At 64.1% G+C, this 57671-nt stretch carries 52 protein-coding genes (1 of these 52 running past the window's edge); 24 read left to right on the top strand and 28 right to left on the bottom strand.

Features of this window, described 5'->3' with window-relative positions; genetic code table 11:
• On the bottom strand, positions 1–497 hold the 5' portion of the coding sequence (locus AC5FRW_RS18020) for a nicotinamide-nucleotide adenylyltransferase (RefSeq protein WP_493569850.1). The gene continues 70 nt to the left of window position 1, outside the view; 497 of the gene's 567 nt are visible here — the first part of the coding sequence; it begins with the start codon at positions 495–497; its stop codon lies off the left edge, out of view.
• A 158-nt stretch (positions 498–655) separates the two neighbouring features.
• On the opposite strand from AC5FRW_RS18020, the gene lonB reads away from it, so the two are divergent.
• Positions 656–2713: an ATP-dependent protease LonB gene (lonB, locus tag AC5FRW_RS18015; RefSeq protein WP_493569849.1), complete on the top strand. Its 2058-nt coding sequence runs from the start codon at positions 656–658 to the stop codon at positions 2711–2713.
• 4 nt (positions 2714–2717) lie between these two features.
• Positions 2718–3527: a CPBP family intramembrane glutamic endopeptidase gene (locus AC5FRW_RS18010; RefSeq protein WP_493569848.1), complete on the top strand. Its 810-nt coding sequence runs from the start codon at positions 2718–2720 to the stop codon at positions 3525–3527.
• Here the strand turns inward: AC5FRW_RS18010 and AC5FRW_RS18005 are convergent.
• Positions 3524–4171 carry a hypothetical protein gene (locus tag AC5FRW_RS18005; RefSeq protein WP_493569847.1) on the bottom strand — a complete coding sequence of 216 codons (648 nt, stop codon included), beginning with the start codon at positions 4169–4171 and terminating at the stop codon, positions 3524–3526. The genes AC5FRW_RS18010 and AC5FRW_RS18005 overlap by 4 nt on opposite strands.
• Positions 4172–4269: 98 nt before the next feature.
• On the opposite strand from AC5FRW_RS18005, the gene AC5FRW_RS18000 reads away from it, so the two are divergent.
• The 5 genes from AC5FRW_RS18000 (at position 4270) to AC5FRW_RS17980 (ending at position 10170) form a co-directional block, all read left to right on the top strand.
• Positions 4270–4638: a hypothetical protein gene (locus AC5FRW_RS18000; RefSeq protein WP_493569846.1), complete on the top strand. Its 369-nt coding sequence runs from the start codon at positions 4270–4272 to the stop codon at positions 4636–4638.
• A 46-nt stretch (positions 4639–4684) separates the two neighbouring features.
• Complete coding sequence (locus AC5FRW_RS17995; RefSeq protein WP_493569845.1) at positions 4685–5521, top strand: pantoate kinase; 837 nt, start codon at positions 4685–4687, stop codon at positions 5519–5521.
• A gap of 42 nt (positions 5522–5563) precedes the next feature.
• Positions 5564–6307: a 4-phosphopantoate--beta-alanine ligase gene (locus tag AC5FRW_RS17990; protein WP_493569844.1), complete on the top strand. Its 744-nt coding sequence runs from the start codon at positions 5564–5566 to the stop codon at positions 6305–6307.
• A 104-nt stretch (positions 6308–6411) separates the two neighbouring features.
• Entirely contained in the window at positions 6412–9000 is a 2589-nt protein-coding gene (locus tag AC5FRW_RS17985; protein WP_493569843.1) for an AAA family ATPase, read from the top strand.
• Between the two features lie 246 nt (positions 9001–9246).
• Positions 9247–10170, top strand: a complete 924-nt coding sequence (locus tag AC5FRW_RS17980; protein WP_493569842.1) for a sulfide-dependent adenosine diphosphate thiazole synthase — start codon at positions 9247–9249, stop codon at positions 10168–10170.
• Positions 10171–10332: 162 nt separating this feature from the next.
• Here AC5FRW_RS17980 and AC5FRW_RS17975 read toward each other — a convergent pair whose 3' ends face one another.
• The gene (locus AC5FRW_RS17975; RefSeq protein WP_493569841.1) at positions 10333–10635 is read right to left on the bottom strand and encodes a DUF7344 domain-containing protein; all 303 of its coding nucleotides are present in this window, start codon (positions 10633–10635) and stop codon (positions 10333–10335) included.
• A gap of 144 nt (positions 10636–10779) precedes the next feature.
• Between AC5FRW_RS17975 and AC5FRW_RS17970 the strand changes: the two genes are divergently transcribed.
• Complete coding sequence (locus AC5FRW_RS17970; protein ID WP_493569840.1) at positions 10780–11583, top strand: helix-turn-helix transcriptional regulator; 804 nt, start codon at positions 10780–10782, stop codon at positions 11581–11583.
• Positions 11584–11586: 3 nt separating this feature from the next.
• Here AC5FRW_RS17970 and AC5FRW_RS17965 read toward each other — a convergent pair whose 3' ends face one another.
• Positions 11587–12054, bottom strand: a complete 468-nt coding sequence (locus tag AC5FRW_RS17965; protein ID WP_493569839.1) for a bifunctional nuclease family protein — start codon at positions 12052–12054, stop codon at positions 11587–11589.
• 374 nt (positions 12055–12428) lie between these two features.
• Between AC5FRW_RS17965 and AC5FRW_RS17960 the strand changes: the two genes are divergently transcribed.
• A complete protein-coding gene (locus AC5FRW_RS17960) occupies positions 12429–12944 on the top strand; it encodes a hypothetical protein (RefSeq protein ID WP_493569838.1) in 516 nt (171 codons plus the stop codon).
• Between the two features lie 51 nt (positions 12945–12995).
• Positions 12996–13253, top strand: a complete 258-nt coding sequence (locus AC5FRW_RS17955; RefSeq protein WP_493569837.1) for a DUF8142 family protein — start codon at positions 12996–12998, stop codon at positions 13251–13253.
• Positions 13254–13264: 11 nt separating this feature from the next.
• On the opposite strand, the gene AC5FRW_RS17950 is transcribed toward AC5FRW_RS17955, so the two are convergent.
• The 9 genes from AC5FRW_RS17950 to csg form a co-directional block, all read right to left on the bottom strand.
• A complete protein-coding gene (locus AC5FRW_RS17950) occupies positions 13265–13528 on the bottom strand; it encodes a DUF3194 domain-containing protein (protein WP_493569836.1) in 264 nt (87 codons plus the stop codon).
• A complete protein-coding gene (locus AC5FRW_RS17945) occupies positions 13529–13912 on the bottom strand; it encodes a prefoldin subunit beta (protein WP_493569835.1) in 384 nt (127 codons plus the stop codon).
• A gap of 73 nt (positions 13913–13985) precedes the next feature.
• Complete coding sequence (locus AC5FRW_RS17940; RefSeq protein ID WP_493569834.1) at positions 13986–14750, bottom strand: aldo/keto reductase; 765 nt, start codon at positions 14748–14750, stop codon at positions 13986–13988.
• A gap of 183 nt (positions 14751–14933) precedes the next feature.
• Positions 14934–15278, bottom strand: coding sequence for a DUF7344 domain-containing protein (locus AC5FRW_RS17935; protein WP_493569833.1), 345 nt, complete (start codon positions 15276–15278; stop codon positions 14934–14936).
• Between the two features lie 169 nt (positions 15279–15447).
• On the bottom strand, positions 15448–17820 hold the full coding sequence (locus tag AC5FRW_RS17930; RefSeq protein WP_493569832.1) for a bacterio-opsin activator domain-containing protein: 2373 nt from the start codon (positions 17818–17820) through the stop codon (positions 15448–15450).
• Positions 17821–17947: 127 nt separating this feature from the next.
• Entirely contained in the window at positions 17948–18211 is a 264-nt protein-coding gene (locus AC5FRW_RS17925) for a KEOPS complex subunit Pcc1 (RefSeq protein WP_493569831.1), read from the bottom strand.
• A 1-nt stretch (position 18212) separates the two neighbouring features.
• Positions 18213–18347, bottom strand: coding sequence for a DNA-directed RNA polymerase subunit P (locus AC5FRW_RS17920; protein WP_493569830.1), 135 nt, complete (start codon positions 18345–18347; stop codon positions 18213–18215).
• Positions 18347–18628, bottom strand: coding sequence for a 50S ribosomal protein L37ae (locus AC5FRW_RS17915; protein WP_493569829.1), 282 nt, complete (start codon positions 18626–18628; stop codon positions 18347–18349). Before AC5FRW_RS17915 ends, AC5FRW_RS17920 begins: the two co-directional genes overlap by 1 nt.
• A gap of 118 nt (positions 18629–18746) precedes the next feature.
• The gene (csg, locus tag AC5FRW_RS17910; protein WP_493569828.1) at positions 18747–21284 is read right to left on the bottom strand and encodes an HVO_2072 family ArtA-dependent S-layer glycoprotein; all 2538 of its coding nucleotides are present in this window, start codon (positions 21282–21284) and stop codon (positions 18747–18749) included.
• Positions 21285–22208: 924 nt separating this feature from the next.
• Between csg and AC5FRW_RS17905 the strand changes: the two genes are divergently transcribed.
• Positions 22209–22970 carry a TMEM165/GDT1 family protein gene (locus AC5FRW_RS17905; protein ID WP_493569827.1) on the top strand — a complete coding sequence of 254 codons (762 nt, stop codon included), beginning with the start codon at positions 22209–22211 and terminating at the stop codon, positions 22968–22970.
• 76 nt (positions 22971–23046) lie between these two features.
• On the opposite strand, the gene AC5FRW_RS17900 is transcribed toward AC5FRW_RS17905, so the two are convergent.
• Together AC5FRW_RS17900 and truD are read right to left on the bottom strand one after the other, a co-directional pair.
• Positions 23047–23769 carry a DUF2103 domain-containing protein gene (locus tag AC5FRW_RS17900; RefSeq protein ID WP_493569826.1) on the bottom strand — a complete coding sequence of 241 codons (723 nt, stop codon included), beginning with the start codon at positions 23767–23769 and terminating at the stop codon, positions 23047–23049.
• A gap of 88 nt (positions 23770–23857) precedes the next feature.
• On the bottom strand, positions 23858–25240 hold the full coding sequence (gene truD / locus AC5FRW_RS17895) for a tRNA pseudouridine(13) synthase TruD (RefSeq protein ID WP_493569825.1): 1383 nt from the start codon (positions 25238–25240) through the stop codon (positions 23858–23860).
• Between the two features lie 120 nt (positions 25241–25360).
• Between truD and AC5FRW_RS17890 the strand changes: the two genes are divergently transcribed.
• Positions 25361–25756: a universal stress protein gene (locus AC5FRW_RS17890; protein ID WP_493569824.1), complete on the top strand. Its 396-nt coding sequence runs from the start codon at positions 25361–25363 to the stop codon at positions 25754–25756.
• 50 nt (positions 25757–25806) lie between these two features.
• Entirely contained in the window at positions 25807–26334 is a 528-nt protein-coding gene (locus tag AC5FRW_RS17885; protein WP_493569823.1) for a DUF8102 family protein, read from the top strand.
• Between the two features lie 23 nt (positions 26335–26357).
• On the opposite strand, the gene psmB is transcribed toward AC5FRW_RS17885, so the two are convergent.
• The 3 genes from psmB to pth2 all read right to left on the bottom strand — a co-directional run bounded on the left by psmB (position 26358) and on the right by pth2 (position 28237).
• Positions 26358–27071: an archaeal proteasome endopeptidase complex subunit beta gene (gene psmB, locus AC5FRW_RS17880; RefSeq protein WP_493569822.1), complete on the bottom strand. Its 714-nt coding sequence runs from the start codon at positions 27069–27071 to the stop codon at positions 26358–26360.
• A complete protein-coding gene (psmA, locus tag AC5FRW_RS17875; RefSeq protein ID WP_493569821.1) occupies positions 27064–27807 on the bottom strand; it encodes an archaeal proteasome endopeptidase complex subunit alpha in 744 nt (247 codons plus the stop codon). Before psmA ends, psmB begins: the two co-directional genes overlap by 8 nt.
• Before the next feature lie 91 nt (positions 27808–27898).
• Complete coding sequence (gene pth2 / locus AC5FRW_RS17870; protein WP_493569820.1) at positions 27899–28237, bottom strand: peptidyl-tRNA hydrolase Pth2; 339 nt, start codon at positions 28235–28237, stop codon at positions 27899–27901.
• A gap of 555 nt (positions 28238–28792) precedes the next feature.
• Here pth2 and dcd point away from each other — a divergent pair.
• The 5 genes from dcd to AC5FRW_RS17845 all read left to right on the top strand — a co-directional run bounded on the left by dcd (position 28793) and on the right by AC5FRW_RS17845 (position 32072).
• Positions 28793–29383 carry a dCTP deaminase gene (gene dcd, locus AC5FRW_RS17865; RefSeq protein WP_493569819.1) on the top strand — a complete coding sequence of 197 codons (591 nt, stop codon included), beginning with the start codon at positions 28793–28795 and terminating at the stop codon, positions 29381–29383.
• Between the two features lie 96 nt (positions 29384–29479).
• On the top strand, positions 29480–30376 hold the full coding sequence (locus AC5FRW_RS17860; protein ID WP_493569818.1) for a thiamine-phosphate synthase family protein: 897 nt from the start codon (positions 29480–29482) through the stop codon (positions 30374–30376).
• Positions 30377–31009, top strand: a complete 633-nt coding sequence (locus tag AC5FRW_RS17855) for a class I SAM-dependent methyltransferase (RefSeq protein WP_493569817.1) — start codon at positions 30377–30379, stop codon at positions 31007–31009. It begins immediately after the preceding gene.
• A 128-nt stretch (positions 31010–31137) separates the two neighbouring features.
• Complete coding sequence (locus tag AC5FRW_RS17850) at positions 31138–31347, top strand: dodecin family protein (protein ID WP_493569816.1); 210 nt, start codon at positions 31138–31140, stop codon at positions 31345–31347.
• Between the two features lie 71 nt (positions 31348–31418).
• A complete protein-coding gene (locus AC5FRW_RS17845; RefSeq protein ID WP_493569815.1) occupies positions 31419–32072 on the top strand; it encodes an HAD family hydrolase in 654 nt (217 codons plus the stop codon).
• 16 nt (positions 32073–32088) lie between these two features.
• On the opposite strand, the gene AC5FRW_RS17840 is transcribed toward AC5FRW_RS17845, so the two are convergent.
• On the bottom strand, positions 32089–33105 hold the full coding sequence (locus AC5FRW_RS17840; protein ID WP_493569814.1) for a Gfo/Idh/MocA family protein: 1017 nt from the start codon (positions 33103–33105) through the stop codon (positions 32089–32091).
• 293 nt (positions 33106–33398) lie between these two features.
• Here AC5FRW_RS17840 and AC5FRW_RS17835 point away from each other — a divergent pair, with 293 nt between their 5' ends.
• On the top strand, positions 33399–34277 hold the full coding sequence (locus AC5FRW_RS17835; RefSeq protein ID WP_493569813.1) for a CheF family chemotaxis protein: 879 nt from the start codon (positions 33399–33401) through the stop codon (positions 34275–34277).
• A gap of 184 nt (positions 34278–34461) precedes the next feature.
• Here the strand turns inward: AC5FRW_RS17835 and AC5FRW_RS17830 are convergent, their stop codons facing one another.
• Complete coding sequence (locus tag AC5FRW_RS17830) at positions 34462–36414, bottom strand: right-handed parallel beta-helix repeat-containing protein (protein WP_493569812.1); 1953 nt, start codon at positions 36412–36414, stop codon at positions 34462–34464.
• Between the two features lie 274 nt (positions 36415–36688).
• Positions 36689–38236 carry a (R)-citramalate synthase gene (locus tag AC5FRW_RS17825; protein ID WP_493569811.1) on the bottom strand — a complete coding sequence of 516 codons (1548 nt, stop codon included), beginning with the start codon at positions 38234–38236 and terminating at the stop codon, positions 36689–36691.
• 727 nt (positions 38237–38963) lie between these two features.
• Between AC5FRW_RS17825 and rdfA the strand changes: the two genes are divergently transcribed.
• Positions 38964–39566, top strand: a complete 603-nt coding sequence (gene rdfA / locus AC5FRW_RS17820; protein ID WP_493569810.1) for a rod-determining factor RdfA — start codon at positions 38964–38966, stop codon at positions 39564–39566.
• 526 nt (positions 39567–40092) lie between these two features.
• Here rdfA and AC5FRW_RS17815 read toward each other — a convergent pair.
• Positions 40093–43488, bottom strand: coding sequence for a CBM96 family carbohydrate-binding protein (locus tag AC5FRW_RS17815; RefSeq protein WP_493569809.1), 3396 nt, complete (start codon positions 43486–43488; stop codon positions 40093–40095).
• Positions 43489–43722: 234 nt separating this feature from the next.
• Between AC5FRW_RS17815 and lacZ the strand changes: the two genes are divergently transcribed.
• Positions 43723–46872, top strand: coding sequence for a beta-galactosidase, LacZ type (gene lacZ / locus AC5FRW_RS17810; RefSeq protein ID WP_493569808.1), 3150 nt, complete (start codon positions 43723–43725; stop codon positions 46870–46872).
• A gap of 239 nt (positions 46873–47111) precedes the next feature.
• On the opposite strand, the gene AC5FRW_RS17805 is transcribed toward lacZ, so the two are convergent.
• The 4 genes from AC5FRW_RS17805 to AC5FRW_RS17790 are packed head-to-tail and all read right to left on the bottom strand — an operon-like array spanning position 47112 to position 51431.
• On the bottom strand, positions 47112–48233 hold the full coding sequence (locus AC5FRW_RS17805; RefSeq protein WP_493569807.1) for an ABC transporter ATP-binding protein: 1122 nt from the start codon (positions 48231–48233) through the stop codon (positions 47112–47114).
• 7 nt (positions 48234–48240) lie between these two features.
• Positions 48241–49089 (bottom strand): carbohydrate ABC transporter permease, encoded by an 849-nt coding sequence (locus AC5FRW_RS17800; RefSeq protein WP_493569806.1) that lies wholly within the window; start codon positions 49087–49089, stop codon positions 48241–48243.
• 1 nt (position 49090) lies between these two features.
• Complete coding sequence (locus tag AC5FRW_RS17795) at positions 49091–50068, bottom strand: carbohydrate ABC transporter permease (RefSeq protein WP_493569805.1); 978 nt, start codon at positions 50066–50068, stop codon at positions 49091–49093.
• Position 50069: 1 nt separating this feature from the next.
• Positions 50070–51431, bottom strand: a complete 1362-nt coding sequence (locus tag AC5FRW_RS17790; protein WP_493569804.1) for a sugar ABC transporter substrate-binding protein — start codon at positions 51429–51431, stop codon at positions 50070–50072.
• 237 nt (positions 51432–51668) lie between these two features.
• On the opposite strand from AC5FRW_RS17790, the gene AC5FRW_RS17785 reads away from it, so the two are divergent.
• Positions 51669–52871 (top strand): glycoside hydrolase family 88 protein, encoded by a 1203-nt coding sequence (locus AC5FRW_RS17785; RefSeq protein WP_493569803.1) that lies wholly within the window; start codon positions 51669–51671, stop codon positions 52869–52871.
• 34 nt (positions 52872–52905) lie between these two features.
• Here the strand turns inward: AC5FRW_RS17785 and AC5FRW_RS17780 are convergent, their stop codons facing one another.
• Positions 52906–53781 (bottom strand): CehA/McbA family metallohydrolase, encoded by an 876-nt coding sequence (locus AC5FRW_RS17780; RefSeq protein WP_493569802.1) that lies wholly within the window; start codon positions 53779–53781, stop codon positions 52906–52908.
• 112 nt (positions 53782–53893) lie between these two features.
• Between AC5FRW_RS17780 and AC5FRW_RS17775 the strand changes: the two genes are divergently transcribed.
• On the top strand, positions 53894–55228 hold the full coding sequence (locus AC5FRW_RS17775; protein ID WP_493569801.1) for a glycerate kinase type-2 family protein: 1335 nt from the start codon (positions 53894–53896) through the stop codon (positions 55226–55228).
• Between the two features lie 129 nt (positions 55229–55357).
• On the opposite strand, the gene AC5FRW_RS17770 is transcribed toward AC5FRW_RS17775, so the two are convergent.
• Positions 55358–56209, bottom strand: coding sequence for a fumarylacetoacetate hydrolase family protein (locus AC5FRW_RS17770; RefSeq protein WP_493569800.1), 852 nt, complete (start codon positions 56207–56209; stop codon positions 55358–55360).
• Between the two features lie 102 nt (positions 56210–56311).
• Here AC5FRW_RS17770 and AC5FRW_RS17765 point away from each other — a divergent pair, with 102 nt between their 5' ends.
• Positions 56312–57649 (top strand): nickel pincer cofactor-dependent isomerase, group 22, encoded by a 1338-nt coding sequence (locus AC5FRW_RS17765; RefSeq protein ID WP_493569799.1) that lies wholly within the window; start codon positions 56312–56314, stop codon positions 57647–57649.
• The last annotated feature ends 22 nt before the right edge of the window (positions 57650–57671 follow it).

Genomic DNA, 57671 nt, shown 5'->3' with positions numbered 1-57671 from the left:
GTACGGATACGCTGGATCCCGTTGATCTCCTCGATGGTCTCGACGACGGCGTCGGGGACGCGCGGCCGCCACGCGTCGTCTTCGATCATCGCCTGTCGGATGTCGCTACCCTCCAGCCGTTCGCGGTCGAACATCCGCGACTGGCGGACCTCGATGCCGGCCTCCTCGAACAGCCGGATCACCAGCGGGTTGTTGGAGTAGGCCACGTCGAAACTCGGACTCATGCTCTCGACGTGGCTGACCCACACCGAGTTTCGATTGAGGTCCTCGATGGGAACGACGTAGGTCACCAGATCGTTCTCGCGCTCGTACTCGCGAACGGCACGTGTGATCATCATGATGCGCTCGCCGGCGGTGAACGGATCGTGTGCGCTGTGGGAATCACCTGCGCTCCCGATTCCGAGCACGAGTTCGTCGACCTCGGTCGCGATCTCCTCGACGACCGTATGGTGTCCGTTGTGATAGGGCTGGAATCGACCGATGTAGAAACCGCGCATACGACACCCTCGTCGTCAAAAATGATAAAGCCGACGAGTGGTCATGAGGGGGATCGAATCGGCCGCCGTATTGCGGTTCGAGCGGTTCGGCAAGGCCGGACGCGGGGAGAAAGTATATCAGTGGACAGTCCCTCCAAACTGGTGTTAGCAACGTTTGTATGAGCGACAACACCGAGATTGACGACACTCCCGACGACGAACGGGAGGTGACCGAGACGCCGCCCGAACACGACGACGGTGGCGAGGTTGACGAGACCGACGGCGACGGTCTGGACAACCTCGGCAGCGAAGTCGAAGTCGAAGGCGGTGCCACCCTCGACGACGAGGAAGAGGGGCTGCTGGGCGGACTCGACATCGAGTCGACCAGCGACATCGAGGTCCCCGACCGTCTCGTCGATCAGGTCATCGGGCAGGATCACGCCCGTGACGTCATCAAAAAGGCAGCCAAGCAGCGCCGGCACGTGATGATGATCGGCTCGCCCGGGACGGGCAAGTCGATGTTGGCAAAAGCGATGAGCCAACTGCTCCCGAAAGAAGAACTCCAGGACGTTCTGGTCTACCACAACCCCGACGACGGGAACGAACCGAAGGTACGGACCGTTCCCGCCGGGAAGGGTGAACAGATCGTCGATGCCCACAAGGAGGAAGCCCACAAGCGCAATCAGATGCGGACCTTCCTCATGTGGATCATCATCGCGATCATCATCGGCTACGCGCTGATCATCCAGGGGTCGGTCCTGCTGGGGATCCTGGCGGCCGGGGTCATCTATCTGGCCTTCCGCTATGGCTCGCGTGGCAACGACGCGATGATCCCGAACCTGCTGGTCAACCGCGCCAGCCAGACCACCGCACCCTTCGAGGACGCGACCGGTGCCCACGCCGGTGCCCTGCTGGGCGACGTTCGCCACGACCCCTTCCAGTCCGGTGGAATGGAGACGCCCAGCCACGACCGCGTCGAAGCCGGCGCGATCCACAAGGCAAACAAGGGCGTCCTGTTCGTCGACGAGATCAACACGCTGGACATCCGTTCCCAGCAGAAGCTGATGACGGCGATCCAGGAGGGCGAGTTCTCGATCACCGGCCAGTCCGAGCGCTCCTCGGGCGCGATGGTCCAGACCGAACCCGTCCCCTGTGACTTCATCATGATCGCCGCGGGGAACTTAGACGCGATGGAGAACATGCATCCCGCACTCCGTTCCCGGATCAAGGGCTACGGGTACGAGGTGTACATGGACGACACCATCGAGGACACCCCCGAGATGCGACGGAAGCTTACCCGCTTCATCGCACAGGAAGTCGAGAAGGACGGCCGCCTGCCCCACTTCGACCGCGACGCCGTCGAAGAGGTCATCCTCGAAGCCCGACGGCGCGCGGGCCGAAAGGAACATCTCACGCTGAAGCTGCGTGAACTCGGCGGTCTCGTCCGCGTCGCTGGCGACATCGCCCGCGCGGAGGACGCCGACGTGACCACGCGCGAAGACGTGCTCGAAGCCAAGGGCCGCAGTCGCTCCATCGAGCAACAGCTGGCCGACGACTACATCGAACGCCGCAAGGACTACGAGCTAACGGTCAACGAAGGCGACGTAGTCGGCCGTGTCAACGGTCTGGCCGTGATGGGCGAGGACAGCGGGATCGTTCTCCCGGTCATGGCAGAAGTCGCACCCACCCAGAGCGGCGGCAAGGTGATCGCCACTGGCCAGCTCAAAGAGATGGCCGAGGAAGCCGTCGATAACGTCTCCGCGATCATCAAGAAGTTCTCCGACGAGGATCTCTCGGAGAAGGACGTGCACATCCAGTTCGTCCAGGCCGGCGAAGGCGGCGTCGACGGTGACTCCGCTTCGATCACGGTCGCGACCGCGGTGATCTCCGCGCTGGAGAACGTCCCGATCGAGCAGAACCTCGCGATGACCGGCTCGCTGTCGGTCCGCGGTGACGTGTTGCCCGTCGGCGGTGTCACCCACAAGATCGAGGCCGCCGCAAAGGCCGGTCTCGACACGGTCATCATCCCCGAGGCGAACATGCAGGACGTCATGATCGAAGACGAGTACGAGGAGATGATCGAGATCGTCCCGGTCTCGCACATCTCCGAGGTGCTCGAAGTGGCGCTGGCCGGCGAGCCAGAGAAGGACTCGCTGGTCGACCGCCTGAAGTCGATCACCGGCAAAGCGCTCGAACGCGAAGTGGGCCAGTCCGGCGGCTCACCCAGCCCGCAGTAGAGCCGTGGCCCAGTGGGCCGCCTTCACCGGCCTGCTGGTCGCCGTGTTGCTTCTCTTACTCGCTCTCGCACGGGATTCACAGACCGCGCTCAGTGACGACGACCCGATCAGATCCGCCGAGCCGACAGCCCACGACTCGCGGCCGGCCGATCCCGTCATCCCGCGCTTCGAACGCCCGGACCCGGACACAGAACCGTCCTCGGCGGTGTGGATCGCCAACGTCGTCCTCACGCAGGGCGCGTTCGGCGCGGTCGTGATCGTGGGGGCGCTCGCGCTCTCGATCCCGCTGTGGGCCGTCGGCGTGCCCGACACTGCACTGGCCCGTGGCTTGCCCGGTCTCGCCGTCGGCGTCGGCTTCGGCGTCGTCCTCTGGGTCGCAAACGAAGGGGCCGGCGCACTCGCCGACGCGACCGGTGCGGGGTACGACGAGACGGTCCGGGAGTTGCTCGCACCGGAATCACTCGTCGGCTGGGCGCTCTTGCTCGGCGTGGCCTTGCCAACAGTCGCCGTCGTCGAGGAAGTGATCTTCCGCGGGGCCGCCATCGGCGTCGTCGCCGCCGGCTTTTCGGTGTCGCCGTGGCTGCTGGCCGTCGTCTCCGCACTCGTCTTCGGGGCGGCCCACGGTGCACAGGGGCCGGTCGGCATGGCCGTCACCGGCGGACTCGGACTGGTGCTTGCGGCGGGCTTCGTCCTCACCGACAGTCTGCTGGTCGTGATCGTCGCGCACTATCTGGTCAACGCACTGGAACTGGTCGTCCACGAGGGGCTTGGCTACGACCGACTGACCATCGAAACGGTGGCGGGTGCCGGTTAGAGCGACAGTCCGGCGTTTCGCTCGACCACGCGGTATCCTTGGGCTTCGAGCGCCGCTTCGCGGTAGCGGTTGGCGACGAGCCACTGGGGCAGCCGTCGAAGCCCGAAGCGCCGGTCGGAGTCGACGCTGATCTCGACGGTCGTTCCCCCATCGCCATCCTCGTCGATGGTCACCTCGTAGGTCCCCCACGGCTGACTGCCAGCGGTGACGACCAGTTCGAGGTCGTTCGTGTCGTCGCCGGGCCGCGATTCGACCGTCAGCTCCGTCGAGCGCAGACCGAACAGGTACGAGATCGTGTAGGCCCACGCGTCGTCGGTCTGCTCGATATCGTCGGCGATTCCCCACTGGAAGGAAAGCGGCGGCGGGCAGGCGCTCTCGAAGTCGGCGCGAACGTCCGCGGGATCGGCGTCGGTCGACAGCGTCGTGGTTCCGTCGGAGCGCACGATTGGAAGCCGGATGGCGGCGACGACAGCGAGTGCAACAGCGAGACCCCACAACAGCGGGAGCGAGAGGATTGCGACGCCGGCGATCGAGGCGACGACGAGCGCGACGGCGGCGCTGATCGGTCGTTCGATGCGTCGATACCGGTCGGCGACCGCGGCCGCGTCTGTCGGGACCGCGATATCGTCACTACGGGAGGGCATCGACGGAAGTGAGAGCGGTCCGACCGTAGGCGTTACGCTCGATCAGGCGCGGCGACCGCGCTCGTCAGCGTTATCCCACGGCGAGACGATGAACGGATATGACCGATATCTTCGCGATTCGGACACCGACACAGCGTCGCCTCGTGGTCGGTGCGTTGCTCACCTACGTGGCCCTGTTCGCCGCCGACCTCACGACGGACTGGGCGCTTGCAGGACCGATCTCCGACCTGCTCGTCTCGGTGCTCGTCCTCGCCGCCTGTGTCGTCGGCATCCAGCGGATCAACCGTGACGGCGCGAGTACGCTTACGAAACTCACCGTGGCCGCGCTGGGACTGGCCGGTGTCTCCATCGGCTACGAGGGGCTGGCGAAACTCGACGTGGTGGCACAGATTCCGGCGCTGGAAGCGGCCGGGTCGCTGGCGCTGCTGGTCGCACTGGGCCTGTACTTCTACGAGAACTACGCCTGAATCGCGACAGGTAACGCTTACACCGGCCGAGCCACTGCACAGAGCCATGACCGACGAGGCGACGGCGTTCGTGCCGGGACACGTGACTGGCTTCTTTACGAGCGACCCGGCCGACGACCCGACGAAGGCAGGCTCACGCGGCGGTGGCATCGCGCTGGCCGACGGCGTGACCGTCACCGTCAGCGCGAGGCAGGATCGCTCCGTGACGCTGAACGGCGTCGACATCGAGATCGAAGCGGTCGACCGCGTCCTCGACGCGCTCCGGGCGGACGTAGCGGTGCAGGCAGCGACGCCGCTGCCGCTTGGCTCTGGCTTTGGCGTCTCCGGCGCGATGGCGCTGGGGACGGCGCTCGGGACCAACGCCGTCCGCGGACGAGGACTCTCCGAGAACGAACTGGTGACGATCGCACACGGCGCGGAAGTGCAGGCGGGCACCGGGCTGGGCGACGTGGTCGCACAGGCACGCGGGGGCGTCCCCCTGCGACTCGAACCGGGCGGGCCACAGGACAACTACATCGACGCCATCCCCGCGCGGGGACGGGTCGAGTACCACGTCATCGACGAACTGTCGACCGAGGACGTGCTGGGGGGCGACACCGACGCGCTGACCAGGGCCGGCGAAAAAGCACTCTCGCGCGTCGTCAAGCAGCCGACGACCGGGGCGTTCATGCGTGCAGCCCGTCAGTTCGCCCGCGAAGCCGAGTTGCTGACCGACGACGTGCAGGCGGTGATCGAGGACGTGGCCGCCGCCGACGGGGAGGCCGCGATGGCGATGCTCGGCGAGACGGTCTTCACGCTCGGGACGGGACTGACCGACGCAGGCTACGACGCGACCGTCACCGAGATCCACCCCGGCGGCGCGACGCTCGTCGGTGACGCGTAGTCGAGCGGACCGCTTTTTGCCCCCCGACGGCGAGTGCCCGGTATGAGCGAGATCGAGATTCCCGAGTCCCATCCACGCTACGAGTCACTACTGACCCGCCACCGCATCGAGGACGGGGTCGAGAAGGGGATCACGTCGAGACAGGGATTGATCGCACAGGGTCGAGGAGAGGCTTTCGACTACTTGCTGGGGGAGCAAACCATCGACTCGGCCGCCAGTGCCGAGCGGGCCGCCGCTGCCCACTTGCTACAGGCCGACCACGCCGTCCTCTCGATCAACGGCAACGTCGCCGCGCTGGTCCCGGGCGAGATGGTCGCACTGGCCGACGCGACCGGCGCCGATCTGGAAGTGAACCTCTTCAATCGGACCGATGAACGGATGGAACGCATCGTCGACCACCTGCAGGCCCACGGTGCCGAGGACGTGCTCGGTCTCACTGCCGACGGCCGGATTCCCGGGCTGGACCACGAGCGCGCGAAGGTCGACGCCGACGGCATCGGCGACGCGGACGTGGTGCTCGTCCCGCTGGAAGATGGCGACCGCGCCGAGGCGCTGGCCGAGATGGGCAAGACCGAACTCGTCGTCGATCTCAATCCGATGTCGCGGTCGGCCCAGACGGCGACGGTGCCCATCGTGGACAACATCATCCGGGCCGTCCCCGCCATCACCGCTCACGCCGAGGAGTTGGCCGGCGACGAGCGCGCCCAGCGGGCGGCGATCGAGGACTTCGACCGAGAGCACGCGCTCGCGGCCGCCGAACGAGCGATCCGAGAGGGCGGCGACTGACGGTCCGTCGGCGCGCGAGTCCGGGGCACGGACGACCGGACGACCGGAACACGTTTTGTCGATCGGTCGTCAGGGTTCGATATGCATCCGGTGAGGAGACGACCATGATACCGGAGTCCCTCCAGATCGACCAGTCGCTGCTCGACGGCCGAGCGGTCGCCCACGGTTTGCGGACGAACGACCAGACGTGGTGCGACGGACACGACCAGCTACAGGGTCTCCTCCGGGTTCTCTACCCGGCGTATCGAATCGAGTACAGCTACACAGTGTCGGGGACGTTTCCCTGGTCCGGCCCGGATCACGAACACGAAGTCGCGCTACTCGATGGCCTGTTCGAGGACAACGACGCGGGTCTGGCGATGGAGCGCCACGCGGCCCGGACGACGGAGACCGTCGACCCGCAGGCCCGCTACGGAGACAACGAGATTCCGACGGTCCTGCTGGGCCACCACGGCGACGAGGCACGCGCCGCATCGGTCCTCCCGACACGGCTCGAACACGAGCGCGAACGGGCGACCCGACAGATCGAGCGGTGGCGCGAGCAGGCCGAGGAAGCCGAACGCGCGGGCGATCACACGGAAGCCAGACGGCTTCGTCATCGCGTCCAGACCACCCACGACGACGACCCGCTGGCGGATCTCAGGGACACCTACGGACTGCCGGATGCCGTCGACGCCGACTCGTTCGACGCCGTCGAGCGGATCGACCGCGTTTTCGTCCCGTTCTGGATCGCCGAGTTCGACGCCGACAGCCAGTCCGACCTCTGTTATGTCGCCGTTCGCCCGACGGACGGCGACTGGGACACAGACAGGATCACGTCGGTCGGGTGGCTCGAACAGTTCGTCGCCAGCCACCAGTCACTACTGGAGACCGAAGGGCAGTGGCTCGGCGGCTCGGACACCGAGACCACGTTCGAGAACGGCGACGAGAACGACAGTGTCAGGAGCGAACGCCAGCAGGCGGCCGGAGACGAGATCGTCGACCCACCCGAGGCGAAACTGCTGTCGGCCGAGCAGCTGATCGATCCCAGCCCCGACCGCAGCCTCGCGGATGTGGGCGGAATGGGGCGGCTCAAGCAGACCCTCGAAGCGAAAGTGCTGGAGCCACTTCGGAACCCCGAACGGTACCGCGAGTACGGCCTGAGCACCGTCGACGGCGTCCTCCTGCACGGCCCGCCGGGCTGTGGCAAGACCTACGTGACCGGGGCGCTCGCGGGCGAACTGGGTCAGTCGTTCCTGCGGGTCTCGCCGGCCGATCTGTCGAGCAAGTACATGGGCGAACCTGCACAGAAGGTACAGGAACTGTTCGCCATCGCCCGCGCGAATCAGCCGTGTCTGCTCTTTCTGGACGAACTCGACGCGGTCACGGTCGCCCGCGGCAACGACGACGCCAATCAGAGCGAGCAGGGGATGGTCAATCAACTGCTGACGGAACTGGAAGCCGTGAGCGACGAGGACATCGTCGTCGTGGGTGCGACGAACCACCTCGACGACATCGACAGCGCGATCCGCCGGTCCGGGCGCTTCGACGAGCGGATCGAAGTCCCGCCGCCCGATGCCGACGCCCGCCGCGAAATCTTGCAGGTCCACCTCGCCGGCCGCCCGACCGATCCCGATCTCGACCTGTCGACGGCGGTCGCCAACACAGCTGGCTACGCCGCCAGCGACCTCGAACTCGTCGTCGACGAGGCCGCCCGTGCGGCGCTCGACGCCGACTGCCCAGTCGGGACCGAGCAACTCGACGCAGCCGTCTCGGCGACCGAGACGAGCATCGACGAGTGGATCGGCCGCTACGACTTCGTCGCCGCCGAGACCGACGGAACGGGAACGGTCGTCCAGCCAGCCGATGTCGAGCACTTGCAAGCCGATGCCATCGTCACGAACGACGTTGGCCGGACTTTCGACGACGTGGGCGGGATGGCCGACCTCAAGACGACGCTCGAAGAGAAGGTGCTGGAACCGCTTCGCGACCCCGAGCGGTTCGAGACCTACGGACTGGACCCGACCAGCGGCGTCCTGCTCTATGGGCCGCCGGGCTGTGGCAAGACCTACATCACCGAGGCGCTCGCGGGCGAACTCGATCACTTCTTCATCGAAGTCTCGCCGGCGGCGCTGGTCAGCAAGTGGATGGGCGAACCCGCCCAGCGTGTCGCCGATCTGTTCGAGATCGCCCGCGCCAATCAGCCCTGCATCGTCTTCGTCGACGAGATCGACGCCGTTGCGGGTGGTCGTGGCACGGGAACGAATCAGAGCAGCCAGCAGCTAGTCAATCAGCTGCTGACGGAACTGGAGACGGTCGACGATGAGAACGTCGTCGTGGTCGGCGCGACGAACCTGATCGAGGACGTGGACGGTGCGATCCGCCGGTCCGGTCGCTTCGACGAGCGCGTCGAGGTCCCCCCGCCCGACGCTGACGCGCGCCGGGAGATACTGCGGGTCCACCTCGCGGAGCGGCCGGTCGCCGACGCGGTCGACTGGGAGCGACTGGCCGACGCGGCGGCGGGCTACGCCGCCAGCGACCTCGAACTCGTCGCCGACGAGGCCGCCCACCGGGCGCTGCGTGCCGGCGAGCCAGTGGCGACACACCACCTGCAGACTGCCATCGAGCGCACGGAATCGAGCCTGCGGGCGTGGGACGACGGCGAGCGCTATCGCGAGAGCGAGCGAACGTCCGATCTGCGGTATCTGGGCTGATAGCGCCGGCTGTTTCGAGCTATTCGCGACCCCCGAGGTCGAGAGATTCTCCACAGACGGACAGCCGACAGTACGAGCGGGGCGGTATCGGCGTCTCTCTGGAATCCCCGGTCCGAGGAGCGTACCGACACGACGGTAGGTCCCCGCTTCCCTACTGTTTTCACGAAACTCGACTGCCAGCGACAGCACCCGCGGACCACCACGGAACGCAACGCTCATTAGTAATTAGTGATACCACTAGGTTGTATGAGCGATTTCGAGCAGTTCAGCGACGTTGGTGAGGCGGAAGTGACACGTGCGATCGGTCAGGAGTGGACCCAGGAGTTCCTGGACTTCTCCGACTGTGAAGTGATCATCGTCGGTGGTGGCCCGTCGGGGCTGATGGCAGCCAAGGAGCTATCCGAGCGAGGTGTGCAGGTCATGGTCGTCGAGAAGAACAACTATCTCGGTGGTGGCTTCTGGCTCGGTGGCTTCCTGATGAACAAAGTAACCGTCCGGGACCCGGCCCAGAACATCCTCGACGAACTCGATGTCGATTACAAACAGTCCGAAGACTCCGAGGGCCTGTACGTCTCCAACGGTCCCGAAGCCTGTTCGGGCCTGATCAAGGCCGCCTGTGACGCCGGCGCGAAGATGCAGAACATGACGGAGTTCACCGACATCGTCATCCGCGAGGACCACCGTGTCGGTGGCATCGTGATGAACTGGACGCCCGTCCACGCACTGCCTCGCGAGATCACCTGCGTCGACCCCATCGCCGTCGAGGCGGACCTCGTGATCGACGCCACCGGACACGACGGGATGGCCGTCAAGAAACTCGACGAGCGTGGCGTCCTCGACGCACCGGGTCTGGAAGACGATGCGAGCGGGATGGACCAGACCGGCGACGACTCCTACGGCGCACCGGGCCACGACTCTCCCGGTCACGACTCGATGTGGGTCGGCGAGTCCGAGGACGCTGTCGTCAAACACACCGGTCTCGCCCACGACGGTCTCGTCGTCACCGGGATGGCGACCGCGACGACGTACGGCCTCCCGCGCATGGGACCGACCTTCGGCGCAATGTTGGTGTCGGGCAAGCGCGCCGCACAGGTCGCGCTCGACGAACTCGAAGTCGACGCCGACCCGGTCGACGTGACCGCCTCGTCCGCGGCCCCCGCTGACGACTAGAAGCACCGTCGTCGAAGTACATCGATCCGAATGGCGATCGGTGGGGGGTGTGACCAAAAAAGCGCGATCCTCAACCCTGCAAACGAGGGCAACAGCGGCGAGCAGCGAGGTGCTACCGACGGGTAGGCCCCCGGTATTGCGAGCACCGCGCGGTCCTACTCGTCAGGCCCGATCCTCGGCGAAGTCCCGGAGCGCCTGCAGTGGCTCTCGAACCGCGTCGAACTTCGTACCGGGTGTGACAGCCTGTGCATCTCGGTCCCAGTCGACGAAGTCGTGCTGGGAGAGATACGGGAGATGGACGTGGTGGAGTTCGATACGCAGTGTTCGTGGATCCGACGAATCGAAGTGACCCGAATCGGGCGCAACCGAGATCGTCTCCTGGTCCGAGCACTCAAGCAGGTCGAACATGATCTGTCGCCGCACTGGGCTTGCGAGTGCTTCGAGAAGTGGTGAGAGTCGAACCATACACTAAGATTGGTATCGTATCTTCGTAACAGACCCGAACAATGTTAGCGCAAGGGGTGACCGGTTCACCACAGTGTGAACGCTTATATTTATTAGTTCCTGCAGTATATATTCCACAGTACTAATGTTTTCAGAGGTGGACAAATGAGTGATACGAGTGACACGACAGCACTCGAAACGATCCACTTCCTGTCGGGGTCCCAGTACCGCTACGAGATTCTCCAGGCCTTCGCCCAGCAGGGATCGTTCACCAGACAGGAGGTCCGCGACGTGGTCGATGCGTCACGGTCGACGGTCCGCCGGACGCTCGAAGCGTTCGCCGCACGGGGATTGATCGATTCGGTTGCGGGTGGCTACCGACTGACGGCGACGGGCCAAGCACTCGCCAACGGGGTCGAAGACGTCGTCGAACTGGCACGGATCACCGAGAAATACGATCCACTGCTGGGGCGATTGGGGCAAACCGTCCACGGGCTTGACCCGACGTGGCTCGACGGTGCGACGATGACGGTGGCGACGGAGACGAACCCCTTCGGGCCGGCACAGCGACAGACCGAGACGGTCGAGACCGCGACGACGTTCCGGGGATTCCTGCCCGCGATCGAGATCGAGGGCGCCAGACTCGTTCACGAACGGATCACGGCGGGGCAATTGCGCGCCGAGATCGTCGTTCCGTCGGCGATGCGTGAGACGGTGGTGGAACCGCCGTTCGCATCGCTGTTTCGAGAACAGTTGGCGACGGATGAATTCGAGTGTTACGTCGCCGACGACCTTCCCTTCTACCTCGGACTGGCAGACGACGACGCGACCGAGATTGGCGTCGCAGACCCGGACGGCATCCCGCGTGTGCTGGTGCAGTCGACCGATCAGGACCTGCGTGCATGGGGAGAACGAGTCTTCGAACAGTATCAGCAGTCGGCCAACAGTCTCGACGAGAGCGAGTGCTGACGGTTACAGATCAAAGTCCGGGTCCTCGTCTTCTTCTGGTGCTTCCTCGAAGGCTTCGGGTGGCTGGCCGGCTTCGTCGACGACTTCGTCGGAGACGATGAGCGGGCAATCGACGCGCAACGAGAGCGCGATGGCGTCCGACGGGCGCGCGTCGAAGACCATCTCTTTGCGGCGGTCGTCGAGATACTGCTCGGTGTCGATCTTCGCGTAGAAGGTGCCGTCGGCCAGGTCGTCGATCCGAACACGGTCGATCGCCGCTCCGAACTCGGCGACCATCTCGACGAGGAGATCGTGTGTCAGGGGTCGCTCGAAGGGCTCGCCTTCCAGCGCCAGTTGCATCGACTGGGCCTGGTCCGAACTGACGAAGATCGGCACCACTTCGCCGCGTGCGCGCAGGAGGACGACCGGTGCGCCCGGCCCCTCCTCGCCGACGCCGATGCCGACGCCTTCGACGGTAGCCTCGTGTTCCATGCACAGTCGTTAGAGGTGGAGGTATGAAAAGCTGTGTAGTGGCACGAAAGGAGGCCAAAGAAGAGTGGGGGCAGCAACGCCGTCCGTGTCTCTCCACGGTTTCGAGAGCGCACGTCTTCCAGCGGGCGCGCCTGACACGGACGATGGAGATCTGTCCCGGATCGCCCGCACGACAGCGTGGGGCCGACCGGGGAAACGGCGACGACGTACCGTGTGATCGTTCCGTGACACCCGACGCCCACAACGGTCGATTAATCCGACTTAAATCGGGCAGCAAAACCGGCTAAATCGGCTTAATTCGGGCGTATCCGGGTTTCTCGCGATACCCCTTCAAGTGGGATCGGCGGTGTAGGTGTGAGTGGAGAAACAGACAGATGCAACACAAGACCATCGCCGGACTCGTGCTCGCCGCCCTCATCATGACGGGATCGGCGGCCGCACTTCCCGGCAACGCACCCGCACAGGCAGACGAACACGCCGCCGACGACGCCGAGGCTGCGGACGCGACCGCCCCGCAGGACGAGCGCGACACTGTGAACGAATCGACCGGCCGGCCCGACGACGTGCCCGCGGCCGACGATAGCCAACGTGGTCCGCCCGCCGAGATGCCCGAGCAGGTCCCGGCCTTCGTCAGCGAGATCCATTCACTGATCGACCAGAAGGTCGCCGGTGACCTCGCTGGCTCGCTTGGCGAGCAGATCAGCGACCTGACCCCCGACGACGATGCCAGCGACGAACGCGACGCGGCCGGTGAGGACGCGGACAGCGATGGACCCGACGAGGAAGCGACCGGCGAGACGGACACCGACACCACGACTGAAACGGACGACAAAGAAGCGACCGACCAGACGGAAACGGACGACGGCGACGACACTGCGACCGAAGCCTGAGAGGTCCACACGTAACGCGGCGCTTTTTACGACGCAGTCCCTCTCTTCGGTATGGGCGAGTCCACCGACCGAATCGACACCAGCGACCTGCGCGAGCAGATGGAACTCGACCGCTGGCAGGCGCTGAAAGCGGTGACGCCGTTCCTGTTGCTCGGACTCGCCGACCTCGTCTTGCTGCTCGAGTGGGGACTCAATCCGCTGTGGGGGTTCATGATCCTCCCGCCGATCCTCTTTATCAGCGTACTCGCCTGGATCGCGTTCCGTACTGGCTTTACCCAGGACCGCGGGCAGGCGGGCGTCGACGAGTAGGTCCCGAGGACCTACGCCGAAAAGAGGTCGTCGACGGCCGCCTGTGCGGCCAGTGCCGCGTCGTCTGCGACCTGCCGTTCGTCGTGACGACCGTCGGGGGCCTTGAGGTAGACGTCCACGTCCAGCACGCCGTCCTCGAAGGAGACGGTCACGTCGATATCCTCGACAGTACCGGCGTCGTACCGTGAAAAGACGACGTCTTCGGCAGCCGTCGCGGCAGTCTCGACGACCGTCTCGTCCGACGGCTCGTCACTGTGCGACTCGTCGGTGGGCATCTACGCGCCGCCAGCGCCGGGACCGCCTGCGCCGCCGGGGCCGCCACCGAGCATCTGCTGGAGCTCGCCCTGCAGGTCCTCGAACTGCTCGCGGACGCGCTCTTCCTGCTTTTCGAGAGTCTCGGTGCGGATTTCGAGTTCGTCGACCTTCTCTTCGAGGTCCTCGACGGCCTCGTCGTAGTCGGTCTTGACGAGCAGTTCGCCGACCTCGCGGTACATCGTCGAGTCCTCGTCGATGTCGTCGAGTTCGTTCAGTGCGGTCTCCGATTCCTGAAGCTGGGTCTCGGCCTGCTGCTTCTGGGCCGCGACCTGCTGTGCTGTCTCCTGAAGGTCCTGAAGCTCTTCGAGTTTCTCCTGTGCTTCCGGCGGCAGATTACCCTGCATATCCATCACCTCGGGGGCCGCACTGAAAAACCATTGCTTTCACCCTGAGACGGTCAGACCGCATTCGGCGTCGCTATTCGGGGTACAGCTCGACGGTCTCGTCGATCGATTCGATCCGAGCCACGTCCTCCGCGTCGAGGCTGAGGTCGGTCGCTTCGAGGTTCGCTCTGAGGTGTGTCTCCGAGGACGCTTTGGGAATCGTCACCACGTTGTCGTAGCTGGTGAGCCACGCGATAGCGACCGCTGCCGGCGAGGCGTCGTACTTGTAGGCGATGTCGTCGATGATCGGGTCGTCGAAGACCTTGCCACCGGCGAGTGGCGAGTACGCCACGAGCGGGTAGTCGTGGTCCTGTGCGTCGGTCAGCAGGGCGTCCTGCTGGAAGTAGGGATGAAACTCGATCTGATGGGCGGCGATCGGTGCGTCGAGGTGCTCTCGGGCCGTTTCGAGTTGGTTGGGTTCGAAGTTCGACAGCCCGACCGAATCGGCGAGACCGTCCTCGACTACCGCCTCGACGGCTGGCAAGGTCGTTTCGGGATCGTAGTCGCCCCGTGGGCGATGGACGTACAGCAGATCGACGCTGTCGAGACCGAGTCGGTCGAGGCTCGCTTCGGTGCCCGAACGTACGGCGTCGGTCCCGAGTCGGTCGATCCAGAGTTTCGTCGCGACGGTCAGGTCAGAGCGTGCCACGTCACTGGCCGCGATGGCGTCGCCGACGACGGATTCGTTGTCGTAGACCTGTGCCGTATCGAGGTGGCGATACCCGATGTCGATTGCACGTTCGATGGTGCTGGCGTCGTCGATACCCATCGTTCCGAGACCGACGGCTGGAAGCTCCATACGACCAATAGTAGGTACCACATGTTGTGTCTGCCGGCTCTGGGCACGGGTCGTCCGCTCCCCGTCCGCAACTTCGGGCGTTTCCCTGTTTCATACGGAAAGTTGTCGTTGCGTACCGGTGAGCGCCGCCACGGGATAGACGTTCACCGGGACATCGCTACAACCGTCCGTATCAGGCCCGCGCTACTCTGAGACTTCGTCGGCGTATTCCGCCCACTTCTCTACTGTGGGCTGGCCCCAGTAGCGGACGCAATCGCTTCGTTCGTCGTAATCGAGTACCCCCGCTCTGTCGAGTTCCGGTAAGTGGTCCTCGACGAGAGCGTCCCTGACGGCAGACACCTCCGTGTCGGTGCTTTCGACACGGCCCATGCCACGCTGAGCGACCACCGTCGCGAGCGTCTCGACGTCCGCAGTCGTTTCGTCGCACCCTGCGAAGTGGAGACAGACCGCGCGGCGGCGCCAATCTGCGAGCAGTCCGAACACGTCGTCGACCATCGGCGTGGTGAGACCGCGGTCCCGCGGTGTCATGCCACGCCACTCGTCACTGCCAGGCTCAGTCGTGGGTTGATTGCTCATGATGCTGGCGTTCGAGTAAACCACAGCCGACGCCAATAACTAGCCACCTAGACGGCTAGGCTATCGTGGGACCAACACGATACGATCGATTAGATCATCGATGGCTGAAAAATACCAGCGATCACGGATCGAAGAGGTCGCCGAGTAGGTTTCGTTCGGCACGGCGAAGATGCTGGTGGAGCGTCGAGGACGCGATATCGATCGACTGGGCTAGTTCCTCCGCGGTACTTTCGCGTGGCCAGTCGTAGTAGCCGGCCAGATAGGCGGCCCGGAGGACCTCGTGCTGGCGGTCGGTCAGTGAGTCGACCGGCGAGACCCCGTCGTGGTCGTCTGCTGGCTGTGCGTGTTCGGTCTTGGCGACGAGTTCCGTCGCTGGATTGTAGCGCTCGACGACGTTCTGGATCGCTCGAATATCGGCGTCTGCCGAACTTTCGACGATCACACGGACTCCGCCTGGTGACGTCGTCGCCGTCTGGAGGCGTGCGCCGGCTTCAGAGAGGGCGACGGACAGCGACGAACCGGTGTGGATCTCGACGATCTGGTCGCCGTCAGTGCGCGTGACGGCCGCCGAGCGGTCCCCGTCGGACGCGTTGATCGCGTCGACGATGGCGTCGGGATCTGCCCCGTCGACCCGGAGGTACTGGACGACGCCGTCGCCCGTCTCGACGGTACCGGCAGTTTCGAGCGTGCAGTCACAGCGGTCCGCCAGCCAGACGAGACACGCGTCCTCACTCCGGGATCGGAAGGTCAGGGTGACCGTCGCGTCTCGCTGCAACAGGCGCTTGTTCTGGATCGCCGTCAGCGCAAGCCCGATCGTCTCGCCCAGTACGCCGAAGCTCTCGGTCACTCTGTCGCTGAAAGCGTCGGGTTCGGTGGCGTACACGGCGAGGATACCGTGTGTCGCCTCGCCGTGTTGCAGTGGGACGGCGACCATCGATTCGAGACCGGCGTCGAGCGCGTGCTCGCGCCACGGGCCGAAGCGATCGTCGCTGCGGATCTCGGAGACGACCTGTACGTCACCGCTCCGACAGGCGCGGCCGCCGGGACCCCGCCCCCTCGGACAGTCGTCGGTTCGGACCTCGATCGCGTCGAGGTAGTCCGTCGCATCGCCCGCACTGGTCAGCGGGACGATGCTGTCGCTGGACCGCTGTCGTTCGCCGATCCAGGCGAGTTCGTACCGACCCGCTTCGACCAGTCGATCACAGACGATCCGCTGGAGTTCCTCGCGGCTGGCGGCGTCGCCGATCGAAGCGATGATCTCCTGGACGAGTTCGTTGGTGCGGTTGAGCGTCGCCAGTTCGTCGCGCTGGCGCTCGATCTGCTCGGCGCGCCGATTGCGCTCGGTCACGTCGCGGACGACCCCCATCAGGCCACCGTAGGTCCCGTCCTCGGTGGGCAACAGCGTGTAGTGGATCGACATCTCGCGGTCTTCACCCGATCGTGTGCGAAACGTCAGGTCCACTTCGGTGCTCTCTACGTCGGGATTGTCGAGTAGATGCTGGACGGTCTGTTGTCCGACCTCCAGTTCACCCGGTGCGAGGGTGACGGCTGCGTGTTGGCCGATGAGTTCCGTGCGCTCGTAGCCGAGGTTGGCGGCGAACGATTCGTTGCAGAAGTCGATGACGCCGTTGTGATCCAGCGTGTACAGACCGTCCTGAGCCTGTTCGACGAGTCGTTCGAGCAACGCACTGTGGGCTTCGTGACGAACACGGTCGGTCACGTCGTCGAACCGTTCGAGCGTGAGTCCCACCTCGATCGCCGAGAGATCCTGACTGTCGCGAACGTAAAACCGCGACCGTCCCGTCGTCGCGACGACGAGCGACTGCTCGTCCGAAACGTCGACGCTGCCGTCGAGTTCGAACAATCGCGATTCCTCGGGGACCGTCGAGAAGAGTGCCTCCAGACGCGCGTAGAAGTCGGTCGTCTCTGGAATCGTCGTGTCGGTCGTATCCACGGGAAACGCCGTCTCGAAGGAGTGACTCGACCAGACGACCCGCCCGGTGTCGTCGACGACGAACAACGCGGTCGCATCCCGTAGTTCCTCTTCGACGGTCGAGAGTGCCTCGGACAGCGCGTGTTCGGTCGCACCGGTGTGACTGCGCAGGAGCGTGCGCAGTTTCTCGGCGAGAAACACGATGGCGCTGTCGCCGTCCCCTCGTTCGACGACCGTCTCGACGCGATCGAGTATCCGTGGTGGGACGGTCGACTGATCGGTCTCCGTGTACAGGACGATCGGGCAGGAGAGGGCGTCACACAGTGCGTCGAACACGGACGAGTCGACGACGCCATCCAGCACGAGACACGACCAGTGGTCGGTCGTGACGACGGTCGATACTCGCGCCTCAGTCGTGGCGGTCAGTGTCACGTCACCGCCGAGGCACCGCTCCAGTTCGTCGGCGACCGTCCCATCGGGACCGCCGTCGGTCTCGACGTACAGGACCCGAGCGCCGGATCTGACCGTTCGTGTCGGGGTCTCGTCCCCGTCGCGGCCCATCGTCACTGACACCTCGGGAGGAAAAAGAAGGTCACGGTGTGATTCTGTCAGTGAAACCATTCACCACCACTGGCATAATATCTTTCGGACGGACAGTCGCATCGCAAAAACCGGACCGGTGGAGGTGCTATCGGATCTGTGAAGGCGTCTCGTCGCCCCGACTGACTTGTTCTGCCACTGATAGCAGTGTCGCCCAGGTGTTACAGCCTGCCCGCAGCGCAACGAGGTCGGCGGCTTCGATCTCGACGACGACGGTCGCACCCTCGCGCCGGAGGGTCGCGGTGGTTCGGTCACCGCCGATCTCGCCGATCTCGGGACGGACGCTCCGCTCGACGTGGCGTGCTCGCTCTGGGGTCTCGTACTCGAAGGTAAGAACTGCGTCGTGATCCACGCTACTGGACGTCGATTTCTTTGACGTCGCGCGACCGCTCCTTCAGGAGGACGCGGTGACCGCAGTACGGACAGCGGACGCCGCCGTACTCGTCGAGCGTCACGTCGCGCTTACAGCGGGAACACTTGTAGCTCATTACTCGTCCTCGTCGTCGGAGAGTGCGGCGCGGATCGAGCGGGTGACGGTCTTACCACCGGGGGTCTGTGGGCGGTACGTTCCGCCGGTGTACTTGTAGCCACAGTAACTGCACTCCCAGATGCCGGTGCCCTGACGGTCGACGCGGTCCTTGCCACACTCGGGGCAGGCGTGGTCGTCTCGCATGTCTTCCTCGATCTCGGCGACGCGGCGGCGTGCGACGCGGCCGTAGCGAGCACCGAAGCGGCCGGCACTGCCGGTTCGTCCCTTGTCCTTAGCCATAGTGTCCTACTGTCGGCCTAGGACTTTCATAAACCTGTTGAGTTCGGACTGCCGCGAAAGATGAGAAAAACGAAACGTCACGCGGGGGTGACGTGGTGCACCGCGTCGTACGGGTGTGTTAGCCGGTCTCGTTTGCTGGCGTGGGCGTCGCAGTCTCGTTCGTCGGTGCGGGCGTCGCGGTTTCGTTTGCCGGCGTGGGCGTCGCGGTTTCGTTTGCCGGCGCGGGCGTCGCGGTCTCGTTTGCCGGCGCGGGCGTCGCAGTCTCGTTTGCCGGCGTCTCGGGGGCCGGCGCGACGATTTCGACCTGAACGGTGTCGGTGTTGTCACCGTCGTCGGCTTCGAGCGTGTACGTGCCCGGTTCGAGACCATCGGTGTCGAGGGTCACGGTCCAGACACCATCGAGACCCCACTCGTCGGTGGAGTTGATGTCGAAGTTATCGACGGACGGTCCTTCGATCGCTTCGACGGAGATGGTGTTGTCGTCGGGCTTGCGGTTGGTCAGGCCCTGAACGACCATCGTCTCACCGACTTCGATCTGCTCGACGCCGTCCGCCTGCGAGCCGGACGGATAGATGCTCTCGATCGTGGTCGAGCCGTCCGTGTAGCGGAAGGACTGCTCGATCAGGAGGTCGTCGCTCGCGACCTCGTCGACGGTCTCGTCGGTGATCCGTTCGAAGACCTGCTCCTGGGTCAGGCCGGTGCCGATGCCCTGGATGTAGTTCTCCAGCGCGCCGAGGTCGGCGCTGGTCTGACCGGGCAGGATGCCGTCACCGGTGCTGCCGTCGCGACCGAGACCGATGACGAGACTACGGATCGTCCCTTCGTTGAGTTCGCGCCCGTCAGCAGTAACGAGCGGAATGTCGTCTTCCTCGAACGTGTCGTCGTCGTCGACGCTCACCTGATCGGTGACAGTCCGACCGCGCGAGTCGACCATGACGACGAGCACGTCCTGCAGACCGGGGGCGACACCGGCGACGTCGACGGTGCCGTCCTCGACTGCGACCTGCGCGTTGATCGTGCGGAAGGTCCGGGCATCGTCGAGACCGGGCTGCTGCACGATGATCGAGGTCTGGGAACTCGTCGCGCTACTGAACTGCGAGGTCGTCAGCGACCGGCGGATGTCGCCGTCCTGATCGCGAGCGTCCTCGGCTTCGACGACGCCGACGCGGTAACGACCGGGGATCGAGAGGATGTCACTGGCCTGTGAGAGCAGGACGTCCTCTTCCTCCCACTCGCCGGTGGCGTCGACGCTGATGAGGTCGCTGTCGTCGAAGTTACCGTCCTCGTTGACGTCGATCAGTTCCCAGTCGCCCTGATCGCGGGCGTAGACGACCACGTCGTCGATGCCCGGCGCGGCGGATCCGCGCACGTCGACATCGGCACCGGCGACGTAGGTCCCGTCGGGACTGTCGAAGGTGAGGTCACCCTGCTGGATGGTCAGGGATGGATCGTCCTCGGAGTCTCCGAGGTCGGCCGCCACGTCTTCGAGCGTCCGGTCTGCCTCGTAGAGGTTCACGTCGATCGTGGCGTCGTCGAGGACTGTCGAGTCGATCTGGCCGACGCCGAGACCGGTGTCCTCGTCGATCTGGACCTGTGCCCAGGCGAAGTCGGCCTGGTCGTCGTCGTTGGTGTCGAACGTCCCGCGGTCGACGACGTCCTGGATGTCACGGAACGCGTCGACGTCGACGCGGTTGTTCCGGAAGTCGTCCTGTTCGATGACGACGTAGTGTTCCGCGCCCGCGGTCGAGCCACGGATCGTGTACCCGACGCGCTCGCCGCGCGTCGCGCTGTCCTGATCGAGGTCGAGGCTCACGTCCGTCTCGGTCGTCACCGAGAACGTGGACGAGCGGGTCGCAGCGCCGAAGTCGAGGTTGTCCCAGCCCTCGACGGTGACCGTGTAGTCACCCTCTTCGAGGTCACTGAGATCGACCGCCCAGTACGCCGCGTCGACGCGCGATGCGTTCGCGAGCTGTTCGTCATCGAACTGGCCGACCCCCTGCAGGTAGACGACACCGGTACCGGTCCCGCGCTGACCGGGGTTGCCGACGACTTCGGGGTTGTCGGCGTAGGGACCGGAGAGTTCGCCGACCTGACTCTCGGACAGCGCCTCGGCGTCGGTGAGGACGTCACCAGTAACGTCGTTTCCGTTCTGGTCACGGATGACGAGTTCGAGGTCTTCGGCTTGCTCGAAGTTCCACTCGGCGCTGACCAGCAGTACCTCGTCTTCCTGGACCGACGAGCCAGCGACGTCGACGCCGCGCTGATTGATCAGTTCGAGGTCCGTGACCCGCGGGGTCTGGACCGTCACACCGGCAGCGTCAGCGTTTCCGTTGAACGCGTACTGACCGGAAACCTGATCCTGCGGGATCGGTAGTTCGAGTGGCTGGCCCTCCGCGTCACCGGAGACGCCGACCAGCTGTGATGCACTGACCGAATTGCCGTCCGAGTCGACCAGTTCGAGGTCGTCTTCACCCTGGAAGACGACCGGTTTGGACTCGTCGACGGTAATCTCGCTCGGGCCGCCGACACCGGGATCGAACTGCGTGTTCCCACCGCCTCGCTGGACAGTGGCAGCGTACCCGATGCCGACCACCATCGTCGAGAGTACCATGATGGCGACGAGTGTGATCGCTTGAATTCTGTTTCGTGATGTCATGCGTTGTTGATGTGGTTCCGTATTTTATATACTATTTCTGACTTTTTCGCCAATCACTGAGCGGCGATTACTGATTTGTTTTGGTTGGGACCTCCATTGTATGGGGGTTTCGACGACTTGTGATCCCATTGTTATGAGTGGCTATTTTTCACAAATATCGACATATATCCAGTAGCGGCGACCAACGATCACGCATCGAGCAGCCGACGGTCACGTGTCGACCGGCGGTGTTTCCGTATGCCGTCGTTTCACGGGAGTAGGCGAATCCGAACGGGCGTCGACGGCTGGGAACAGAACGCGAGGGGGCGGCCGGTCGACGTGAGCCAGCGCGAGAAAGGACAGCGGAACGACTCCAGTGATTGCTCCGGCATCCCATCAGTGGACATTTCTCGCCGACAACGTGATGTTACTCGCAGCGATGGGTCGGCGCTCTGGATACCCACGCGATCTTTAGAGGAGAGACGAGACCCTTCGATCAGTTGGTCGCTACCCCGAACGTCCACACAGTGCGATTGAGGGCAGACCTGGACAGACTGGCAAGTATCCGGTCACGTCCGGCCTCGATCTGGCTGCCAGACTGTCACGCCGCCGTCCGAGAATCAGCGCCACCTGCTCACTGCTACCGTGCGCTCCCGGCCACGAGCGACCTGCCTGCCCATATATTGGGGGTGATGGCCTCGACACGGGACTCAGTCCGTTCGATTGGCCCGACGGCGAACCACGTCCACGGGGCGTCGCTGGTAATCGGCCCGAACTGCGTCGTAACGTCGTCAGTCCAGCGAGTAACCCATCGCTCTCCTGTCGTGTTCCGTCTCACACAGTCCTTCGACTCGCCACGCTTATTTGTTAGAGACCTCTAATCCGACGTACTTGCAGCATGTTCTACCACGCTTGCGCACCGAGCGGTGACTGTGAGGTGGTTTCGTGACCGGGTTCGTCGAGATCGTCGTGATCGCGCTCGTTGCCCAGTTGACAGTGCTCCCCGGCGAGAAGGTGCAGTTCATCATCGCGGGACTCTCGACGCGATACAATCCGCTCGTCGTCGTCGCGGCCGCGGGCAGCGCCTTCGCCGGCTGGACGGCTCTGGAAATCGCCTTCGGTGCAGCGATCCAGGCAGCGCTGCCCGGCGTCTACCTCGACGCGCTCACGGCAGCCATGTTCCTCCTGTTTGCCGTGCTACTCGTCCACTCGGCACCGGCCCGCGACGGTGGTGGGGACTCGGTCACGACCGACGGGGGTTCACGAATCGGCGATTCGCATTCCTCGTCAGAACATCGTTCGGACGGTGGGACCAGCGCCGTCGAACTCCCGGAAGCCATCGGCGTCGGGAGATTCGAGTTCGCCGTGCCAGAGCGATTCGGAAGCTTCCTTCCCATCTTCCTCATGATGGCCGCCGGCGAGTTCGGCGACAAGACCCAGCTCGTGACGATCACGCTGGCAGCGAACTACGGCGCGACGGCGGCCATCTGGCTGGGCGAGATGCTCGCGATCATCCCGGTGAGCCTGCTGAACGCCTACTTCTTCTACACGTTCTCGCACCGCTTCAACGCGCGGATCGCTCACCTCGTCGGCGCGGCGCTGTTCGCGTTCTTCGGACTCGACACCGTACTGGCGATGTTCACGGACATCTCGATCTGGGAGACCGTCGTCGAGACGATCACCACGGCGGTCCTGTCGCTTCTATAGGTGCCATCGAAAGTCGACACACACCCGCTCGCACGACGGCGGTGCGATCAGTGTGTCAATCGATTCGATCGTTCCGCTAGTCCTGTAAATCTGCGTCGGCCAGCGCATCGTTGAGGTCCGCGCGGACGCGCTCGCCCAGTTCCCGGTCGCCCGCGGTCGTCACGATCCGATTCTCCTGAACGCTGGAGCCATCGCGGATGAGCAGTCGGACGTTGCCGTGTTTGTCGGCCCGTGTCGCTTTCGCGCGCACGCCGGTCCGAGAGCCGGAGCCGCCAGCGTCGATGGGACCGGGAATCACTTTCTTGACGTGGGGATGGCCCGCGACGGTGTGGATCGCCCGCTGGCCCGCGCGCCCGCCAACGAGCGTCGAGTGCGAGCCGCCGAGTTTCTCCGCGGGTGCGGCGTCGACGACTTCCAGTGCCGGCTCGCCACGACGCTCGCGGACGTGCTCGACCGGTGCCTCCTCGTCGACGCGATAGAACGGATAGTGAAGCTGTCCTCGGACCGCTCCGATCACCTCGCGGTCACCGGTGACGTACACTTCTTCGGGGCGCTTGCGTCGCACCTCGTCTGCGATCAGGCCGGCGAAGTTGCGCAGTTCGATCACACCAGTCTCGCCGCCCTCCTCGGGCGTCGTCGTGATCGTGCGGGCACTGACGACCTCGTCGTCGGCGAGTGCGGTGACCGTCGCGCGCTCGCGACCGAGTTCGAGCACGACGGCGTCGGCGTTGGCCGACCGACAGAGCAGGCAGTAGTCGCCCGGCCGGTCGAGTTCACAGCCACACTGCCGACAGGTCATAGCAGTTACTGGGGCGTGATCGCTCAAAAGGTGGGCGGTTCATACTCCGTATCGAAGAGTCCCTGTCACGGTCTCTCACCGGACACCACTACAGCGCTTCGGGGTCGCGCTTCAGGTACTCTCGCAGGAGGACGGTCGCGTAGCTCCCCTTCGGCAGCGAGAATCCGAACCGGACGGCATCCTTCTCGACGGTTTCGGTTTCGATTGCCGTCCTGACGGCGACGGCTCGCCGCGTCCCGGTGGAGTCGAACTCACCGGGTAGCGAGAAGTCGGCGGGTTCCAGTCCGGCGTCGTCGAGCACCGCACGCTCGATCTCACCGGGTTCGCCCGCTGCCAGTTCGGTCTCGGTGCCGATCAGTGGTGCAGTGACGAACGCCCGCCCGCGCTCGCAGTGGCGCTCGACGGTCTCGACGCGTGCCTCGGTGACAGGCTGGGTCCGATCGGTGTCGGGCAGCGCCAGTCCCTCGGGGGCGTCGCTGTCGGCGAAACAGACCACGTCACCGGCGACCGGGCGGTCGAACGGAAGGCCGCGTTCGAGCCGTTCCGAGAGGATGCGGTTGAACAGATACGACTGGGCGGCGTTGACGAAGAGTGTCTGGAGATTCGTCGGGAGCGTCTCCAGTGCCGTCCGAAAGGCCGCAGGCGATTCCTCGTCGGCGTCGGCGAGGCTGTGACACAGCGCCCGCTCGTAGCCCAGTGCCGTCGGGAACCGGTCGAGTGCGCCGCTCCAGTCGTGAGTCTCCTCGACGTATGCACGTGCCTCCTGTGTCGCCTCGGGTTCGCGTTCGTTGGGGTTCCCGAGATAGGCCATCATCGCGCCCTCCCAGTCGTCGCGAACGATCGCAAGCCCGACCTCGTGGGTGATCGGCCGCCTGCTCCCGAAGCGCTGCTGGCCGAAGTAGTTGGGCACGGCGACGGTCTGGCTGCCGGCGGCCGTGTCGCCCCCGTCGCCGGTGCCACGGGCACCGCTCGCGACGCCCGCGAACGCCCGCAGGTCCTCGGTGATCGCGTCGACGCTGCCGGGATCCTCGACGTCACGGACGGTGATCTCGAACGCGTTGCCGGCCAGATCGCCGAACAGGACCGGCCGGCCGGCGCGGCCGACGACCTCGACTTCCGCACCGTCGATCTCGGGGAGGTCCCCCGGCGTCACGTCGTCGACCGAAAAGAGCTGGGTCGTCACCGCGCGCTTGTCCTTCGTGCCCGCCCACGACACCCGTTCACGCGAGATACCGAGCCGGTCGGACAGCGCCGACGCGAAGTCGTTGGTGTCCCAGTTCGAGAGGGTCGCGCGCACGACGAGATGATTGTACGCGCCCTCGTCGGCGTCGACAGGCTGGGTCGCGAACGCTTCGAGTTCCCGCACCCGAAAGTCCGCGGGCGACGCCCGGAGACGGCCCCCGATCCCGTCGCCGTCGCTGACGTAGTACTCGATGCCGACGACCCGCTCGATGTCCTGTGCTGGGCGCATGCTGTGGGGATGCTCGCCCCGGCGCGCACATAGGGGTAGCGGTGCGCGGTCGTCGTCGCGCGGGCGAGGACCACAGCAGAGACCCAAAACGCCATACCGCTCGTCGATGTAGCCAGAGGCATGCCAGCAGCACACGATCTACTCGTGGCCTATAGCGACACGGACGCTGGACGACGAGCCGTCGAGTTCGCGGCCGAGCGAGCGGCCAAGACCGGCGAATCCGTCGACGTGGTCCATATCGGGACGAGTCTCACCGAGGCTCAGCTCAGCGACGATCTTGGGTCGCTCTTTGCCCAGCGGGATGTCCCGGTCAGCTTCTCGCTGATCGAGACCGGCGGCTCCGACGAAAAGAACGTCTCGATCAGCGCACGACTGGGACAGGTGATCGAAGACAACGACTACACGCTCGTCGTGATGGGCAACGAAGAGCGGGGCCTGTTCCACCAGCTAAGCGAGGGCAGCGTCACCAAGGCGATGATCGAAGCGGGGCAGGTCCCCGTGACGCTCGTCCCCTGACCGTTCGAGACGGCCATAGCTTTTAGTCCGTATCGAACGAGATACGTGGTATGGACGACCGAGACGAGCGGCCACGCGGGATACTCTCGCCGGCCGACCGACGCTTTCTCCGTGGCGACGCCGACCTGCAGAGCGAACAGTCCGTGTACGACGCGCGCTATCGGATCCGCCAACGCGTGCACAATGCCTTGCTCGACTTCTCGTTGCTGTTCGAGACGCTGGACGACCGGGACCGCGAACAGGTGTTCGACGACGACGAGGACCTGACGGCGGCCATCGTCGACGCCGTGGCCTTCCTGTATCTCGGGACTGCGGAAGCAGAGCCATCCCGAGAAGTCCTCTTCACCGAGGGACTACAGCGGGCCGAACGCCGACGGACCGGCGGGCAGCCGACCGCCCACGTCGAGGTGGGTGCGGCCGACCGGGACCGTCTCGAAGACATCGTCGAGACCATCGAGTCGGGACGGCTCCACGAACTCTCGGAGTCGGAACTGCGCGCGTTCGCTCACCTCTGTGGGGGCAACTGTGGGCGCACGCCGCGGGAAGCACTCTCGGCAGTGTTCGACGAAGACGACTAAAAACGTCGATCGAAAAGAGCCGCCTATCGCGCGCCTTCGAAGTCGTCGTAGCCGGTGATGTCGACGCCCTCGTCGGTGACGGTGGCGACGTAGACACCGTTGCCCGAGCCAGTGTCGCGCTGGGTCGCGGCGTAGACCGCTTCGATGGCGAGGTCTTCGGCCTCTTCCATCGAGAGGTCGTCGCTGTAACTGTCTTCGAGTTTCCCGTGGGCGACCTGCATGCCGCTGCCGGTGACGGTGTAGTCGTCTTCCATGACACCGCCGGCCGGGTCGATGCTGTAGACGTGACTCCCTTCGTCGTCGATGCCACCGAGGATCGGGTTGATCGCGAAGAACGGGCCACCGCGGGCGAAGTTACCCGCAAGCGTCGCCAGCGCGGAGATGCTCATCGGCTCGCCACGGCGGACTTCATAGAGGTCGGCCTCGGAGCGCAGCGTTCGGATGAACGACTGCGCGCCGCCGACACTGCCCACGAGCGTGAGCGCGGCCGTCGGGTGGATCTGCTCGACCTTCTGGACGGACTTGTTCGAGACGAAGCGACCGCCGAGCGAGGCACGCATGTCCGTCGCGATGACGACGCCGTCGTCGGTGGTGATACCGATCGTCGTCGTGCCGGTCTTTGCGACCGACTCGTCGTCCTCTGCAGTGGCCTGCATGTCGTCGAACGATGCGAGTTCGGGTTCGTAGGGGTTCGCGTCGAGGTTCTTCATACCGGGAAGGTCGGGGAAATTACTCATCGGACTCACCTCCGAGTTCCAGCTCCGTAACTCGTTCGGCAATCTCGTCCTCCGAGAGCGAACTGAACTGCTCGCTCTCGACGTCGACCGTCGCGACATCGACGCCAGTCGCGTCGAGACCGTCGTTGCTCACCGAGCCAAGCGCTTCGAGTGCGAGTGCGATCCCGGCTTCGAGGTCCATACCGTCCTCGTACTCGTCTTCGAGGAACGACTGGATCTCCTCGCGGTCGCCGCCGATGGCGACGGCCTGCCACTCGTAGGGCGTCCCCGAGGGGTCGGTCTCGAAGAGGCGAGGTTCGCCGTCCTCGATACCGCCGACCAGCAGCGCCACACCGAACGGGCGTGCGCCGCCGGTCTGGGTGTACTGCTGGATGTAGTCGGTGACCTCCTTCGTCAGGGACTCGACACCGATGGCCTCGCCGTAGCGCAGGTGATTGATCTGTGCCTGTCGGCGTGCCAGATCGATCAGCTGTCGTGCGTCGGCGACGTGGCCGGCGCTTGCGATCCCGACGTGGTCGTCTGCCTTGTGGATCTTCTCGATGCTGTCGCGTTCGAGCAGCGGGGAGCGAGCGTGGCGGTCGGCGGCCAGCACGATGCCGTCCGCGGTGCGAACACCGACGCTTGCGGTCCCGCGCTTGACTGCTTCACGTGCGTACTCGACCTGATAGAGGCGGCCGTCCGGGGAGAAGATAGTGATCCCGCGGTCGTACGCCTGCTGCTGATTTTGTCCTTGCATTGTTTCGTTGTTCACCTTGGGTAAGGGACTGTCAGTGATAACCCTTGTGTCGTTTACGGCTATTGCCGACAGTGGTTTCGCCCGATACGGGCTAATACAGGGAGAGGTCACCCGTCACCGCGTCGACCCGGTCGTCCGCTGCCGGCCCGACTGCCAGCGCCGTGACGGTGCCCGGATCGAGCTGTGTGTGACCAGCGTCCCTGACGATCGCATTCGGCAGGCCCTTCCGCTCGGCGTCGTCGGCCAGGCGGAACAGCGCATCCTCGCCTGCGACCTTGAGGACGACCTTCTTCTGACCCGATCCCTTCCACTGGGAGCGGGCCTGTCGGTCGGCATCCTCGGCGGCCATGAGCGCGGCGTGGGCGACCTGTGCCGCCAGCTTGCCTTTGCCCATGCCGATGTCAGTCCGGGCGACGATGGCCTGCTTCATAATGGGGCGGTAGACCCGGGCAGGTATATGCTTGGTCCCCGCTACGCTTTTCGCCGCGAACTCCACCTGAAACTAGTGTCGGTTGGTACTGCAATCGACACACTCACAAACAGCAAGCTGACCTCGAAAGCCCTCGGCTCGCTGGCGGTCGCTGAGCGACATATCCGTGCTCGCTGCTCACGGGTCGCTGACGTTCCCGTTCGCTTTCGAGGCCCGCCTTCGGCGCGCCTCGCACCGCTCGCCCGGATAGTGGCCGCTCAGACGACTCCACTCCGTCGCCAGCGCGCCTCGCCCTTTCATCCGCCAGGATCGTTGCTTGCCCGTCTGTCTGGACCCTGGTGGATGAATGGGCGAGCCGTGGTCGCGCTGGAAGGGCGTCGCTGTGTGACCCCTCTCGGAGGGAGCGAAGCGAGTGGAGAGATGTCGCACAGCGACCGCGAGCACGGCGAGGGCTTTCGAGGCCTGAGTCACAGTTGCAGATCAGCGTTCGATAGCAGGAGCAACACCGTATCCTAGAGCGCAATCGTTTAACGGCGGCCCCACGCTCATACGGCTATGATCCTCTCTGACACCGATATCCTGCGGCGACTCGGCGAGGGCGACCTCGTGATCGAGCCACTCGACGACATCGACCTGCAGGTCCAGCCCGCCAGCGTCGACCTGCGGCTGGGTCGGGAGTTTCTGGAGTTCCAGCACGCCAACATCCCCTGTATCCACCCCAACAGCGAACAGGAGACAGAGGAGTACACCGACCGGGTCACCGTCGAGGAGGACGACGAGTACATTCTCCACCCCGGCGACTTCGTGCTGGGGACGACCCACGAGCGCGTCGAGATTCCCGCCGACCTCATCGCCCACGTCGAAGGACGCTCCTCACTCGGTCGTCTCGCCATCGTCGTCCACGCGACTGCCGGCCTGTGCGATCCGGGTTACGAGGGCCAGATCACGCTCGAACTGTCGAATCTGGGCACGGCACCGGTCGCGCTCACGCCCGGTATGCGGATCTCACAGCTGACGTTTACCGAACTGAAAACCGAGGCCGAGCGACCCTATGGCGAGGAACGCGGCTCGAAGTATCAAGGTCAGGAAGGGCCACAGGCGTCGAAGATCGAGAGCGACCACGAGTTCGGAGGCGATCAGAAGTGACCACGAAGTGTGTCACGCCTATCTCGGCGAGAACTCGTTTCGAGTTCGGAGGGGACCAGAAATGACGACGGCTGTATCGAACGGAGGACGAGCGTCGTGAGGTTCATCGAGGAGATCGTCGTCGACGAGTTCCTCCCGACCTTCCGGTCGCTGCTGGCCGAAGCGTTGCGCGAGCGTGACTATACCCAGTCGGAGGTTGCCGATCTGCTGGGGATCAGCCAGAGCGCCGTCTCGAAGTACGCCCACGGCGAGGTCGAGCGCAACGAGCGCCTGCTGGCCGACGAGGGGATGCAGACACTCATCGACGAACTGGCCGACGGACTGGCGGGCGGCGAGATGACGCCGGTCCAGGCGCTGATCGAAGCCGAGGTGTTCGTCCGCGAACTCGAACAGGGCGGCCTGCTCGCACAGCTACACGAGGAGGCGGTCCCGAAGCTCGCGGAATACGGCGGCGACTTCGCCGTCCACGACCCCGACAGCAACCTCCGGGAGGCCGAGCAGACCCTCTCGTCGGTGCGCCGGGGTCTCAGAGTACTGGAGAACACCAGCGGCTTCGCGTCGCTGATTCCCGCGGTCGGGTCGAACCTCGTCGAAGCGCTCTCGGATGCCAACGGGATCGAAGACGTGGCTGGCGTGCCGGGGCGAATCCTCGACGTGAAGGGGCGGGCGACGATCCCTGCAGAACCGGAGTTCGGCGTCAGCGAGCACGTCGCGACCGTCCTGCTGGCGGCCCGAGCCGCCGGCACGGACGCCAGCGCGATGCTCAACGTTCGGTACGACGAAGACGTGATCGACGATCTGGAAGCGGCGGGGTACACCACCGTCGCTTTCGACGCCGAGGCCGACCTCCGCGAGGCAATCGGGGCCGCACTCGACGCACAGCCGGACGCCGACGTGCTCTATCAGACCGGCGGCATGGGCATCGAGCCGATCAGCTACGTTCTCGGCCCGGACGCGAGCGCGGTCGCCGAGATCGTTCGCGAGATCACGTAGATGACCGACGTGCGGACGTTCTACGGCCGGTGGGCGCGCCTGTACGACCGGCTGGCGACGCTGCCCGGCGTCCAGTCGTGGCGACGGGCCGGAGCAGTGGCACTCGATTGCGAGGACGGCGCGACGGTCGTCGAGATGGGCTGTGGCACCGGCGCGAACCTCCCCCATCTCCGGGACGAGGTCGGTCCCGACGGGCGCGTCGTCGGTCTCGACGTGACTCGTGGGATGCTCGCACGCGCTCGAGGGCGCGCGGACGCCGGCCTGTTGCAAGGGGATGCGACGCGGCCGCCGCTCGACGACGGGATCGACGCGCTGCTTGGGACGTTCGTCGTCGGGATGTTCGCCGACCCGGATGCGGTCGTCGACGACTGGTGTGATCTGGTCGGTCCCGGCGGCCGCGTCGCGCTGTTGCATTTCACCGAGAGCGACCGGACGTGGGCGCGCCCGATCAACGCCGGCTACCGTGCGCTCGTCTGGCTCTCCTCGACCGACAAGCGCCAGACCGGCGTCGCCGACAGCCACGACCGGCGGGTCGAAGTCGCGCACGACCGACTACGGGCGCGGACCACCGACTACGAGGAGCGGACGCTGGCCGGTGGCTACCTTCGACTGGCGAGCGGGCGCGTCGCGTGACAGTGATCGTGTCGGCCGCCCTGCATGGGGACACGGGAGTGGGTTCCCGCCAGCCCGCACCAGTAAGCTTCCCGTAGCCGGGATAGCCTCGCTATTACCATGCACGCTGTCGCCGTAGTGTCGCGGGTATGACCGCAGTCAAGATCATCCGCGTGATGGGAACCTCCACAGAGTCGTGGGAAGACGCCGCAACGGAGGCCTTCGAGCAGGCCAGCGAGACGGTCGAAGACATCAACGGGATGAAGGTCGTTTCGTGGACGGCAGACACCGAACAGGGCGGCATCACAGAGTACAAGGCAACCGTGGAACTGTCCTTCCCCGTCCAGCAGTCGATGTAGGCAGCACCGCTCCGTCGACGGGGTTGAGACGACCGCAATCGGTTAGACCGATTACTCCCTAGTCCCCGTCGATGGGCTACGACGCAGTGCTGTTCGACCACGACGGCGTCCTCGTCGAAGTGACGACACAGGCGACCCACATGGACGGCGCGCGCGCAGCGTTCGATGCCGTCGGTGTCGAGGACCCCGACGAATCGGACGTGGAGGCGCTAAGTATCGGCGTGACACCGGAGCAACTACACGAGGTCTGTGAGCGTTACGAGGTCGATCCGATGGAGTTCTGGTACCACCGCGATCAGATCACCGCCAACGGCCAGTACGAGGAGATGCGGGCCGGCCAGAAAATCCCATACGACGACATCGATGCGCTCGATGACCTCTCAGTGCCACTCGGCGTCGTCAGTTCGAATCAGCGCACGACCGTCGCCTTCTCGCTTGCGTACTTCGAACTGGACCACTACTTCGAGACGATGGAGGCCCGTGACCCGACCGTCGACAGCCTCCACCGGAAGAAGCCCGAGTCGTACTACGTCGAGCGTGCACTCGACGCCCTGAGTGCGACCGATGCGCTGTTCGTCGGTGACTCGGAGACGGACGTACTCGCGGCAGCGCGTGCCGGTATCGACTCGGTGTTCATCCGCCGACCGCACCGCGTCGACGCCGACCTCTCGGTGACGCCGGACTACGAGGTGGACGGACTCACCGAGATTCCCGAGTTGCTCTGACTGTCGCCGTCGTCGATCACGACGACCGTGCGTCCTCGATCAGTCCCTGTACGTCGACGCGTTCGCCACGCTCGTCGGCGAGGTACGCCGCCTCGGTGAGACCGATCACTTGCAGGCCCGTCGCCGGTGGCACCGGATTTTCGCGTTCGCCCGCGACCGCGTCGAGGAAGGCCTCGAGCTTTCGCTCGGTGAGCGTCTCGAAGCTCGGAGCGGGCACGTCGTGGTGTGCCGTCTCAGCGCCGTGGCGGACGATCACTCCCTCGTCGGTGAACTCCGCGCTGCCGTCGCTGCCCCAGCAATACAGTCCCTCGCGCGTCCCGGGACCGGTGGGACCGTCACCGGTGACGAACACGCTCGCCGGCACGGGCCGACCGCCGCTGTCGAGGGTGACCGAGAGCGAACTGTACACGTCGACACCCGGCGCGTCGTAGCTGATGTCGGCAGACACGGATTGTGGGACGCTGTCAGTGGTCCACAGCAGTGCGTCAAGCAGGTGCGATCCCGAGTCGTACAGCTGCCCGCCGCCCGAGACGGCAGGGTTTGCTCGCCACATCCCGGACTGGTGATCGATCCAGTCCTGTTCCAGAAAACAGTTGACGCCGCCCAGTTCGCCGATGGTCCCATCCGCGACAATGTCGCGCAGGCGCTCGAATCGTGGATCGAAGTGACGCTGGTAGCCCACCTGTACGACTTCCTCACGACCCGCGGCGGCGTCGGTCAGCGCCACCGCGTCCGCCACACCCGTCACCATCGGCTTCTCGACGTGGACCGACAGGCCGGCGTCGAGCGCGGCCATCGTCTGCTCGAAGTGAGCGGCGTGAGGCGAGACGACGTTGACCACGTCGATGTCCGCATCGGCCAGCAGCGTCTCGTGATCCGCGTACGCACGCCCGCCGTAGCTCGATTCGAACCGGGCACGAGCGTCCGGTTCGGGGTCCACACCGGCGACGATTTCGATGCGATCCATCCCCTCGATCACCGACAGCATGACCGTCCCGAGACCACCGAGACCGAACTGCGCGAGTCGGTACATGGAGGGAGTATGACAACCGTTCTGATAAACGTAGGGACAACGACGGGTGGACGACGATGTTCGTGGAAACTCCCGCCTGGCGTGTGGTGTCCCGGCGTCGGGCGTTGAGAGTTATCGCGGTTGAATATCAGGGTGTGTATTTTTGTTCCGATAGTCGAATTGGGAGGTATCGAAATGGAACGTGTTGCGTCGGCATTCGCTGTCGCTGCGAAAAGGATCGACAGTGCCGCGAGCGGGGTGGTGGCATCAGATCGGTGTCGATCAGACGGGACCGGAAACGCCCGGAACAGTCTATGGCAAACGTAATCGACATCTCGACAACAGTCCTCTATCGACCGTACGACGGGGAAGCGTTCGATGGACGCCTCAAGATCGGCGAGACGCTACGCGTCGAGAACGAGACCATCACCAAAGAGATCGATCTGTCGACGGTGTTCGACCTTCGCGTGGGCACCCCACCACAAGCCGCCAGCGACACGTTCGACGGGACCGTCCTGACGGTCGGATTCGAGACGCAGGACCGGCGAGAGGTGCTGTTCGTCGACGCATCCGAATCGATGCTCGACACCGTCGCCGGTGTCCTGTATCGGCGGCTGCTGAACGACGTTGAGGTCGTCGTCAGCCATCCGACGAAGATCGGTGGGCGTGTGACCGAGAAGTCCTTCGAGATCGGTAAACTGCTCGTCGCGCCCGGGAAGGTCGGCTGTCGCGGGATCAACAGGTCGTTCTCGATCGATCTGGACACGATCGTCGACTTCTCACGATCGACCGAGACGCTCGTCGGCGAGCGCCGTCCGGTGATCGAGATCAAGTACGTCAGGCAGGGCGTCGCCGTCTCGCTGAAGCTATCACTCGTGTCCCCACGCCAGCAGCATCTCCTCGGCCGGTTCCTGCGTCGGGACTACGACAGCGTCAGAGAACAGTTAGAGCGCCTCGACCTGCCGCTGCCTGCGTTCCGAACGCTCGTGAGACTCTACTCACTCCAGGGCACGGCGACACCGCAGACGCTGTTCGGAGGGACGGCAGTCTCGGCCGAGAGTCTGCTGCGTGGACTCCTGCGGGCCGAGCTCGTCGAGAAGAACGACGACGAGATCGGCCTGACCCCACGTGGCTGGATTCTGGTCACGGAGAACGTCGGCACCGGGGACTCGAACATCGACGTGGCCCTGTAACCGACAGCCTGACGACGCGTCGACGGCTCCGAAATCACGAACACAGTGGCGCGACTCGTGGAGAGCAAGATACAGGGTGGTCCCGCAGTCTAGCTCGGTGTCATCGTCGTGATGGGACTCGGACACTGGATCGGCGCGCGCGTCTCGTGAATGCGAATGATTCCAAGCAGGGGGATGATCTGATCTATTCTCCCCCTCGATTAGCGAGGAGTGCTGCGGCGGAAACGGCAAGCAATGTAGCGACGAAACCGAATCCAGGTCCTTGGGACCTCGAGGTCTCTTCACGATTCTCGTCTAACTCTGCGTCCTCTTCCGTTTCTGCCGTAGTCTGTGTTTGAGCAGCGCTTTCTTCGACGGCTGATCCCTCTGAACCGGTTACCGTTGGAGTAGCTGACTGTTTAGCGTTCGGTCGTTCCTTCTGCTTGGGTGGAAGACTTTCGGGAACGAGCGCGTCAAAGCGGGACTCATTCCAAGGGTTGATATTCACAATTGCTCCGTGACTCGAAACGTTGCCACCCTCTCCTTCTGGAAGGACAGCTGGGTAATGGGGGCCACTTGGTGCTCCCCAGTAGTTATTTTCCGCGATCACCTCCGCATCAGTCCCTGATTCGTATGTCAAAGCGCCCTCGTTGTCATAAATATTATTTTTGCGAACTGTGAAGACAGCAGCCGAATCGATAGCCGGCCCCTTTGCAGCCAGCTGTATCCCTGTCTTACTGTTTCCAACGATGTGGTTTCGTTCTATGCTGATCGGCTTTCCTTTAATTGACTTGATCCCAAACGTATTGTTCACAAGATAGTTCTCACTGATCACTGATTCGGCATCGTCGTCACAACAGATATTCGCGCTAGGCGAGTTGATAAAAATGCCAGCACCGCCATTTCGGGCAATCATGTTGTTCGAGATCTCGGTTCCAGTTACGTCCCCGACACTAGGGTGCGTTGTCTTAATATAGATTCCCGCCGAGTCCGTCCAATAGATTCGGTTCTGGATCAACTCAGAGCTCTCGACTTGATGTTCAGCGATCAATTCAATTCCGCGACTGCCTCCGAAAAGAGTATTCTCGACGACATGAATGTGAGAGAGAGACGAGCCACGGAGCTTAAGCCGTGTGTTTTGTAACTTATTTTCTCGAACAGTGATGTCATCGAGATTGTCTCCCCCGATGATCTTGATGACACCATTCTCGCCAGTGTTTGATTGAACCTGGACGTCCTTGGTTGTACCTGAGGATGAAAGCAGGAATCGGCCGTTAGTCAGATTGTTTTCCGAGATGGTGACATCTGAGAGAGTACGGGTAACCGAGACTGACACTGTCCCATCAGCGGAGACCGTGTTTTGTGTAAAGACAAAACCGCTCTCACTGCCGTATCCCTGATCAAATGTTACCTCATCTCTGATTAGATTGTTTTTGAACGTGATCCCATCATATCTATTCGTTTTACTTGAGAATGATATTCTCCCCCGAAAATCGTTATTTATCGCCGTGAGATGGGTGATTTCGGTATCAGAGTGGCCGCTGATCCCATGCGGGACGACAGAAGACCGAATCGTAAGCCCACCCTTGCCATCAAAGAATATGTCTGAACCGGAGGTCCCATCGCCGACATCGCCGAACTTTGCGTCAGATAAAACTGCGGTACCGCCAGAGTCGAGTACGACGGCCGAACGTTGAGTTTCGTGGAACTGTATGCCAGTGGTCTCAGCAGCACCGCCATTGTTTATAACGAGACCATTTATCGGCTTCTCCATCGAGACATTGTTTAATGTTGCCGACCCCTGGATGACCAATCCATCCCAACTACCGACACTAGCATCGTCATGCACTGTCGTGAATTGAACGTTCTTGCTATTTTTCTGGCCAGCAGCTAGTGTTCCTTTGATTATAAGTGAACTGTCCTCTACAAATTCAACGGTCGTCCCTGGCTCTATTGTTAGCTGTGAGTTGTTAGAAACCGTGACGTCGTTTGTGACACGATAGGGACCTTCCTCTGGTGTCCATGTTTCGTCATTAGAAATCGACTCCTCAACGAAGGTTGGGGCGTCAGCGGCCGCGACGCCACCCAACAATGAAATTCCAATAAGAGAAAAAATGGTAATACAAGTAACAGTTACGCCCGTATTAGATTCCCTCATATCCATCTCATGATATCTTGGATTAATAAATCTCCGGAATTCACGGCCACTGTGGTACATTCAGCAACGTATGAGAGTTCTGTACTGACCAACGAGCATCCGGGCGACCGAGCGGTGCAAAGCGCGCCGTAAGCGAGATTCCAGCGGAATCTCGGAAAGACGAACGGCGAAGCCGTGAGTCAGACGAGCCTCGATGTAAACTGGGAGCGCCGCGCATGGCCCGTGAGCAGACGGTGCGCCGGAGGCGCACCCGCAGTGGAAAAAGGTGGTGGTCCTAGTCGTCGGCGATGACGTGTGCGTCCTCGTCGGCGAGGAGCCGATCGATGGCGTCGACCATCGCGTAGACGGAGGCACGGGTGATGTCCGAGTCGCTGTTGGAGACAGTCACGGTCTTGTCGCCCCGCGACATCACGATCTCGACGGTGACGACGGCGTCGGTGTTGCCGGTGATGGCGTCGACGTGGTACGAATCGAGGTTCCAGTCGACGGAGTGGCCCAGCGCTTCCTCGATGGCGGTCATGGCGGCGTCGACGGGACCGGAGCCGGTGGCGCTTGCCGGCGGGCGTTCCTCGTCGTCGACTGCCAGTCGGACGCTCGCGGTCGGCGTCCCGCCGCCGGCGACCGTCGTCAGGTCCAGAATCTCGACGCGGCGCTCGCGGTCGGTGCCCTTGACTTCCTCGGCGATGGTCAGCAGGTCGGCGTCAGTCACGCGGCGGCCACGGTCGCCGATCTCTTTGACGCGCTGGACGATCGCGCCGAGTTCATCGTCGGTCACGTCGATCCCGTGTTCTTCGAGTCCGGCCTCGACCCCGGCGCGGCCGGCATGCTTGCCCAGCGCGAGGCGACGCTCACGGCCCACTTTCTCGGGGGCGTAGGGTTCGTACATCGCGTCGTCCTTCAGCGTCCCGTCGGTGTGGATGCCCGACTCGTGGGTGAAGGCGTTCTGGCCGACGACGGCCTTGTTCGGGGCCAGCTGGATCCCCGTCGTCTGGGCGACGAGTTCGCCCAGTTCGTAGGCCTGCGTGAGATCCATCGTCGCGACATCGTAGCCGTGATCGAGCGCGATGGCGACCTCTTCGAGCGCGACGTTGCCGGCGCGCTCGCCGATGCCGTTGATCGTGCCATGCACCATATCGGCACCGGCAGCGACCGCGACGAGCGCATTCATCACGGCCAGCCCGAGGTCGTCGTGGGTGTGGGCGCTGACCGGCCCCAGCTCTGAGAGTCGCGAGACGGCTTCGAGCGCGCCGTCGGGCGTGGCGTGACCGACGGTGTCGGCCCAGCAGATCCGGTCGGCACCGGCGTCGATGGCCGCGCCGAGCAGTTCTTCGAGATAGTCCAGCTCCGCCCGGGAACCGTCCTCACCGATGACTTCGACCCACAGGCCCTGTTCCTTGGCGTACTCGACCAGTTCGACGGTCGAGTCGACGTTGTCGGCCCGCGAGGTCCCGACCTTGTCCGTGATGTGACGGTCGCTGGCGGGGACGACGAGGTTGATCCCGTCGACGCCACACTCCAGCGCGAGGTCGATGTCGTTTTTGATCCCACGGCAGAAACTCGTCACCGTCGCGTCGAGATCGAGTTCGGCCACGCGGGAGATGGTCTTTCGCTCGCCCGGCCCGGTGCAGGCGCTACCAGCCTCGATCACGTCGATCTCGGCGGCATCGAGCGAGCGGGCGATGCGTGCCTTCTCGTCGGGCGAGAGCGACACACCCGGGGCTTGCTCCCCGTCGCGAAGCGTCGTATCAAGGAACTGTACGTCGGTAACGTCAGAGAGGTCCCGCGTCAGCGGATGGCCTCCGAACAATCTCGTCTCTGTCACGGTTGTGTCCTGCGAATTACTGTCGCTGGCGAATTTCGCGCCCAGCCGCCGTGTGGCGACTTCCTCTATCCTCGTTGTCGGAGTCCGACATAGTACTCAAACGTGAGGGAACGGGCGATGATTAATCTGTTGGGTTCGCCGTGTCGCGGACGAAGGGGAAATTGAAAGTAGACTATATAAGAAAAGGTATACTTTCTATATACATTCATATAAATATCATATTCTGCGTTCCACGTGGAACCCCGAGCGGTCATCCGGGATCGATCCCGGCTCGGCGAGACCAAGGGTTCCCCGTAGCGGTCCATCGTCGACTGAAAGCCCTGTTTTCGATGTCGCAAAGTCAGCATCCGTCGACAGTTACACGGAATCGGCCCACGAGTCGACGCGGATCGTCCGACCAGCGGTCGATTTCGTTGAATCGGACTACAAAAGGCCAGAAACGCACTTCGATGGGCGAAATTCAGTAGCAGTGTGCATGCCCGGATCGGAACCCGGATTCGGCGTGTGGTATAGATATCGAACGTGACGGCAGCATATGACCGTTTCAAACATTACTACGTTTTCCGATAGGTACTCATCAGTCGACGGCGAGAACACGGCGGGCCAGTCGGGGCTGGCCGGGAGTGTCGCGGCGACCTGACAACCCACCGAGTCGAAATACATATTACGCCGGCCGACCGGCGTCCAGTATGGCGAAACGAGTGACAATGTTCGGTGGAGGAGGACGATGAGCAAAGTCGCACGACTGATCGAGGAGTGGGACCTCGACGGTGTGGGAGCGGACCTCGAAGCGTACTGGCTGGGCGAGCGCGAGGAACAGTACAGCCTCCGAACGCTAGCGGATTGGTTCAATCAGCGGGTGCTGGCAGCAGCCCTCGAAGCGACCGATCGATCGTACGACGACGGACAACTGGAGACGACGTACGAACGCCTCACCGACGACGTGGACGGCGCAGCACGTGCAGAAGTCGAAACACGACTGCGACAGCAGGGCATCGATATCGACGAACTCACGTCGTCGTTCGTCTCCCACCAGAGCATCCACACGTACCTGACGAAGTACCGCGAGGTCTCACAGCCAGAACCGAGCGAGTCCGATCAGGACCGGATCGAGAACACGCGCGGTGCGATCCAGCGACTGGTGAACCGGACTAACGCCGTCGTCAGTAACAATCTGGAGAGTCTTCGAAACACCGGCCGGATCACGCTGGGGAAGTTCACGGTCATCGTCGACGTACAGGTGTTCTGTCAGGACTGCGAGACCCAGTACAGTGTCGACCAGCTCCTGTCGAACGACGGGTGTGCGTGCGAAGTAGAGGTCGAATCCTGACCATGACAGACCAGTAAACTACCAACAACCGTTACAGCGTTAACTCTGTAAAGGCAGGCGAGCGCGCGGACGCCGGACAGGCCGGCCCTCGACAGCGATACAAAACAACTGTTTTGCCTTGCAAAATCACTTCGAGAATGACGCTGACAGATCGTGCCTTTTGCAGCCGAATTCATCGATATTGTAGGCTCTTCAGAAATATGCAAACAATTACAGCACTGCCGAAAGACACAGTGTCGTTCCGCAGCGATCTGTTGCCGAGTGACGGCCGTCCATCCGAGATTCGAAGCGATTAAGCCGGTACTGGCTGGTAATGGAAGTGCAGGCCTGAACCCATAGGACAGTGTTGCCTCCACCCCGACATCGTACCCGAACCGTTCGGCCTGCCGGGGGTGTCGTCGTACTGCCGGCTGTAAATCGGTACGGAATGTCGCGACCCCGAGGTCGTGAATCGCTCGGAACGGTTACGGTCGGTAGTATCAGTCGGTCGACGAGTCACCTCGGCCCGAGGTGACTCGTTTTTCCATCAGGACGTGATCACGCGCAGGTACGGCGTCTTCTCGGCCGCGTCTCGACTGTTGAAGTCGGTGTAGAGACCGCCAGCGAGCTGCTGGATCGCGAGGCTCGCGACGCCGTCGCCGCCCGCCTGCGACTGGACGAAGTCGGTCACGTCGACCGTCCACCACTGGGCGGTGCGGTTGACACGCATCGTCCCGAGCGACGATCCCACTGCGGGCTTCGTGTCCCACGTGAGACCGCTCTCGGTCCAGCTATCGCCACTCACACCCGAGACCGTACAGTCGACCGAGTCGCCACTGTTCTCGTCGGTGACGGCGCCGTAGATGTACAGCACTGCTTCGTCGACCGAACCGGAGAGACCGGTGAGGTCGAACTGGAGGAACGTCTCTCGGTTGTAGCCCGTGTTGGCGTTCTTGACGACCAGCGACGACCACGAGCCGTAGTTGTCGCCCGACGACGAGCCATCGCGGACGAACGTGTCCGCCGTCGGCGACAGCGTCGTCGCGTTCGGGTTTGCCGTCGTGACGCGCAGCGACGGCGGCTTCTCGCTTGCGTCCCGGCTGTTGAAGTCGGTGTAGAGGTCGCCACTGGTCTGCTGGAGTCCGAAGCCTGCGACACCGTCACCGGCCGCCTCGGACTGGACGTAGCTGGTCACGTCCTCACGCCACCACTGGTGGTCTCGCGTGACGGTCATCGTCCCGAGCGAGGAGTCAAACGCCGGTTTGGTGTCCCACGTGATCCCGCTCTCGGTCCAGCTATCGTCACTGACGGCGTTGACGGTACACTCGATGGATGTGCCGCCGTCCTGATCGGTTACCGCACCGTACAGGCCCAGTTCGGCGCGCTCGACCGTTCCGGCAAGCCCCGAGAGATCGTATTTGAGGAACGACTCGCGCGCGTACCCACTCGGCCCGCTCTTGAGGATCAGCGACGACCACGATCCGTAGTTGTCTCCCGAGGCGGAGCCGTCCCGGACGAACGCGTCCGCCGTCGGCGACAGCGTGGTTGTGGGGGCTTCGAACGTCGCCGAGTGGGTCTTGCCGCGGGTCCCACCGACGGCCACGTCCATGACAACACTTGGCTGGTACTGCGAGACGCCTGCCGTGGCGTCTTTCGAGACGATCCCGTCCGTGTAGTGGTCGTACTCGACGGTGACCGTGTCCTGCGTGCGCGAGGGGTCGGCGACGCCGATGGCGAGTTCGTCGTTGCGATGCCGGAGGATCACCGAGGCAGGACCGCTCACCGAGAGGGTCCGGCCGGTGCCGGGGATGGTAATCGAGCCGCTGCTCCAGAAGTTAGCGGCCGTCAGCCCGAGACGCGGGACCGTCACGGCCTGCACGGTCGCGTCGTTGGCGATGATATCGAAGTCGGGCGTCTGGCTACGCTGTTTCGTCTCGGACGCGGTCAGGCCGGGCAACACGGCGTAGGCGTAGGTCGCGCCGCTGGGATCGGCTCCGTGATCGAGCCACAGCGTCTGGTACTCGCGGGTGATGTCGTCGGTCGGCCCCTCGACGTTGATGTCGCGCCACGAGCCAGTGCGGGTCTCGCGTGTGGCTTCGAGGGTCGGCTGTTCCGGGAACAGGTAGCCACCGGTCCCGTCGAGGTGTGCCCACGAGACGTCAGCGATGGATTCGGACCAGTCGGGGGTCGTCGACTTCGCGGTGTCGTCGACGGTCAGCACCTCGTCGGCGTTCGTGTGGAGGTTTCGGTTCTCGACGGTCGTCTCGATCGTTCGTCCGTCCGAACTCGTGATGTCCGCTCCCAGCGCGATCACCATGTCGTCGAGCGCGAGCCAGGACTTCTTGCCCGTCAGCGACGCACCTTCGGCGTCGAATTCCATCCCGACTATCGAGAACTCCTCGTCGACGGTCGCCCCGCCGACCCACTGCGTCGAGGGGAGTGGATGGTGAGTCCCGTCCAGATCGGAGCGCTGGCGGGTGTCGACGGTCGTTCCGGGGAGTCGGTAGGGATCGACGGTGGGCCAGTAGGCGTCGGTGTAGTGGCCCAGATCGTCGTCGTATAGCTGGGTCATCCCCGCACCGGTGTACCACCCGTGGAGGTTCTCCCCGTTGATCGCCTCGTAACGGGCGATCCGGTCGGAGCACATGCTGACGACGAACGCCCAGTCAGAGCGGTTGTGGACCGCTCGATCCATGTTGTGAAAGACCTGCGACTGAACCGGCTCGCTGGCGGCGGTGATCGAGCCGTCTTCGAGCACTGCTTCGGCGTTGGCGACATCTGCCACCTCGGCCTCGCTGACGAACGAGTCCCACGTATCGCTCTCGATCCAGCCCTTCGCGAGTTCCTCGAACTCCGTCGCGTACGGCTCCGGGGCCGTGTTCGCGAGTCGGAGCACGGTCGCCGTCACGCTGTGGCCGCGCACGTGGTCCGACTGGTCGTCCCGTGAGATCGATCGACCGCTGACCGCGCCCATCATCAGCCCCTTGTACATGAACGGGCTGATGGCGTCGCCGACGGCGTCCCAGATCACGTCCCGGTCGACGCCGGTGATCTCCCACGTCGAGCCATCGAGGATCGTGAAGAGTTCGCTCAGGCCCGTAAAGAGGATCGAACCGTACGAACCGATGTAGGGAATCTCCTTGTGATAGACGTACGACCCGTCGGGATACAGCCCGTTGCCGCTGCTGGCGGTCGTATACTGGAAGATGTTGCTGTCTTCGATACAGTCACGTGCGAGCGCGATGGTCGAATCCGTCTCCGTGAGCAATCCCCGGATCGCCGTGATGATACACTCGTCCACGCGGTTGGCCCCGCCGGAGGTGTTGTCGTAGAAGGTGTACTCGTACGGACTGCCCGTGTGATGAGCGACGGCGTCGGTGTAGTTCGTCACCTGCGTGCTCGTCAGGTCGGAATACAGGAGCGTACAGACCCCCATCAGCCGCATCGGTGCCCCGATCTCCCAGTGCCACCAGTTACCGAACTGGCTCTGGTTCTCGTTGAAGATGCGGTTGTAGAGGAAGTCCAGCCCGGTAATGATATCCGAGGCGAGCGAACTGTCGTCTTTGAGGGCACTCCCTTCGGTCCCGTAGGCCTTCGCCATCGTCAGGAGTCGATCGTAGCTGTCCGTGATGTGGCCTTCGCTGTAGCTACTGCTGGAGTCGTCCGGGATCGGCAGGTCCGACCAGAGCCTGTCGCTCGGATCCGTGTTCATCGTATCCCAGTGGTCCTGGGCCGTCTGATCGAGGTCCGCGAGGGCGTCGTCGTACTCCGATTTGCTCTCGTCGATCGACCCGCCAGTCAGCAAGTCGGTCCAGCGGCCCCGCAGGGTCGCGTACTCGTCGGCCGCCGCGACCGCACCCGTCGAATACTGGAGTGCGGCCCCCGCCAGCGGGACGCCGAGACTCGATTTGAGGACGGCGCGTCGAGACCACTCCTTAGACATTCCACGTCCCCCCGACAGCGCGTGTCCGTACGTTCGATACACTGTTCCGTGCAGTAGCTGCTCGCGTGCGTGGCATACAGCAACACAGTTGAAAGATAATGATAATAAAGCTTCGGATACCGTACACGGAGAGAACATGTATCTGGACGAGAGAGACCCTGAGGAGCCAGCGACGACCGGAGAGGACGGACTATCAAAAGAATGAATAGCGGCGGGTGGGTGGACTCGTCCACGATGAACGACTGGACAGACCCGCGTGTCGTCGGCCGAAACAGGCTCGACGCACACACCGACGTGTTCCCGTTTCCAGACGAACGCTCGGCCCTGACCGACGAGGTGCCCGACTCGCCGTGGGTCCGCCGACTGAACGGCGAGTGGACGTTCGACCTCGCGCCGACGCCCGCCGAGGCACCCGACGCCTTCCTCGCCGACGAGTTCGAAGAAACGTCGTTCGACCGCATCGAAGTCCCGCTGAACTGGCAACTCGACGGTCACGGCGCGCCCCATTACACGAACGTCGTCTACCCGTTCCCTGTCGACCCGCCCAACGTCCCCAGCGAGAACCCGACCGGCTCGTATCGCCGAACGTTCCACGTCGACGAGGGCTGGGACGACCGACAGATCCGCCTGCGCTTCGAGGGGGTCGACTCGGCGTATCACCTCTGGGTCAACGGCGAGCGCGTCGGCTACAGCGAGGGCGCACGACTGCCCGCGGAGTTCGACGTGACCGACTACGTCGACCCGGGCGAGAACACCGTCGCCCTGCGCGTCTACAAGTGGTCCAACGGAAGCTACATCGAGGATCAGGACATGTGGTGGCTCAGCGGCATCTTCCGGGACGTGACCCTCTATGCCGTCCCCGAGACCCACGTCGCCGATATGGACGTGCGAACGGCCCTCGACGACGACTACGTCGATGCCGAACTCACGGCGACGGTCGACATCGAGTCGGCGGCCGGCGATGCTGCGAGCGGCGAATCGGCGACCGACTCGCCTGCGACGGGCCGCGTCGAGGCGTCACTGGTCGATCCGACCGGCGACACCGTCGCCGAGTTCGAGGAGTCCTACACACTCGACGACGGAACGGCGACGGTCGAACTGGCCACGAGCGTCGCCGACCCCGCGAAGTGGACCGCCGAGACGCCAAACTGCTACGACTTTCTCGTGACGCTCGTCGAGGACGGCGCGGCGACGGCGACCGTCAGCGAGACCGTCGGCTTCCGCGAGGTCGGAATCGAGAACGGCCAGTTCCTCGTCAACGGCGAGGCGGTGACGATCCGGGGTGTGAATCGCCACGACTTCGACCCAGACCGCGGCCGAGCCGTGACCTTCGACCGTATGCGCGAGGACATCGAGTTGATGAAACAGCACAACATCAACGCCGTCCGCACGGCCCACTACCCCAACGACACGCGCTTCTACGATCTGTGTGACGAGTACGGGCTGTACGTGCTCGACGAGACCGACATCGAGTGCCACGGGATGGAACGGATCGACACGATCCAGCACATCAGCGACGACCCCGATTGGGAGGACACCTACGTCGACCGGATGGTGCGGATGATCGAACGGGACAAGAACCACCCCAGCGTCGTCATCTGGTCCCTTGGCAACGAGTCGGCCGTCGGCGCGAACCACGAGACGATGTACGAGGTGACCCGTGAACTCGATCCGACGCGGCCGATCCACTACGAGCAGGACCACGACCAGCGCGTCAGCGACATCGTCGGGCCGATGTACACCCCCTACGACGACCTCGAAGCGCTCGCCGTCGAGGACGACTACGACCACCCGGTGATCCTCTGTGAGTACGCCCACGCGATGGGCAACGGTCCCGGCGGGCTGGCGGACTACTGGGATCTGTTCGACGAATACGACCGCTTGCAGGGCGGGTTCGTCTGGGACTGGCTCGATCAGGGCATCCGCCAGACCACCGACGACGGCGAGGAGTGGTTCGCCTACGGCGGCGACTTCGGCGACGAACCCAACACGAGCAACTTCAACATCAACGGATTGGTCTTCCCCGACCGCGAGCCGTCGCCCAGCCTGACTGAACTGAAGAAAGTCGTCGAGCCGGTCGTTTTCACGGACGAGGACCTCGCGGCCGGCGAGGTCACCGTCGCAAACCGCTACGACTTCCGCGGACTCGACCACCTGAGCGCACGCTGGCGCGTCGAGAGCGACGGCGAAGTCGTCCAGAGCGGGACACTCGACCTGCCCGCAGTCGAACCGGGCGAACGCGCGACGGTCGAAGTGCCGTTCGACGACGATACCGCCGACGCCGACGGCGAGCGACTGCTGACCGTCGAGACCGTCCTCGCGAGCGATACCCGCTGGGCACCCGCGGGCCACACCGTCGCGACGGCGCAGTTCGAACTCCCCGCGAGCGCCGACCCGACGGTGCCGGCGGCGACCCTGACTGCACCGCTGACCTGCGAGCAGGGCGACCACGAGGTCGTCGTCGAGAACGACGACTTCGAACTCGTCTTCGACACGACCGCGGGCGTCATCGACTCGCTGTCCTACCGCGGCCAGACGGTCGTCACCGAGGGACCAGAGATCGGAATGTGGCGCGCGCCGACGGACAACGACCGCGGCCTCCCGCTCGTCCCGCACTTCTTCACCCGGTTCGTGGAGCTGTACGAGACCGAGTCGCTGATCGACGAGTGGGACGCCCGAACGATCGGCTTCGAACAGCTCTGGCGCGAACACGGACTGCACGACCTCAGGACGCGAGTCGACGCCGTCGACACCGCGGTCGGCGAGGAGACGGTGACCATCACCGTCGAGGGGCGACAGGGCGCGCCGATGTTCGCCCACGGCTTCGCGACGATCCAGACGTACACGATCCACGAGACCGGCGTCGTCGACATCGAGACCGAACTCGAACCGGAGGGGGACATGTCGATGCTACCCTCGCTCCCCCGACTGGGACTCGACCTGACGCTCGACGACGCTTTCGACCACGTCTCGTGGTACGGTCGCGGCCCGGGCGAGTCCTACGCCGACAGCAAAACGGCTACGCTCGTCGGTCGCTACGAGGCCGCCGTCGAAGACCTGCATACGCCCTACGTGCGCCCGCAGGCCAACGGCAACCACGCTGATACGCGCTGGGTGGCCTTCGAAGATCGCAACGGCGTCGGCCTGCTGGCGACGAGCGACTCGCTGCTCGACGTTACCGCCCACGACTACACGACCGAGCGACTGGAAGCCGCCGAACATCGCCACGAACTGGCCCGCGAGGAGACGGTGTCGGTCTCGCTGGATCACGCCCACTCCGGGCTTGGCTCTGGCAGTTGTGGTCCCGAGACGCTCGAACAGTACCGCGTCGACCCCGAGGCGACGACGTTCACGATCAGCCTCCACCCCTATCTCGCTGACTGACCGAGACGACAACTGCCGCCGGCCGGACAGCTATCGTGCGTTCGTCTGGATTCACGGGCGGAGCACGAAATCGACGACTGGCCGTCCTCGCCGTGAGCGAGTCACGGCACGAAGCACGACCGACGAGCGCCACGCTCCTCGGTGACGATGTGCCGAACGAAGCAGCAGGTGACGGGGCAAATGAGCAACGGCGAAGCGACGCGACCAACGGAGCGTACGAACGACGCCCGCGAGACCGCTCAGAACTGAGAAGGAGGCGCAGCGATCTCGTCGGTCTTGGTCTTGATCGACTCGCCCGTCGCACTGTCGAAGAGGTAGACGGCACTCTCGTCGAACTGCAAGTCGATGGTGTCACCGACTTCCGGCCGGACCGAGGCGTCGGCACGGATGACGACCTCTTTCCCGCCGATACGGCCGTAGATGAAGTTCTCGTTGCCCATCTTCTCGACGACGGAGACTTCGAGGTCGTCCCCGCTGGGGTCGACCGTGATGTCTTCCGGGCGGATGCCAAGCCGGACGCGCCCGTCGTCGACGGAGTGGTCGTCGAGTTCGTAGGTGAACCCACCCGGTCCACTGAGCGTGTCGCCCTCGGCATCCATGTCGAAGAGATTGATGCTCGGACTCCCGATGAAGTTCGCGACGAACTCGTTTTCGGGGTTCCGGTACAGTTCCTCCGGGGCGTCGATCTGCTGGAGGACGCCGCCGTCGAGGACAGCGATCCGGTCGCCCATTGCCATCGCCTCGGTCTGGTCGTGGGTGACGTAGATCGTCGTCGTGCCCAGATCGTTCTGGAGTTCCTGCAGTTCGGTCCGCATCGTCGCCCGGAGCTTCGCGTCCAGGTTCGACAGCGGTTCGTCCATCAGGAAGATGCCCGGTTCGCGGACGATCGACCGGCCGAGTGCGACCCGCTGTTGCTGGCCGCCAGAGAGTTCTGCGGGCTTTTTGTTCAGCAGATCCTCGATGCCCATCATCTCGGCGACCTCGCGGACCTGCGTCGCGATCTCGTCACTGGGGAGCGTCGAGGAGAGCTTCAGGCCGAAGCCGATGTTCTCCTCGACGGTCATGTGCGGGTAGAGCGCGTAGTTCTGGAACACCATCGCGACATCGCGGTCGCGCGGTCGGTCGTCGTTGACGACCGTGCCGTCGAACCTGATCTCGCCGTCAGTCACGTCTTCCAGCCCGGCGATACACCGCAGCGTCGTCGACTTGCCACAGCCAGAGGGTCCGACCAGGACGATGAACTCGCCGTCTTCGATCTCGATGTCGATGTCGTCGACGGCGATGATCTCGCCGTCCTCGTTTCCGTCGTCGTTGCTCGCGTCGTATGCTTTCGTGAGTCCGTCGATAGTAATTTCCGTCATGTCGTTATCACTCCTTGACCGCTCCAGCGAGGATCCCTTTGACGTAGTGGCGCTGCAGCGCGAGGAACACCAGGAACATCGGGATGATCGCGATCGCGGACGCGACCATCAACTGGTCGTAGGCCACGTTCTGATTGCTCGTGATCTTCTGGATCGCCACCGGAATGGTGTACTTGCCCTCCCCGAGGACGACGAGGGGCCACAGGAAGAGGTTCCACATGCTCAAAAACAGGATGACCGCGAGCGCTGCCAGACTCGATTTCATCGTCGGCAACGTCACCCGATAGAACAGTTGGAACTCCGATGCCCCGTCCATTCGAGCCGCTTCGAGCAGCGAATCCGGGATCGACTGCATCGACTGGCGCATGAAGAACATGCCAAGCGGCGACGCGGCCCACGGGAGGATCACCGCCCAGTAGGTGTTGCTGAGTCCGATCTTCGACACCAGCAGGAACATCGGGATCACCAGCAGATTGATCGGGAAGATCAGCGTCGCGAGGATAGCGATGAACAGCACGCGCTTGTACTTGAACTCGTACTTCGCGAACGCGAACCCACCCATCGAGCAGAACAGCAGGGCAAGCACGGTGTAGATACCGGCGATGGCGATACTGTTCCAGATGCTCAGGTAGTAGTCGACGTTCGGCCGAGCGGCCAGATCACGGGCATTCTCCAGGAAGGCCGTCCCCGGGATGAGTCGCGGCAGATTGCCGGTACTGGAGAAGATGGCTTCGTTCGGGAGCGTCGACGCCACCACCAGCCAGTAGATCGGAATCATCATCAGCATCGTTACGACGAGCAGGAAGCTGTAGCCCCCGAACTGCCACAACGCCTCTCGTTTGATTTTCTCGTGCATATCAGGTCACCTTGAACTGGATCAGCGAGAGCGTGAGGATGATCAACACCAGTGCGACCGTCAGCGCGCTCCCGTACCCAAGCTGAAGGTTCTGGAACGCGACCTCGTAGATGTAGTAGACGATGGTCCGTGTCTTGTTGACTGGCGCACCGGACTGGATGAGGATCACCGGCTCACCGAACTTCTTGAACACACCGATGGTCGTCGTCACGAACACGAACAGCATGATCGGTTTCAGCTGTGGGAGCGTGACGTAGCGGAACTTCTGGAGCCGGTTCGCGCCGCTGATCTCGGCTGCCTCGTACAGCGACGGGGAGATGGTCTGCATCCCCGCGAGGATGATGATCATGTTGTAGCCCGTCCAGCGCCAGATCGACATCCCGGCGATGAGGTTGCGCGCCCAGAAGCCGTCGGTCATCCACGGGATCGGCTGCAAGCCGAGCGTGAGGAAGACGCCATCGAGCAGGCCACCCTCCACGGCGATGACGGTGAACATGATCGTGTACGCGACGCTGTTTGCCGCGACGGGGAGCAAGAGGATGCTCCGGAACACGTCCTTGAACCGCGTGAAGCCGGCGTTGAGGACGAGTGCGATCCCCATCGCCAGCGACACCATCAGCGGGACCTGGACGAGGAAGATGATCACCGTGTTGAACAGCGACTGATAGAAGATCTCGTCGCCGAGCAACTGCTGGTAGTTCGCCAGTCCGACGAACTGCAGGTTCGCCATCTTGGGTATCGCCAGCGAAAGCCCACCGAACTCCAGTACGAACAGCGGATCGAGTGCCACGCCCTGGAACGTGAAAAAGGAGAGATAGATGGTGTAGAACATCGGGAAGACCAGGAACACACCGAACAGCACGAAAAATGGGCTCAGGAAGACGTAGGGCGTCCCCGGGAACGGCGGCAGCGATTCTTTCAGCTGCTCGCGCTTGAACCGGAATGTGTCGACGAGACTTGTGACCGTCTGTGAGTTCATGTTAGGCAACGTCGCGACCAGTCTGGTTCTTGGATTGGGTGACCCACTTGTCGAGCGCTTCCTTGGGTTCGAGCTTGCCGGCGACCATGTCCTGCAGGATCGGGTTCAGCAGAGTGTTGACTTTCGGCGAGTCGAGCGTGTAGCGGAAGCTGGGAATATCGGGACCAAGCTCCGTCCAGAGGTTGCCGATGGCCTGTCCACCGAAGAAGTCGTAGCCGGCGTCGAAGGCCTCGTCCTCCCAGGCCTCTTGATTGGCACAGATGTTGCCCTGTTCGGTGAACAGGTTCGCCATCTGATCGGTGCTGGTGGTGGTCTGAACGACGAAGTCGAACGCGCGACGGGCCTGCGCTTCGTCGACCTGCTTGGGGAAGCAAAGCCCGGAGCCACCGATCTGGCTCGCGCGGTTGCCACCGCTTTCGAGCGCCGGCATCTTCATGCCGCGCCACTTGCCGGAGGTGCTGCTGACCGACGACTGGAGCGTCCCGGCGAACCACGCACCGGAGATACGGCCAGCGATCGAGCCGTCCTTGAAGCCCGCGAACCACGGATTACTCCACGCGTTCGTCGAGTCGACGACACCGGACTGCCCGAGGCGGTTGATCTGTCGAGTGACCTGCAACGCCGTGTCGTTGTCGAAGGCGATCCGTCCCTCCTCGTCGAACTCCTGCCCGCCGGCCTGGCGATACATCGCTCGCCAGAGGACCATCAGGGTGTTGCTCGACATCCCCATGATCGAAACGTCGTCGGGGAGTTTCTTACCTTCCTCGATCATCTCGTCGTAGGTCTCGAAGTCGGCGTTGACGCCGTGCTCGTCCCACACGTCCTTGCGGTAGAACAGCGTCGCGGGACCGATGTCGTAGGGCACCTCGTAGATCGCACCGTCGTAGGTGACCGTCTCCCAGATGCCTTCGGGGAACTGCTCGCGGATTCCGGCCTCGTCGACCCAGTCAGAGATGTCTCGCAGCCCGCCGGTCGCGACCAGCTGGCGGAGGTTCTTGTACTGGGCCATCGACGTGGCCGGCGCGCCGGTCCCCGCGAGGATGCGGGTTCGGAGGTCCTCGACGACCGACCCCTTGTTGACGTGGTCGACCGTCGTCCCCGTCGCATCCTGATAGGCCGCAACGTGGGGGTCCCAGGTGTCGCTCATCTCCCAGAGCGTAAAGGAGTCGGCCATCGGCACCGGTGTCGAAGTGCCGGTGGCCGTCTCGGTCGCACTCGAACCACCGGAGCTTCCCGAGCCATCCGAGCTACCCTCAGTACTCGTGTCGTTCGAACCGCCACAGCCAGCGAGACCGGTGGCACCGAGTGCACCGATCGCAGTCAGTACGTTCCGTCGGCTTCGATTGTTGCCAGAGTCTACCATTGCGAACATCACGAATAACCTTGATCAGCATATAAATAATTACCGGATACAGCACGTTTGTGGTGATTCGAGAGGACGAACGCGTCCCAGTACGTTCGAGAATCGACAGACGGAGCAGTCCTCTCACGGACGACCATCACGGACCAGTGCCGGACCGACCCGCACGGGACGCTCGCCGCGACCGCGGCGAACGACCGACAACAGGTTTATTATTCGGCTCACGTGACTCTGGATCGGATGACACGAACGCTTTCCACGGTGGTCTCGGATGTCGCCGATCCGGGTGTCCCCGACCGGTACGACGCCCCAGCGGACGTGACGCGGGCGCAACTGGAACGGGCCTTGACCGCGGCAGTCGACCAGATCGACGAGAACCTCGCGACGTTTACCGACCGCTTCCCCGCGGCGTCGAGCGACGACCTCGTCTACGGGACGGTCGACAACATGGGTGGCTGGACGACCTCGTTCTGGACCGGCCTATGCTGGCTCGCCTACGAGGTGACCGGCGAGGGGCGATTCAGGGACGCCGCCGAGCGCCAATTAGAGACGTTCGACCGCCGCCTCGACGAGGGGCTGGTCGAGATGCACGATCTGGGATTCCTGTACACGCTCTCTGCGGTCGCGGGCCACCGGCTGACCAGCAGCGAACAGTATCGGACGATCGCACTGCGGGCGGCGGACCTGCTGACGGACCGCTACCGTGAGGCCCCCGGACTCCTGCAGGCGTGGGGTCCCATGGACGATCCCGACGACGAGAACCGGGGTCGCATGATCGCGGACACGATGATGAACCTCCCGCTGCTGTTCTGGGCCAGCGAGGCGACGGGTGACCGCTCCTACGCCGCAATGGCGGCCGCCCACGCTCGCGCGAACGCGGCCCACATCGTCCGCGACGACGCCTCGACGTTCCACACGTTCGTGTGTGACGTGGAGACCGGCGAGCCACTGGGCGGTGAGACCGCACAGGGCCACGCCGACGACTCTTGTTGGTCGCGCGGCCAGACCTGGGTGATCTACGGCGGCGCACTCGCGGCCGACTACACCGGCGAGGGCGCACACGCGACCCTCGCGGCGAAGGTCGCCAACTACTACCTCGGCCACGTCGAGGACGACCACGTCCCGCTGTGGGACTTCGACGCCCCGACCGAGCCCGAGATTCGCGACAGTTCGGCTGCAGCCATCGCGGCCTGCGGACTGGACGAACTGACCCGACAGCTTCCAACTGCCGACGAGCGTGTGCCGGCCTACCGAACCGCCGCGCTGGAGACGCTGGGGAGTCTCGCCGCCGACTACACGACCGGCGAGGAGTCGAACGGACTGCTCACGGCTGGCGCGTACCACCCGACCGACGACGACTACGACGAGTGTACCATCTGGGGCGACTACTTCTACGTCGAAGGGCTGGTCCGGGCGACCCAGCAGCACACGCGATTCTGGTGAGCCAACCCCGGGCCTTCTGGAATCGATCCCGACGTTACGTTAGCGTGAACGGCTGCGTCCACGCCCTGTCGGTCCCCTGCCCGAAACATTCGATTCGAACGTAGGTGTGGTCCGACCCCCAGCGCAGATCCTCGCTCACGTCGAACCGAGCGGTACTCCCCTCGACAGTGCGCTGGATGCGCCCCTGATCGCTGACCAGCCGTGCAGTCACGTCCTCGGTGGTCTCGATCTCGATCTCGGTGCCCGCCACGTCGATCCGCTCGATAGTCACGCCCGTCGAGACGTACGACCGGCCCGCCCGGAGCGCGTCGAGGATGGCCGCGGGCGTCCGTTCGGGGACCTGCACGACAGTCCAAGCGTTCGCCACGTCGACACCGGTGTGGGCGTCGTCCGTCCCGAACGCCCAGACGCGCTTGCCGGCCGACAGCAACTGATCCCAGCGTGCGGTCGCCAGCGCCCCACCCCGACTCCGTTCGATGTTCCCGTTGTAGATCTCGATCCCGTGATAGCCCGTCAGGTCTGCGAGGCGTTGCTGGGGCCAGTGGTCGTAGTCGCCCAGCCAGTTCGGATGTGCCGGAATCGCGACGGCGTCCTGTGCTCGGATCGCGTCGACGACGGCCTGCCGGTCGGCCCGTGGCTCGACGACCGCCGTCGCACCGACGTGGACGACGTGGGGACCGTTGGCGGTGACCTCGACGGCAGGCAGCAGCGTCAGTGAGGTGTCCGCGCGGTAGTCGTCGGGATCGACCAGCAGATCGTGATCCGAGATCGCGAGGTAGTCGTACCCGGCCGACTCGTAGGCGTCGAGCGTCTCCTCGATACTGTACTCGCCGTCTGTCTCCGTCGTGTGGGTGTGGACGTTGCCCTGCAGCCACGTCCCGTCGCCGGTGTACGGGTGGTCCAATCGCATGTCCGACAGGGACCGACCACGATCGCTTAAATCTGACGACACACTACACCCGATCCCGGCAGGTGTCTCGGCAGGGAGCTAGTTTTTTACGTCGACAGTGGGAGCTAGCAGTATGATCCAGCACCGAAACGAACTGGTTCGTAGTGACGCCCACGGCGTCGCACTCGACTGTCTGGAAGCTGCAATGAGCGCTGCCGAGCCAGCGCGAGCGACCCGTGACGCGGTCACGCTGGAGGGGGACGCACTGGCGGTCGGCGCCGAGACGTACGACCTCGGTTCGTACGACGACATCTTGATCGTCGGCGGCGGGAAGGCCGCCGCCGGCGTCACACGGGCGCTCGAAGCGGTCCTCGGTGACCGGATCACCGGGGGCCGGATCGTGACGAAACATCCCGCGAAGACCGAGCGCGTCCAGTGTGTCGTCGGCGATCATCCGCTGCCCTCGGCTACGAACGTCGACGCCACGGGGAGCATGCGCCAGCTCGTCACCGCGGCCGACGAGGACACGCTCGTGCTCTGTGTCGTCACCGGCGGCGCGAGCGCGCTGCTGACCGCGCCGGCCGGTGATCTGACCGTCGACGACCTGCAGGCGACGACCGACCGACTGCTGCGCGGTGGCGTCCCTATCGAGGCGATCAACGTCGTCCGCAAGCACTGCTCGGAGATCAAGGGAGGTCGACTAGCCAGTGAAGCCGCGCCCGCGACCGTCGTCGGACTGCTGGTCTCAGACGTGGTCGGCGACGATCTGGGGGCCATCGGGAGCGGCCCGACGGTACCCGACGACTCGACGTTCGCCGACGCACTCGCCGTCTTCGAGCAGTACGGCGTGACGCCGCCGGAAGCCGTCGAAGCCCACCTCGAAGCGGGCGCTGGCGGCGAGTACACCGACACGCCGACGGCCGACGATCCGGCGTTTTCGGCCGTCGCGAACGTGTTGATCAGCAGCAATCGGTCCGCACTCGACGCCGCAGCGGCGACACTCGACGACACGTACGCGCCGCTGATACTCACCTCGCGACTCCGGGGCGAGGCCCGCGACGTGGCGACGGCGCTGGTCTCGATCGCCGAGGAAGTCAGGGCCACCGGCACACCGGTCGAGCCGCCGGCCGTGCTGCTCGCGGGCGGCGAGACGACCGTCTCGGTCACCGGCGATGGCGGGAGCGGCGGCCCGAATCAGGAACTCGCCCTGTCGGCGGCGCTGGAACTGGACGATGACATCGTCGTCGCCGCCGTCGACACCGACGGCGAGGACGGCAGTTCCGACGTGGCCGGTGCGATCGTCGACGCGACGACGGTGGCCGGCGACGAGCACGCTCGGGCGGCGCTGGCCGACAACGACGCGGGATCGGCACTCGACAGGGCCGGGGCGACGATCCAGACCGGCCCGACAGGGACCAACGTCAACGACGTGGTCGTGCTCGTGGTGCCCGAGACTGACGACGAGTGAAAAACAGCGAGACGGCGTGGATCGGCAGACGAACGACTGATACGGACAGTTGTAGACGGTTACCCAGTCGACCGCACACGGTAGTGCGGTCGATCTGGTAAAGACCTACAACTGTCCGTATGCGGTCGCTTATTTGCTGACGACTGGATTTTCGAGCGTCCCGATCCCCTCGATCTCTGCTTCGACCGTCTGGCCCGGTTCGAGCACGTCGACCGGGTCGCGGAAGATGCCGACGCCGCCGGGCGTCCCGGTGGAGATCACGTCACCGGGTCGCAGTGTCATCGCCTCGCTGATGTAGGCGAGGAGTTCGTCGACGTCGAAGATGAACTGCTCGGTGTTCGAGGCCTGCTTGGTCTCGCCGTCGACCCGTAGTGCCACGTCGAGGGCGTTGGGATCGATCTCGTCGTCGGTGACCAGCGCCGGCCCCATCGGCGCGAACGTGTCGTAGCTCTTCCCGCGGAAGAACTGCCCGTCGGCGTTCTGTGCAGTTCGTTCGCTCACGTCGTTGAGAACGGTGTAGCCCGCGACGTGGCCGGACACGTCGGCCGGATCGACCGACGACATCGTCTCGCCGACGACGACGGCGAGTTCGACCTCGTAGTCGACCTGTGCGTCACCGTCGGGATCGGGATGGATGATCGGGTCGTCGGGGTTCGTGACGGTCGTCGGGGCCTTCCCGAACAGCATGGGGCTGTCGGGAATCTCCTCGTCCTGTTCTTCGGCGTGATCCCGATAGTTCAGCCCACAGCAGACGATCTTACCGGGCTGTGGGACCGGTGCGAGTCGTGAGAGCGACGCGGAATCGACGGTCGTCAGCGAGCCGTTTTCGACACGGGTGCGCACTGCGTCCCGATAGCTCGGGTTCGCGATGTCGGCAAGCGTCGGTTCGCCCCACGGCAGATCCGAGAGGGCGTGAATCGTCTGTTCGACTTCGAGACCCCAGGCCGGGGCTGTCCCGTCGGTGTAGCGTACGAAGCGCATCACCTCAACGAGGTGTGTTCGTCCTCTTAAATCTTGAGATCGTTCCTCGCAGAGAGTCCCGTATCAGCCACGTTTATCACACTCTCGCCACACTGTGCGTGCATGAAGCGAAATCAGAGCGCGAGCGAACTCTCCGTGCCGGAGGCGACGATCGTCGAGGCGTGTGGCGATCCTGACCTCCCGAAACTCGGCGTCATCGAACAGGTCTGGGACACCGATCCCATCGCCCCAGAAACCATCCAGTCCCACGTCGAGGAGGCCGTCGAGGCACTGGAACTCGAAGACGTGCCAGCAGGCGGCGAGATCGCGCTGGGCGTCGGTAGTCGCGGCATCGACAACCTCGCGACGATCGTCGAAGCGGCCGTGACCGCCCTCACCGAGGCGGGCTACGAGCCGTTCGTCTTCCCGGCGATGGGGAGCCACGGCGGGGCGACTGGCGAGGGCCAGCGCGAGATGTTGAACGAACTGGGCGTCACCGAGGCGTCGATCGGCTGTGCGATCAGATCGAGTATGGACGTTATCGAGGTCGGCCGGACACCGGACCGGGATGTGCCGGTCGTCGCCGACGACCACGCCGCCGGGGCCGACGCCATCGTGCCGATCAACCGCGTCAAGCCCCACACCGACTTCGACGGGACCGTCGAGAGCGGTCTCTCGAAGATGCTCGTCATCGGCATGGGCAAGCAACGCGGCGCGAAGATCGCCCACGAGTGGGCCGTCGACTGGTCGTTCCGAAACATGATCCCCGAGATCACCGATCAGCTACTCGACGCGCTGCCGGTCGTGGGCGGGATCGCACTCGTCGAGGACCAGCACGACGAGACGACGCTGATCGAGGGGGTCCCCCCGAGTGGCTTCCTCGACCGCGAGCGGGAACTGCTCGAACTGTCCTACGACATCATGCCGACGCTACCCTTCGACGAACTGGACGTGGTCGTCTTCGACCAGCAGGGCAAGGACATCAGCGGGCAGGGACTGGACACCAACGTCATCGGCCGCCGTGAGTTCGCGATCAACGAGCCAGCGCCGGAACTGCCCGACATCAAGCGCATCTACACGCGCGGGCTGACCGAGACGACCCACGGCAACGCGATGGGCGTCGGCTCCGCGGACCTGATCCACGAGGACATCGTCGCCGAACTCGACGCCGAGACGACACTGATCAACGCGCTCACCGCCAGCACCGTCCGGGGCGTGCGCCTGCCGCCGGTCGTCGAGAGCGACCGGGCCGGGCTGGTCGCGGCGCTGTCGACCATCGGCGTCGTCGATCCCGAGACCGTCCGCGTCGTCCGGACACGGGACACGATGCACCTCGGACGACTGCTGGCCTCCGAAGCGCTCGTCGAAGAAGCACGCGACCGCGACGACCTCCGCGTCGTCGACGAACCGACACCCATCGAGTTCGACGACGGCGACTTTTCGACCTCGCTGTCGCACTGATCGTCCCGCCGTCCGTTTTTCA

This window comes from Halomicrobium sp. HArcht3-1 (assembly GCF_058933345.1).
This window is presented reverse-complemented; position numbering and strand designations above follow the sequence as displayed.

Excerpts from the sequence above, each read along its gene's own strand:
- AC5FRW_RS17840 (WP_493569814.1), bottom strand. The coding sequence starts at position 33,105 with ATGTACCGACTCGCGCAGTTCGGTCTCGGTGGTCTCGGGACGGTCATG.
- AC5FRW_RS17960 (WP_493569838.1), top strand. The coding sequence starts at position 12,429 with ATGCAACACAAGACCATCGCCGGACTCGTGCTCGCCGCCCTCATCATG.
- csg (WP_493569828.1), bottom strand. The coding sequence starts at position 21,284 with ATGACATCACGAAACAGAATTCAAGCGATCACACTCGTCGCCATCATG.
- AC5FRW_RS17915 (WP_493569829.1), bottom strand. The coding sequence starts at position 18,628 with ATGGCTAAGGACAAGGGACGAACCGGCAGTGCCGGCCGCTTCGGTGCT.
- AC5FRW_RS17815 (WP_493569809.1), bottom strand. The coding sequence starts at position 43,488 with ATGTCTAAGGAGTGGTCTCGACGCGCCGTCCTCAAATCGAGTCTCGGC.
- AC5FRW_RS17780 (WP_493569802.1), bottom strand. The coding sequence starts at position 53,781 with ATGCGATTGGACCACCCGTACACCGGCGACGGGACGTGGCTGCAGGGC.
- lacZ (WP_493569808.1), top strand. The coding sequence starts at position 43,723 with ATGAACGACTGGACAGACCCGCGTGTCGTCGGCCGAAACAGGCTCGAC.
- AC5FRW_RS18005 (WP_493569847.1), bottom strand. The coding sequence starts at position 4,171 with ATGCCCTCCCGTAGTGACGATATCGCGGTCCCGACAGACGCGGCCGCG.
- AC5FRW_RS17845 (WP_493569815.1), top strand. The coding sequence starts at position 31,419 with ATGGGCTACGACGCAGTGCTGTTCGACCACGACGGCGTCCTCGTCGAA.
- AC5FRW_RS17855 (WP_493569817.1), top strand. The coding sequence starts at position 30,377 with ATGACCGACGTGCGGACGTTCTACGGCCGGTGGGCGCGCCTGTACGAC.
- AC5FRW_RS17985 (WP_493569843.1), top strand. The coding sequence starts at position 6,412 with ATGATACCGGAGTCCCTCCAGATCGACCAGTCGCTGCTCGACGGCCGA.
- AC5FRW_RS17800 (WP_493569806.1), bottom strand. The coding sequence starts at position 49,089 with ATGCACGAGAAAATCAAACGAGAGGCGTTGTGGCAGTTCGGGGGCTAC.
- AC5FRW_RS17975 (WP_493569841.1), bottom strand. The coding sequence starts at position 10,635 with ATGGTTCGACTCTCACCACTTCTCGAAGCACTCGCAAGCCCAGTGCGG.
- AC5FRW_RS17830 (WP_493569812.1), bottom strand. The coding sequence starts at position 36,414 with ATGAGGGAATCTAATACGGGCGTAACTGTTACTTGTATTACCATTTTT.
- AC5FRW_RS17890 (WP_493569824.1), top strand. The coding sequence starts at position 25,361 with ATGCCAGCAGCACACGATCTACTCGTGGCCTATAGCGACACGGACGCT.
- rdfA (WP_493569810.1), top strand. The coding sequence starts at position 38,964 with ATGAGCAAAGTCGCACGACTGATCGAGGAGTGGGACCTCGACGGTGTG.
- AC5FRW_RS18000 (WP_493569846.1), top strand. The coding sequence starts at position 4,270 with ATGACCGATATCTTCGCGATTCGGACACCGACACAGCGTCGCCTCGTG.
- AC5FRW_RS17795 (WP_493569805.1), bottom strand. The coding sequence starts at position 50,068 with ATGAACTCACAGACGGTCACAAGTCTCGTCGACACATTCCGGTTCAAG.
- pth2 (WP_493569820.1), bottom strand. The coding sequence starts at position 28,237 with ATGAAGCAGGCCATCGTCGCCCGGACTGACATCGGCATGGGCAAAGGC.
- AC5FRW_RS17805 (WP_493569807.1), bottom strand. The coding sequence starts at position 48,233 with ATGACGGAAATTACTATCGACGGACTCACGAAAGCATACGACGCGAGC.
- AC5FRW_RS17775 (WP_493569801.1), top strand. The coding sequence starts at position 53,894 with ATGATCCAGCACCGAAACGAACTGGTTCGTAGTGACGCCCACGGCGTC.
- AC5FRW_RS17950 (WP_493569836.1), bottom strand. The coding sequence starts at position 13,528 with ATGCCCACCGACGAGTCGCACAGTGACGAGCCGTCGGACGAGACGGTC.
- AC5FRW_RS17785 (WP_493569803.1), top strand. The coding sequence starts at position 51,669 with ATGACACGAACGCTTTCCACGGTGGTCTCGGATGTCGCCGATCCGGGT.
- lonB (WP_493569849.1), top strand. The coding sequence starts at position 656 with ATGAGCGACAACACCGAGATTGACGACACTCCCGACGACGAACGGGAG.
- psmA (WP_493569821.1), bottom strand. The coding sequence starts at position 27,807 with ATGCAAGGACAAAATCAGCAGCAGGCGTACGACCGCGGGATCACTATC.
- truD (WP_493569825.1), bottom strand. The coding sequence starts at position 25,240 with ATGCGCCCAGCACAGGACATCGAGCGGGTCGTCGGCATCGAGTACTAC.
- AC5FRW_RS17970 (WP_493569840.1), top strand. The coding sequence starts at position 10,780 with ATGAGTGATACGAGTGACACGACAGCACTCGAAACGATCCACTTCCTG.
- AC5FRW_RS17940 (WP_493569834.1), bottom strand. The coding sequence starts at position 14,750 with ATGGAGCTTCCAGCCGTCGGTCTCGGAACGATGGGTATCGACGACGCC.
- AC5FRW_RS17930 (WP_493569832.1), bottom strand. The coding sequence starts at position 17,820 with ATGGGCCGCGACGGGGACGAGACCCCGACACGAACGGTCAGATCCGGC.
- AC5FRW_RS17850 (WP_493569816.1), top strand. The coding sequence starts at position 31,138 with ATGACCGCAGTCAAGATCATCCGCGTGATGGGAACCTCCACAGAGTCG.
- dcd (WP_493569819.1), top strand. The coding sequence starts at position 28,793 with ATGATCCTCTCTGACACCGATATCCTGCGGCGACTCGGCGAGGGCGAC.
- AC5FRW_RS17955 (WP_493569837.1), top strand. The coding sequence starts at position 12,996 with ATGGGCGAGTCCACCGACCGAATCGACACCAGCGACCTGCGCGAGCAG.
- AC5FRW_RS17790 (WP_493569804.1), bottom strand. The coding sequence starts at position 51,431 with ATGGTAGACTCTGGCAACAATCGAAGCCGACGGAACGTACTGACTGCG.
- AC5FRW_RS17980 (WP_493569842.1), top strand. The coding sequence starts at position 9,247 with ATGAGCGATTTCGAGCAGTTCAGCGACGTTGGTGAGGCGGAAGTGACA.
- AC5FRW_RS17935 (WP_493569833.1), bottom strand. The coding sequence starts at position 15,278 with ATGACACCGCGGGACCGCGGTCTCACCACGCCGATGGTCGACGACGTG.
- AC5FRW_RS17765 (WP_493569799.1), top strand. The coding sequence starts at position 56,312 with ATGAAGCGAAATCAGAGCGCGAGCGAACTCTCCGTGCCGGAGGCGACG.
- AC5FRW_RS17885 (WP_493569823.1), top strand. The coding sequence starts at position 25,807 with ATGGACGACCGAGACGAGCGGCCACGCGGGATACTCTCGCCGGCCGAC.
- AC5FRW_RS17995 (WP_493569845.1), top strand. The coding sequence starts at position 4,685 with ATGACCGACGAGGCGACGGCGTTCGTGCCGGGACACGTGACTGGCTTC.
- AC5FRW_RS17990 (WP_493569844.1), top strand. The coding sequence starts at position 5,564 with ATGAGCGAGATCGAGATTCCCGAGTCCCATCCACGCTACGAGTCACTA.
- psmB (WP_493569822.1), bottom strand. The coding sequence starts at position 27,071 with ATGAGTAATTTCCCCGACCTTCCCGGTATGAAGAACCTCGACGCGAAC.
- AC5FRW_RS17835 (WP_493569813.1), top strand. The coding sequence starts at position 33,399 with ATGGCAAACGTAATCGACATCTCGACAACAGTCCTCTATCGACCGTAC.
- AC5FRW_RS17965 (WP_493569839.1), bottom strand. The coding sequence starts at position 12,054 with ATGGAACACGAGGCTACCGTCGAAGGCGTCGGCATCGGCGTCGGCGAG.
- AC5FRW_RS17900 (WP_493569826.1), bottom strand. The coding sequence starts at position 23,769 with ATGACCTGTCGGCAGTGTGGCTGTGAACTCGACCGGCCGGGCGACTAC.
- AC5FRW_RS17945 (WP_493569835.1), bottom strand. The coding sequence starts at position 13,912 with ATGCAGGGTAATCTGCCGCCGGAAGCACAGGAGAAACTCGAAGAGCTT.
- AC5FRW_RS17770 (WP_493569800.1), bottom strand. The coding sequence starts at position 56,209 with ATGCGCTTCGTACGCTACACCGACGGGACAGCCCCGGCCTGGGGTCTC.
- AC5FRW_RS17920 (WP_493569830.1), bottom strand. The coding sequence starts at position 18,347 with ATGAGCTACAAGTGTTCCCGCTGTAAGCGCGACGTGACGCTCGACGAG.